Source organism: Bacteroidetes Order II. bacterium, assembly GCA_016788705.1.
Lineage (GTDB): Bacteria > Bacteroidota > Rhodothermia > Rhodothermales > UBA2364 > UBA2364.
This window is the reverse complement of the sequence record JAEUSQ010000025.1, coordinates 1-57,671: the sequence shown is the minus strand read 5'-3', so window position 1 is coordinate 57,671 and position 57,671 is coordinate 1. Positions and strand designations below refer to the sequence as shown.

The following is a 57,671-nucleotide window of genomic DNA, read 5'->3' as shown; positions in this document are numbered from 1 at the left end:
GGTACATCACTCGATGAATCATCAGAAAACGTTTTGGTAGGCAAAGCCAACTTTGTTTGATTTCGAGAAATACCTACTAAAGAAACCTGAATCATTCTGTTTTGTGGATATAAAGCCGCAGATCGAATCAGTACAGGAACGGCATCTTTTGTTGCGTTGGGCCACACCCCATGTGCATCCTGAATACTAAACGGATCTAGCGGATCGTACCCTTTATACCAAATTTGCCCCTCACCATATTCCCATGCAATCGTTGCTCGGCGCGCCTGTTGGTTCCAACCATCCAGCAGGCCATTATAAAAAAGGATCACCCAAAACGCGAATGTAAGCACGCCCACATTTAGCCATGTGCGCACTCCGGCTCCAATTAGGTTCTTATAGGCTAATAGAAAAGCGAGCTTCATAGGTCGTAAATCATTATTTTTTAAACACTTCGTCTAACTCGACCTTACCATCTCTTAGATGGATAATTCGATCTAAATACCCCATCACCTTTTCGTCGTGTGTAGAGAAAAGGAATGTAGTATTTAATTCTTCGTTCAAGCGTTTCATGGTCTGAAGAATCAGGTGCGCATTTGTTGCGTCCAAGTTTGCGGTCGGTTCGTCTGCCAGCAGAATCGCGGGACGCTTCACCATTGCGCGCGCAATAGCCACCCGTTGTCCTTCACCTCCCGATAATTTATCGGGTTTTTTATGTGCCAAGGTAGCCAGCCCCACCCACTCCAAAGCCTCCATAACGGCTTTTTTTCGCTCCGATGCGGATACATTTTGGAGTAACAAGGCAAATTCTACGTTTTCATATACCGTATAAACAGGTAAAAGGTTATATACCTGAAAGATAAATCCAAGGTGGCAGTTCCTAAGTTCGGCAGAAGCCTTGTGACTAAGTTTGGCAATGTCCTGTCCCAATACCAAAGATTGTCCTGTACTTGGTACATCTAACGAGCCAATTATATTGAGTAAGGTGCTTTTCCCAGAACCGCTTGGCCCTACAAATCCAGCAAATTCACCCTCAGAAAATGAAAGGTCTATGTTCTTTAGGGCGGTAAATTCTGTATCTCCCACCGGAAAACGTTTCGTTACGTCAGAAAGTCGTATGATTTCTTTTGTATTTTTCATAACCTTAACGATGATACATGAGCAAAAACCGAATCCCGGGCGTGAACATCGTAGCCTCAATTTCACTCTCCGGTAAGTTGGCCTGTTGCGAGGCTCCCAAAAATCCTACTGCAAAAACAGTCCATTTCCGAAAATCGTGACGATATTGTGCAACTACAAAACTTTTTTCAGACTTCCACTGGCGATAAACCATGATACCAATCATATCCGAAAGCGTGAGGGGATATTGTAAAGACAATACACTCAATACATCCAGATTCCCCCATTCTAAACGAGTATCCCCGAAAGAACTGATCAAGTGTTCGGTTTGGAGTGACAGGCCATTTCCTAAACCCACTGTATAATCGACCCCAAATGTTAATAACCGACGATAACGAACTTTATTTAAGGCTTCCGATAGCGTCGAAAAAGACATTTCCACCCATACGCCTATCTTCAAATCCGCTTTGGCATCGAATCCAAACCGATTTTCATGCACAATGGGCTTGTTTTGCATGACGACTTCTTGATGCAGCGTTGAACGATTAAATGAGATGGCGGCCTCTCCTTTCGGGATGGGCAACTGGAAGCGCCCTCCCAATCCGAGATGCTTCGGACTAACAGGCACAACATATTGTAAACCCAGTTGTTTATTGCCGTAAAGCCCCCAACCCCATACATTCGCATTATTCGGAAAATAATAACGACCTAAGAGCGCATAAACCCCTCGACTCATCCGTAATGGGTCGTTCGGATCTTTCTGGTCGAACCATTGAAGCGGGCGCAAAAACTGTGCAGAACCAAACTCAATGCTTTGTAGTCCGATCCGAGCTTCGGCTTGGGGTGTGGCATAGCGGATCCAAAGGCGATAGGGACTAATACCCGCGTTTCCGTTTATTTCCTCAAATCCACGGAATTTCGCAGTTGCACCAAGCGTAAGAGATGCCTCCATTTTGAAACCGTGCAAAGAGTCTATCGGTACTTCAGCAGATAACTTTGGGATATACCCTAATCCAACCTCATATACGGTCTCATATTTAGGATAATATCCTAAATATGCATACAATAACTGACTAAAGTCCACTTTATTCTGAGCAAAAACATCTTGCATAAAAAAGAGGAGCATCAAAAGCCCGAACCAAGCCATTTCTCTCCGCATAGACCCTCCAGTTGATTGGTTTGGATGCTAAGTAGCAAATAGGATAATGATTCAGCTACGTAAAACCACCCCATTTTTGTCCGCTTTTCTTGTACGGAAATGTCGTACTCTTTGAGGTAATTTAAAATCCACCTATCACCAAAAAAAACGCCCTCACTTTAATAGTAAGGGCGTTGAATAAGCAAATTTCTGCGGGTTTTAGCCGTTGGTGCGTTCAAATTCGCGCATAAAGTCCACCAAGGCCGTAACCGCTTCGGGTGGACAAGCATTGTAGATACTGGCACGAATACCACCAACCGAACGATGTCCTTTAAGATCCGTCATCCCATTGGCTTTGGCTTCCGATACAAATTTGGCCTCCAAACCTTCATCGGCCAAGCGGAATGTTACATTCATCCGGCTACGGCTATCTGGGCGTGCCGTTGGGCGGTAAAAATCGGTGGCATCCAATGCCGCATACAATTGGTCTGCTTTGGCAATATTTTCTTGTTCCATTGCCGCCAATCCACCTTTTTCTTCCAGCCACTTTAGCACTTTTTCAATAATATACACCGCAAAAACAGGCGGGGTATTATAGAGATCTGCTACGTGCGTCCCATAATCCAACATCGTCGGAACGCCGGAATTTTTGGTCTGAAGCAAATCTTCGCGTATCAAAACCGCCGTAGCCCCTGCTGGCCCAATGTTTTTTTGTGCCCCTGCATAGATTAGCGCATGGGAAGCCATGTCTATGGGACGGCTCAGGAAATTCGAAGAGGCATCACACACCAATGGAAGCCCCTTAACATGGGGCGTAAAGTGAAATTCCGTGCCAAAAATGGTGTTATTGGAGGTATAATGCACATACCGTGCTTCTTCATGATGCGACCATTCTGCTTGTGCGGGAATATAATTAAAGTTTTGGTCATCGCTGGAGGCATAAACATGCACGTTCCCAATGCTCTTTGCCTCCTTCATCGCTTTTTTGGCCCAAGCACCCGTCACCAAGTATCCGGCGGTCTCCTCCGCACGCAGAAAGTTCATCGGAACCTGCAAAAACTGCATGGAGGCTCCACCTTGCAGGAACATGACATGCCATTCTTCGCCAATGCCCAAAAGCCGCTTCATCCGCTCTGTTGCCGAGGCGTTAATGGCCTTGTAAGCTGCTGAGCGGTGGCTAATTTCCATCACCGAAGCACCAGTATTACCCAAAACGGGCAATTCTTCTTTCACTTCCAACATCACACTCTCCGGCAAAGCACCCGGACCGGCAGAGAAATTGAATAAACGTTTGCTCATTTGTCTTTCCATCTAAAACATTATAAACAATAGGCTTATGCCAAATTAAAATTCATGTACCAGTAACCCGCTTCGGAGTTTAGGTTCGAACCATGTGGACTTGGGCGGCATTAATAATCCTGCATCAGAAACCGCAAGCAATTCTTCAACCTGGGTTGGATACATCGAGAATGCCACCTGTGCAGTCCCTTCCGAGACTAATTTCTCTAATTCCACCGTACCACGGATGCCGCCGACAAAATTGATATTCTTATCGGTTCTTGGATCTTGAATACCCAATAACGGCTCCAATACATACTCGCCCAACAAGGCCACGTCCAGGGTGTCTGCAACGGTTCCTCTTTTCGTCTCTGGTAACGTAATTCCATACCACTTTCCATTGATTAGCACAGAAACCTCTCCTTTCCTTTCTGGCGTTGGCGTCGCATTTTCTCGGAGCCCAAAAGATTGAAGGGCCTCCAGAAAATCCGTTACCATCATTGGAATATTGTAAACAATGCGGTTATACGGCAAAATGGCCATCTGATCCATCGGAAATAACACCGCCGGAAAATAGTTGGACTCCGCATCTGGCGAGGGTTGGAGGGCTTCAACCGCACGGCTCGCTGCTTTGCACCGGTGATGGCCATCGGCCACATATAGGAAGGGAATTTCTTGGAAGCGGGCCACCAATCCGTCAGGAGCTTCTATTTTCCACACTGTATGAGCAATACCATCAGGCGCAACAAAATCGTATATCGGCGCTATACACTGGGCTTCATCCATCATTTTCTCCACTACCCCATCGGTTCGAAAAGTGAGCATCACAGGCTCAGCATGAGCCGACTGTGTTAGGATATGGCGCGTCCGATCATCCTCTTTATCGGGTCGAGTCCGTTCGTGTCGTAGAATGACGCCCTTGTCATAATCCGAAACGGCTACACAACCAAAAATGCCGGTCTGAGAACGACCATTCATCACCAAGCGATATACGTAAAGAGAAGGCTCAGCCTCTTGCAAGGTGTCTGTGCCGAATTTCCAAGCGGCAAGTTTTGCTGCGCCCGTCTCATATACGATGTCTGCGTGTTCGTCGGTTCCTTCCGAGAGATTTATTTCTGGACGGATAATGTGCAGGAAACTTAGGGGATTCCCTGATGCCAAGGCGCGTGCTTCATCAGTACTGATGACATCATAGGGTACACATGCGACTTGTGCAGCGACTTGGGGTACAGGTCGGAAAGCACGGAATGGGTGTAGAATAGCCATAAATAAAGGGTTAATTGAAATGCTAAACTACTTTCCAAAAGGCTAATCGAGTTGCCAAATCTGCACGAAGAAAACGTTTTTCAAAGATTCTTCGGTTCCTAAGCAGAGGTTATTGGTCTCATTGTTTCTTAATGGCACTTCAATCAGCCTAATAGCCTAAAGACAAGAGGAAGGTTGCTGTTTCAGATTCTAGGTATTTTGAAAACGTTTTATACCTAATTATTACGCATAACAACTACATTAATTATAAATATTAAATTTAATCAGACATCTTTTTATAAAAACTTGAATCTTGTAGAAAAAAAAGCCACTTTGGATTGACGCAAATATGTACATATATCCACTCCATACAAGCATCACACTTCAGATGGATTAACACCAAAATGGTTTTTAAAAGCCTTAGAAAAACCTGCGAGGCTTTGATATCCAACAGCAAATGTCACTTGCGTTACGGGAATATTGGCCTTCAATAGCTTCATCGCGTGTTCCATTCGCAAGCGGTTTATGTATTGCTTAGGCGAAGCATTCGTAGCTTCTTTTAATTTACGAAACAATAAACTTCGGCTCACCCCCATTTTTTGTGCCAAGATGTTGATATCTAAATTCGCTTCATCCAGATGTTCCAACACAAATTCGTCAAACATATAAAGAAAAACTTCTTTTTCATCTTTGACTGGTAATACCGCTTCCGGCATATTTTCTGGAATTAACATTTTGATATGGGTTTTTTGTGCAATTTCCTGCTGCAACTGTAACAGATTGCGCACTTGAAGACCCACCACTTCTAATGAAAAAGGCTTCGTGATATAAGCATCTGCGCCCGAGTCAAGACTTTCATGGAAGGCTTGGGAGTCTGCTTTTGCAGTAATCACAATAATGGGGATCGCCCTAAAAGCTTTTATTCTTCGAAAATGCCCGATAAATGTCCAGCCATCCATTTGAGGCATCATTAGATCAGTTATTACCAAATCAGGCAAATTATTTTTTGCTTTTACGAGAGCTTCTTTGCCATTTATTGCGACTGAAACCTGATAATTCTCGGATAAGTATCCTGCAAGTAACTGCACAATTTCAACATTATCCTCTACCAATAAAATCTTGTGTATTATCTTGCCATTTTTTTTATACTCTTTTTGTTTTTCTAATTCTTGGTTGATGAGAGCAATTTCCCCTTGCTTAGATTCTTGGAACGAGTGGGGTAATTCTTGCATATAAGGCAATACCAGTGTAAAGGTGGAACCGACTCCAACTGCACTCTTTACGATTAAATCTCCATCCAAACTCTTGGCCAATTCTTTAGAAAGAGACAACCCAATGCCCGTGCCTGTCGAATCTGCGTGCTCTGGAGAGCGATAATACCATGTAAAAATCTGATCTAATAACTGCGAATCAATACCAACTCCCTGGTCCGAGACGGATAAATACATTCTTTTTTCTTCTACGCTAACATGAAATCGAATAGTAATACATGAGCCTTTAGGACTATACTTAATGGCGTTTGATATTAAATTTGATAAAATGGTATTTACTTTTTCAGTATCTGTTAAAATCTGAAATTCTTCGTTAGGTAACTCGGTAAGGATTTCGATGCCTGTAATAGCACCTATTTTTCCATAATTAACCTCTATCCAATCTTTTAACACTCCTACAATAGGTACAGGCTTCATATTTAAAGGAACCATTCCCGCCTCTAAACGAGCAATCTGTAAAAGTTGATTTATCAAATCCAGAATTTTTTCTCCGCTCTCCAATGCCATATCAATCATCCATTTATCCGATTCGGTTAGACGCGTACTATATTTCTTTTGTAGCAATCGGATAGGCTCCGTCATAACAGTTAATGGTGTTCTAATTTCATGGGCTAAATTGACGAATAAGCGAGATTTTACTTCATCCAATGATTTAAGTTTATTTGCTTGTTCCACAATTTTTTGGGTTTGTTCTTGAAGCTTTTGATGCTGTTCTTTTAATACTTCTTGTTGTTGTTGTATTTCGGTGGTGCGCTTCTGAACTGTTTTTTCTAAATCTTTAGCTCGATTTGTTAGAAAGCTAATCCGACTCTTTATACCTATATATACTATACTGATGATCAGTAAAAATGATACAAACTTAAACCAAATTGTCTCGTACCAATATGGGGTTATATAAAATGAATAAAAGGTCGTATTTCCCCATTTACCGCCAATACCGCCTTGTATTTGTAGGGTATAATATCCATAGTCTAAATTGGTATAATTAACTGTTCTAAGGCTTGTCGTAGGTCTCCAATTTTCGTCGTATCCAACTAATTTAACCCGAAACAAGGTATTTTGAGGGAATTCAAAAGAGAGTGCTCCATATTTGAACACGATATCACGAATATATTGTGGATATATTATATTATTTTCTAAAGGAAGCACTTTCCCCGCATGCTCCACTTCCGACAAGTACGTTGGTAAACCCGAAAGCATTTGATCCAACATCTTCTTTGGATCAATTATGGCTATTCCTTTCATGGTAGGGAACCAAAGTGTCCCATCCTTCATCTTTTGCCCTGCATCTTGTTTTCCACCATTTCCCTCTCGATTGTTTAAGCCATGAGCTTCGGTTAATGCTAATGATGGAACCCATGAAGTTCTCCCAGAAATGTAGCTATAGACATCTTCTTTAAAAATCCAAAAAATTCCATAATTGGTGTTCATCCAGTAGCGACCAAGCCCATCATCTATGATACGATGAATTCCATTTTGAAAAAGTCCTTGCTCTTTTCCAATTCGAACTTGTTTAAGCAATTTTCCATTTATATCCAATTTAAGATGACAGATGCCATTGCTTTCGGTACCTAACAAAAGAGAGGTAGGGGTGTCTGGAACTATTTCTCTTACTCCACTGCCACATGCTTCTTCCGGTGAAATGAATCGTACCATTTTTCCTTTTTCATATCGAAATAAACCTTGTGACCTTGTTCCAAACCATACTTCTCCATTGTGACCATCTTGTATCCGATAGACACCCCAAACGGATTTTCCAGAAGTGTCATTCACCTTTTCCCATCCTTTAGATAAATCTCTTGAACGATATAAAATATTGGGATATGCAACCCAAAAATCACCTACTTTATCACTATAAACAGAGTTTAATGCTTCCATATTGTTTGGAACATCTACACAAAATTTGGATTGCGAATTATCTAAACTAACCTGACAAATTTTACCAGAACCTGCCCAAACATTTCCTTTATTATCTTCTGTCACTGTAGTTAATATATGGCCATTTATCATTCGAGGAGCAAATTTATTTCCATCATACTGAAATCCTATTGAGGCCAAATCTCCAGCATATATTTCACCTTCTTTCGTTTCATGAATCCAATAAACTGCTTCATTTGTCAGACCTTCTTCATTTCCAATCATGCGGACATGTTTCTTGTAATACTGCACCAAACCTTTTGCAGTACTGGCCCATACCATGCCTCTTTTATCTACAAAAACATCAGATATAGCAGTATCAAATTCATCAAAAATCTGTCCATTAAACAAGATACTTCGTTCTGTAATTTCCAACCTACCCAACGAGGTTAGCGAATATTTTGATCTTTTTGGCGAATAGGATTTGATTTCTTGACTTCTTCTGATTAGTTTATCTTTTTCCTTTTTATAAAACACTCCAGATTTGAAAAATGTCAATGAAAGTGGGAATTGATCTTCGGAACTGGGTATAATTATTCCATCTAAGTTGGAATTCCTTAATATCTTTCCATTTGAATACGTCCACATTTTCCAAGTATTATCAATCATATAAATTACTTTTTCTTCATGAGAATATAAGTACATGTAAATAGTACTAGGCTTAATTATTTCAAAGTTTATTTCGTATGTTTTATTTTCTTTATTAAAATAATGAAATAATTTTCTTTCAATATTTAGTAGAATACCTTCTTTAGTAATGCGACCCAGTAAAGGATTCAAATTCTTTTTTGTAAAAATTATTTTATGATTCTTAACTACATGAAAATTTCCGTTTTCAATTAAATATAAAAGATTATTCACGCGATCACCCCAGATTTGATCTACCCGTTTAAATGGCAAATTACTATGCTTAAACACTCCTCTATGGTATCGGTACAAGAATTGATCCGAAGAGAGAAACCACACCTCTTTACCTAATGGTTCAACTTTTTGAAAAGAATTACTTTTAAATATAGAGACATTTTCTTTATTAAAAACCTTAAATATCATTCCATCAAAACGAACCAATCCTTCTACTGTACATATCCATATAAATCCCTCATCATCTTCATCCATTTCATTTGCATGGTTTACTGGAAGGCCATGAGAGGTATTCCATATCCTTTTTTGAAAATTTTTGACATACATTTCTTGCGACTGGGCCATCAGATATCCATGCAGAAGACTTGTAAACAGGAACACAAGAAGAAGATTATTTTTCATCTTTAACTTATTCTTGAAAAGGAATATAACAGATTTCGTATTCTATAATAAGTTTTTGTTTTACTAAAACAAAGTAGTAAGTTTCTTCAAATTTTAAGCCTGACATCGTCCCCTTTTCACGGACACAGCGTTAAGTTAGAAAAGTAGCGTTCCTCAAACTTGTCGGGGCAAAGATACCCCAGTGCCGAATGCCTCCTTTTCGGGTTGTAGGAGCAGGCGATGTAATTGAAAATTTCCGTGTAGGCATCCTCAAAGGTATCAAAAATTCCGTTTTGCAATAGTTCGCCCTTGAGCCTGCTGAAAAAGGACTCTGCGAAGGCGTTGTCGGAGCAGTCAATGCGTTGTCGGAGCAGTAGCCCTTGCGTGACATACTCTGCCGATAGCCCTGCTTGGCCACGTACTTCCTGAACGTTGCACTGGCGTACGGGCTGCCTTGGTCGGAATGTACGATCGCACCTGCTATGAGGCTTTATCGCCCTCAGTCCTTCTTTCCGCATGGGCCGCCTCGTCGGGTGCCGACCTATCGTATGGGCCCGCGTCCCTCAATTCTGGTGCAAGCCTGCGACTGCCATAGCGGCTGCGGTGCTCCATGAAGCTGCTACGCAGTGCCTGCCGTTCGTCCGCTTCCCGCACCGACGGACGGTACTCTTCCAGTTGTACAACACCTGTTCGCTCACACCGAGCAGTTCGGCCACTTCTTTTACGACCTTGCCGCTTTGCAGCATCCGCACTGCTTCTTGTTTGAACGCCCTGTCATACTTGCGTCGCAACCAGTTTGCACCTACAGGACTTACTTGTTGTTGTTTCTTCATGACACAAATTTAAGTTAGGTCTGTGTCCGGCTAAATTAGACCACCTCACACAAAGTTTGCGCCATGTACACACAAAAGGTATTTGTAGGGATGAACGTGTTCCAAAACCTGACCATGGAATATTTAGAAAAAGGCCCCACCGGAAAACCCTTCTGGAAATCAATAGGCTATGTTAAAGCAGCGGTATTTAGCTTATGGCTCCAAAGATGCGTTATGGGAAACCTCAATTCCGTTTAAAAAGCACAACTTTTGGTGGAGTCACCCAGATTTCGGCTTCAATCGAAGAGATGTTTGAATTGCCTCCGGATAAGCCATTAATCCTTAGACCCGTTTTTCCCAATCCGTTTCATCAACAAGCAACGATTTCTTTTGCATCACCGCTGGGTATTGCAACCCGGCTCGAAATATTCGACCTACTTGGTCGCAGAATTGGCCCTATTCGGAAAAAAACCGGAACAGGTGAAGAGGAACCGCTGGTCTGAAGACCGGAAAACCTCCCTACTGGTATTTATTTCCTACGCCTTACCGATGAAACGAGGTGGCAACAATTGCAACGGGTCGTGAAGGTTAAGCCATAACACCGTTGTGCCGGATGCGGATCATGGTGGAAAGACCTGTTCGGGGCAGTATTGGATCAATTGTGTTCCTTTTTTGCGGAAATGAACCTTCGGAAACCCTGTAGATGCCATGAACGATCAGTCAATCTCCTTCCATTTTGCATCTTCAATGCCTTGAAAGGTTGTGTCTGTCCGGTTTTTCTTCGTTTGTATAATGGTTTCACCGGAGGTTTCGGGGGGCTGATAAAAAAATGGAGGCTGCTGAGGCTGGGCCGGTGGTAAAAAAACCACCCTGACCAAATTTCGGACAGTTCGGTAAATAAGCCAAAAGATGAAGAGGAGGAGGAAATATTTAAACATGGCCTTTGTGGATCAGAAGAGGGTCGGTAAAGCCTCCAGATTCGGGTTAAAAAACCGCGTCCCGGTATGTTGTTCTAAAACAATTTGCCGAATGAGTTCTTGTAAATGGAGCGGGTATTTCACAAAATCCAAACGTGCTGCGTTTACGATCAGCAGCGGACATTTACTAAAATGATAAAAATAACGGTTATAAGCCTCATTAAGCGCCGCAATGTAATCCGGCTCAATGGCTTGTTCATAAGAGCGACCCCGTAACGCAATATTATATAACAGCCTTTCGTTGGTTGACTGTAAATAAACCACTAAGTCGGGTATCGCCACCGATTGCTCCATAATACCGTAGAGCGACTCATAGAGTTGCAGTTCATCCCCACTTAGGTTTACATGCGCAAATATGCGGTCTTTATCAAAAATATAATCACTCACCACCACTTGTTGAAACAAATCTCGATTTTCTAAAGCTTTTTGTTGGCGGAAACGGCTTGCCAGAAAATTGAGTTGCGTATGAAACCCCCACCTGCTCCGGTCGTCATAGAAACGTTTCAAAAAAGGGTTCTCCTCAAATTCTTCCAATACAAGCCTTGCACCAAATTGTTTGGTAATTGCATTGGCAAGGGTGGTTTTGCCCACACCAATCACGCCTTCAATGGCGATATAACGGAGGTTTTCTGGAATTTGCGGAGGGATCAGTTGCATATCACTAAGTTTTGCCCGACGGAGTCAGGCGAATAGGCATCATCTGGGGAATCAAGTCATCCGGACATTCAGCAAGAAGCTGTGTAACAGTTTTGCCAAAAGGTAAGGGAACCAGAACCATTGGTGCAAGGTCGTTTAATGGTTTTAAAACGAATCTCCGTTTGGCGATGTGTGGATGTGGAATAACAAGATGGGTCAGGGCCACTTGTTGATCACCATACAAGAGAATATCCAAATCCAATGTGCGGGACGCCCATTTTTTTGTACGAATCCGTTGGTTCCGCCTTTCCACTTCCTGGCAAAAAAACAAGAGTGCTTCGGGAAGAAGGCAGGTTTCCACCCCTACAACAGCATTTAAATAGTGCGATTGTGGTTCATCATCTAAGGTAAGGGCGATGGTTTCATATACTGGAGAGACAACGATCTTTCTGAAATTTGGTGACACACAAAAGGCATCTATCGCTTGTTGCAAATAACCCACCCGATCTCCCAGATTCGAGCCAAGTCCGATATAGGTACACCTCCAAACCGATTGCTGGTTTCCCATTGGTCTTATCGGATAATCTCAAATACGGCTTCGGCTTTATCACAAGTTCCGCCTACGGGAGGATTTACTTTCCGGACAGTCACTTCGGCGGCTTCTACAATGCTAAATTTGTACATAATCGCTTCGCCGATTAAAAAGGCCAGTCGTTCGATCAGATAAAACTTATTGGTTGTCACCAATTCTCGGATCACTTCATACACGGCCCCATAATCAACAGTGGCATCCAGTTCATCGGTTTCGGCGGCTTTTTGGAAATCCAAACGCATTATCACATCCACCTCGTATCGTCCCCCAATCCGATGTTCTTCTTGCATGACACCATGATGGGCATAAAAAACGGCATTCATGAGCCGCACCATTCCTTTACACGTCATCTTTTTACCGCCTTTTTTCGTTGTCCCTTAAGCCAAAGGAGGGTTATCGCCGCAAAAATAAACAAACCAGTTCCACCAATTATGTAAAATATTAGACTTCTATTACGAATGGGTCTATTCGATTTAGGGCGATTAGATTCTTTAATTTGTTCGCCGGGCCGGAAATCCTGTGAACGGAACACCGGATCCAATAAGGCGGGAGCACTCACCTTTCCATCCGAATATACATACTCCGGAAGGGCGGCTAAAGTAAAGAATTGTTTTTTTTGGGTTGGAGAAAACTGGGTTTCCACCTTACGGTTAATGGTATCCAAGTGGCGGTAAACGAGCGGAAAGTCCCAGTTTGGGTTTAGGTTGACAGGTTTTCCATTTTGCCAGCCAAATACATTAAAAAACCAGTAGGAATGCACGTCTGGCGAACCCGTATCCATCACATTGGTATGACTGCCTACCACCACCTCAAAACGACCATCTCCATCCATGTCTCTAAAAAGACCATACGTTTCATCTGGCAACATATTGGTAAACCGGTGTAGTTCAAAGGTGTTGCCCTCTTTTTGCAACAATATCAGCACCCATCGCCAATTGGCGGCAAGCCCATTTCCTCCGGTAGCAAAGGTCAAAACCACATCTTTTTGTCCATCCTTATTCAGGTCTGCCATTTCCACGCCTTCCGAATAATGGGGCGTAAATTCCGATAAAAATGTCTGAAAAACTACCTTCTTATTCTTGGTGATGGTCAACATATGCACAATAGAATCCGGATTTATCTCTACATTCATAAATTGAACCATTCCCCCTTCATTATCCCCAAAAAGAGCCGGTAGAAACGCGACCAAACTGCCAGCCCCCTTTCCAACTTCTATCCGCTTCAAGCTAAATGTTTCAAACAGCGGAACAGGCTTTGCATCGAATGTATAAGAAGTAGTTTGTGCAAAAATATTGGTTGGTACAAGGATCAAAAAAGTCAGCAGCCGCAAGAATCTTTTTATCATATCGTGTTTCATTTATTTACCTCCAGAAAAAAACAAGGTTACGATGACCAATGCTCTGCATGTGTATAGCCTAAGGGCGACCTCACCGATTTTCGACATGCCGCCCTCCTTTAAATCAATCGGAGCAATCTGCATGTAATTCCATTTTCATGAAAGATAACTATTCAAGATTAGGCGTTGGATTCTCGTCTCTTTCTTACCAAATCTAAGGCCAACAAAATAGCATCTTTCATGCTTGCGGGGTTAGCAATTCCTTTTCCGGCAATGCCAAAAGCCGTGCCATGATCGGGCGAGGTGCGGATAATGGGCAAACCAGCTGTAAAATTTACGCCACGTTCAAAGGCAATGGTCTTAAATGGAATCAAACCCTGGTCATGATACATCGCCAAAACAGCATCGTAGTGTTTCCATTGTCGGGTGGCAAAAAACCCATCCGAGGGATAAGGCTCTGAAACTATATACCCTTTTTCACGGGCAAGGGCAAGGGCAGGGCGTATGATCTCCACCTCCTCCCGTCCAATCATCCCCCCATCCCCGGCATGTGGATTAAGTCCGAGGACTGCTATTTGGGGGCTTAAGATGCCAAAATCCTTCATCAGGCTGTAATGAAGGATGCGGATTTTATCCAGCAAGGATTCTTGATGTATGTTTTCGGCGATTTTGGCAACGGGTACGTGTGTGGTTACCAAACCAACCCGCAAATCATCACACACCAACATCATAGTCAGGTCTTTAGCCCCAATGCGTGCTGCAATGAATTCCGTATGCCCGGGTATGGTATATCCAGCCAGACCAATTGCTTCCTTAGAGATGGGTGTGGTCACCATTGCATCTACCTTTCCTGCCACGCACCAATCAATAGCCGTTTCCACCGCTTTCATGCTGAGCGTGCCCGCAAGGGCGCTTGTCTTTCCCCAGTCTAAAGCAATGTTTTCAGAAGGGATGTCATGTATGATAAAAGAAATCGGCAAAGAAAAATGTATGGCATGGGCTTTTATCATTTCGGCATTACCGATTACCACAACCTCGATTGATGGTTGCAGATTTAGTTCCGACAATGCCTTTAACAGCACTTCTAATCCGATCCCATTAGGATCACCCATGGTAAGGGCAATGGTTATTCTGGCTTCAGTCATGATAAAGCAAACTGGGACAGGTCGTGGATCACCCGTACATAAAAATACCCAAGACCATTACTTCAGGAGCACAAAGGGATCAAGACTGGAGGCCGCTTCGAACACAAATGTCTGGCCATTGGGATACTCCCAAATTTCCCTAACCCCGCCGCTATCCGGTAGCAACCGAGAGGTTTTAACGGGAGGCCCTTTGGTAATATAAATCCGTGCACGGTCGCTTTGCATCCCATCTAATCCCCTTGTTCCGGTCTGAAAAGCAGTTGCAGCATAGTCCACCCTTGTAAAATATTCGGCCATCAGCTCATTAAAAGGCGTCTCTGGTGACGGATCTTTGGCCTTCCACCATATCCGGAAGCGTTCAGCCCTTTCCGAGGTATTGCCCCGTTTAAGCTGTCTGAGTTCATCCTTATCCACAATAAACTTCATGCTTTCTACGGCCAGATCTAAGTTAAACAAAGACAAGGGCATGTCACGCCAAAGTGTAGAAAAAACATAATGGGCTTTGCCAGCGAGGGTTTCCAATACCACCACATAATGCCCATCTTCCAATAAACGCGCCTCTAAGGGGATTAGGGCCATTTTTTGATTCCCGGCGGTAGTTGCAAAGCCTGTATCTATGGGCCGAATATCGCCAAGGTTCAACCATCTTCCAACCTCACCATTTGCCACTTCTTTTGTATCGGTGGGCAGTGGCATATCGGCACGATCAGGAAGAGGTTTCATCCGTTCCGGATTATTGTCTTGAATCCCCCCAAATCTGGGACGTCTTCCCGCACGGCTGTCGTTTCGGTCCCGATCATCTCGTTCCTGAATCCGTTGCATGGCTTTATCAGGAATCCGAAGTAATTTCCAATGCATCGTTTCTGCGTTTACAAAAACGGCCAAAAACGCATCGGCACCAAAAGAGACATTTCCGGAAAGGTTTTGGATCAACAAGTTATTTTCAGCAGCTCCTTTGAGAAGAAAAGGTCTTCCAATTTGCCCTGCTTTTGAAAAATCGGGTAAGGTAATCGAACGCCACATTCCGGGTTGATCGTTCAGCGTCATTCGCCAAGCATAAACACCTGGTTCTGCTTTAAAATGAACCACGCCTGTCAGGTCTTTTAATTTATCTTTCGTTTCTTCGAAGGAAGAAGCATATTTTTTGCTTGTCCAATTCTGATCCGTTACCCGTCTTCCGTCTTTATACAATTCTATATTGACTTTTACTTCAGAAATAAAAGCCTCTGCCCCTTCGGCTTCTCGGTTTCGTGAAAACACCAGGCGATCATAAGGTAACCGAAAAAAGATGGCCAGTCCGGTTTGATTTTCAGTTGGATAAACAATGGCTTCATTGAAGATTCTGCCCATACTGGGCATCAGCATGGGCACACGCGCTTGCTGAGCCATCACAAAGGCGGACAACAACAAGAGGGTAGAAATGGTCACTTTTTTAAGCATGTCAGAATTACATTTTGGGAAACGAAAACTCGCTGAAGAGGCCGCAACAAGAAGGCACTGGGTTACGCTGTCTCGGCTTGTTCGCTTATTTCTGGTTTGGCACTTGCTTTTTGCACCCACATCCGAAGGAACTCAATGAGTAACTTTGTACCAAAACCCGTTCCTCCCGCTGGCTGGTAATGCCTTGGTGCCCCAATCCAAGCCGGACCTGCAATGTCCACATGAACCCAAGGATAAGCGGTGAAGTGCTCCAGAAACTTTCCCGCAGTAATGGTTCCAGCAGCCGGACCGCCTACGTTTTTCAAGTCAGCAACGGTACTTTTTATCAAGTCTCCGAATGCCGCAAACATGGGCAAAGGGTGTACCCAATCGCCGGAGCGCGTACCCGCTTCTTGAAGCAAGGTCAATCGCTCGGTGGCCTGTGCATCTTCATTGGTCATGATGCCTGCCACAAAATTCCCCAAGGCCACCACCTGTGCTCCGGTCAGGGTGGCAATGTCTATCACCAATTCAGGGTCATATTGCTGTGCCCAACTCAGTGCATCCGCCAAAATCATGCGGCCCTCGGCATCCGTATTCAATACTTCTACAGTCATCCCATTGTGCATCCGAATGACATCTCCGGGAACGTAAGCATTTCCACCCGGACGGTTATCTGTGGCCGGAACCAAACCAATGACTTGAAGGGGCAAACCCATTCGTGCGATGGCCTGAAACGTAGCAATCACCGCCGCTGCCCCCGACATATCACATTTCATGTGGTCCATCGAATCCTTGGTGGGCTTCAGTGAAAGACCTCCCGTGTCATACACCACACCTTTTCCCACCAAAACCAATGGCTTTTCATTCAATGCTTTTTCAGGTCTCCATTCTAGAATCATGAACGCGGGTGGTTCGGGGCTTCCAAGATTAACCGCTAACAGGCCACCAAATTTTTCCGCCTCAATCCTTTCTTTTCCCCAAATTTCGATGTTAAAACCCCACTTTTGGGCATCTTCCCGTGCTTCATTTGCGAGAATTAGGGGTGTTTTTTCATTGGGCGACAGGTTAACCATATCTCTTGCCCTATAAACCGCTTCGGCGACAATCTTACCTGCTTCGGCCCCTTTTTTCGCCGCATTGGGTTTGGATTTTGTCCAAATGCCCAGTTGTTTAGGCGCATAAAGTGCTTCTTTATTTGAGGTTTTATAGCGGTTAAATTGATACAATGCCAGCATCAACCCCTCTGTCAAGGCTTGCGAGACGTCTGCCGTTTCCAGCAAACAACCGGGCAAGGCCATCGTTACTTTTGCCGCTTGAACGTTCCGAACAACCGCAGCACCAGCTGCTATTCCCTGACGCATGGACTCCATTGTTGCGTCGGATGCTTTGCCAAAACCGATTAACAACAACCGCTTGGCACGTCCTTCTGTCGGATACAGTAATTGGGTTTGACCTTTTTTGCCAGAGAAATCTTTCGCCAACACCTCGAGTACTTGGCCAAACTTCTTGGCCCATTTCGCTAATTTATCAGCACTCTCCTCCTCAAATAATGGCAAAATTAATATATCGGAACTTATTGTTTGTAAGGCATTTACATGTATCTGTAACTTCATTAGCGTGTTGGTTTAACCAATTGAAATATTTTTATTGCGCCGAAAGGCCAAAATAGAGTAGCACCAAGAACCCTAATGCAATTCGATAATATCCAAAAGATTGGAAGTCGTGGCGGGTAATGTAACGCATCAAGAAAGCAATTACGGCATACGCAACCAAAAAGGATACTATAAAGCCAACCCCCAATACAAGGTACTCAAAACCACCCATTGTTACCCCCGATTTCAAGAGTTTAAGGAAGGCATACCCGGAAGCCGCTGCCATCGTTGGAATCGCCAAAAAAAACGAAAACTCCGCTGCCACTACCCGCGAAGTACCCAACAGCATGGCGCCTATAATGGTGGCTGCTGAGCGCGAAGTACCGGGAATCATCGCAATACATTGTATAAGGCCGATTACGAGTACCACTTTTATTGAAAGATCTGCTATATCATTGATAGTGGCCTCTTTCTGACGGCGCTCAAGCCAGATCAACACAATTCCCCAGAAAATGAGGGCGATGGAGACCGTAATCGGATTGGTAAAATGCGCTTCAATGTAGTCGTGCGCAAAAAAACCAATGCCCAATGCCGGAATAACGCCAATAATGGCTTTAAGCCAAATGGAATACGTTGATTGCCTTTGCTGGTCTGATTTTGCAGCAGAAAACGGCCATAGTTTGTGCCAGAAATATAGAATGACAGAAAAAATAGCACCCAACTGGATAATTACATCGAAGGCGAAAGCAAACTGCTCGTTCCCAAAAACACCAGGATGTCCAAACAAGGAGCCAACCAAGATCAGGTGCCCGGTCGAGGAAATGGGTAAAAATTCGGTAATGCCTTCTACGATTCCCAGTAGAATGGCCATCAAAATATCATACATCAGGTTCAACGAAAAAATGGGGCTGTTCCCATCCCCGGGGTTTACCAATTACTACTTATGATCAACTGGAACGGGTTCGCGCAGTTCAATCGGTTTAGCCCGTTTACGAAGTCGCATATTTAACATCTCTACCCCAAAGGCAAAAGCCATAGCAAAGTACAAATACCCTTTGTCTATATGGCTATGGTGCATGGACTCAAGGCCTTCAAAGAAGAGCATAAACCCAACCAACACCAAAAAGGACAAGGCCAACATCTTTAGGGTGGGATGCTGATGGATAAAACTGCTGATGCGTTCTGCAAAGACGAACATGACGATCATGGCAATGATTACCGCGACCATCATAATTTCCACATGTTTGGCTAAGCCAACGGCTGTGATCATGCTATCAAAAGAAAAAACAAGATCTACAAGAATAATTTGGCCCATAATGGCTCCGAAAGCCACCTTTTTTGTCGTCTCAGACTGACCGTGATGTTCTTCTCCTTCCAATTTGTTATGAATTTCGGAAACGGTTTTGACCAGCAGAAACAAGCCCCCTCCCAACATAATCAGATTTCTTAAGCTAAAACCATAGCCCAAAATCGAAAATAGTTCTGTATTTCCATTTTGAACCAACCAACCAAGCAATAACAACATGATACAACGAACCAGAATACCCGCTACCATCCAAATCTGACGTGCTTTTTTCTGATCTTCTTTAGGAAGTCGTCCCATAATGATGGAAACGAAAATCACATTATCAATACCCAAAACGATCTCCATCACAGCCAACGTGACCAGGCTGATGAGGGAAGCCATTGAAAACAAATCTTCCATAGTTCAATAAATAGCGATTAGGAAATGGTGAATGAATAAAGAAGACGTATCATACAAAATGGTTAAAACGCCCTCGGTAAAAAAGTAAAAAAATTATACATGGCTACATCCATTTATCTGGGTTACCAGAAGCGATCTATTCATTAAACCAGAGGTAAGATGGTATTTCGCCCTTTTCACCAGTCGGATTCGTAAACGTGAGATTTAGGTTGGGTGGGCCGCTCCAATTGATGATCAAGAGCCGGAAGTCATGATACCCTACGCCTAAAATCACTTCCATATCTCCTTTTGCTTGTCCCCAAGTTTCGTTCATGTGCAAACGTTCTTTAGACACTTCTAAGACCGAAATATTGTCTGCGGCCAGATGGAATTGGTACTTTCCTGCTTTGGGAGCATAAAAATACCCTTCATAAACCAAGGCGGAACGACCATCCGGAATGCCAAAGGGAATTTTTATTTTGTCCACCGCACCTTTTTTGACCAAGTTTTGTGGGGACAGTTGGTCTTCGGAAGGGAAGCCTCCTTTAAAATACCCGTAAGCCAAACCACCAGATGGGCGTGCAATTTGCTTGCCTGCTATTGGCACAGAAGACCGAATGCGTACTTTTTGGGTAACCGATCCTCTTTTATTCGGGGTAAAGGCCCTTGCCATAACCGTTATGCCATTGCCAGGAATACGAATGGTGATTGGACCAGTGTACAAGGTGGAAGCAATGGTTGGTTCTGACCCATCCACTGTATAACGAATTTCTGCGTTTTGAAGGAGGGAAGTGAGGGTTAATATCTCGCGCCCTGTCTCAGAAACCCGGTCTTTTCCAAGGCCATGCACCATTGGGATATGGTATTGCACATCCTTGGCGTCCAGCCGCCTAAAATGTGCCTGCATACGGCCCAAAAAATCGGACCAGTTACGCTGATTGACAGGTGTCCAGAGTACTTCGGCCAAGGCAGACATGCGTGGCAAGGCGGCATATTCCACCCGTTCTGGCGTTTTCAGGTATTCCGTCCACACATTGCCTTGTGCGCCCAAAATGTGCTTGGCTTCTTCTGGCGTCAGATCGGATGGGATAGGCTCGTAGCCATACACTTTTTCGAGCGTCGTCATTCCACCAATCATGAGTTCCTCCGCCACTTTATCCCCTTGGTAATGGTCAAAATAACAATGAGACCCAGGGGTCATAATGGCATCATGGCCCTCTTTTGCAGCTGCAATACCGCCTTCTACCCCTCGCCACGACATCACCGTTGCATTGGGTGAGAGACCACCTTCTAAAATCTCATCCCAGCCAATCAGCGAACGGCCCTTGGCATTTAAAAACCGTTCTATCCGACGGATGAAATAGCTTTGCAGTTCATGTTCATCTTTTAGCCCTTCTTTTTGTATCAGCGCTTGCGCTCCAGCGTGGGCTTTCCAATGGTCTTTCGGGACTTCATCGCCACCAATGTGAATATATTTGGAAGGAAAAAGAGCCATTACCTCGGTTAAGACATCTTCAAGAAATGAAAAGGTGACTTCGCTTGGGCAAAAAACGTCTTTAGAAACGCCCCAAGTGGTCATTGGTTTTATTTTTTTACCGGTGCAGCCCAATTCAGGATAGGCCGCAATTGCTGCTTGCGAGTGGCCTGGCATTTCGATTTCAGGGATGATGGTTACATACCGACTTTGGGCATACGCCACCACCTCTTTGATTTGCTCTTGGGTATAAAAGCCACCATATCGTTTCCCATCATAAACCTCGGAGCCTGCAGCGTGACCAATAACAGTTTCATCTCGCCACGAGGCCACCTCTGTCAACTTGGGATATTTTTTAATCTCGATACGCCATCCTTGATCTTCTGTCAAGTGCCAATGAAAGGTATTCATTTTGTGCAGGGCGATCAGGTCTATGTATTTCTTAATAAAGCTAACGGGCATAAAGTGCCTTCCTACATCCAAGTGCATACCCCTATAAGCAAAACGGGGGCGATCGAAAATCTGAACTGCTGGTACAACAGGTCGCTCTCCTCCCGGTGTGGACGGCAAGAGTTGGAGCAATGACTGAATGCCATAAAACAGACCACTTTCTGTTGCAGCTTCAATCTGAACACCCGTCTCGCTAGACTTTAAGGTATAACCTTCCTGTCCTAAGTTTATTTTTGCAGTATTGAGCATAAGCTCAATCAACTCTGTTGACCGATTGGCCGTTTGACCAATCCGGATCCCTGTTTGGGCCTGTATTTGTTGTACAACATAGGAAGTTAACGGCGTCTCGCTGGGAAAGCCAGATGCAGCAACCCCAACTCGGTTCGTGATGGCAAATCCATTGCCCGATTGTACCTGAATAGAAGATGGTTTGGGAACGATGCTCACGTTTTGTGCTTGCATTAAAACTGGAAAAACAGCCAGTGTAAAGGTTAAGAGGATGTATTTCATGGGATATACCGTTTTTGACGGGGCAAGATACGATCCATTTTAGTGCTCCCCATCAAAAAACATCTTATCTTTGATAAATGATCCACCTCCAACTACAACGAACCATGAAAAGGCTGATCTATAACACCTTGGTTTTATGTTTCTTCATGCTCCTTGGGGCAATGGTTTTTACTTTTTTCACAGGATGTGACCAAACACCCACGCCCACTATCTGCTCGGATAGCCGAACGCCGATCATCTTTGTTCATGGTGCGCTGGCTTCGGGAGACACCTATTCACTCCAGGCTCAGAGGTTTACGTCTAATGGCTATTGCACCAAGCAATTAATCACTTTTGACTGGAACACCCTAAATAACGGCAATGTCTCTGCGGCGTTGGAAATACTCCGGCAGAAGGTAAGCCAAGTTCTCCAAGAACAGAACCTTGCTAAAGTGGTTTTGGTTGGGCATTCGGCAGGGGCTTCATTGGTTTATAACTTTGCAAAAACAGCTGAAAATGCCAGTAACTTAGAAAGAATTGTTTTGATTGGCGGAACTACCCAAGCCAAACCAGGTGGGCCTGATGGTTCGTTGCCAACCCTCAATATCTACTCCACAAACGATACGGTTGTCCGAACGGGTGGAGACATACCTGGTGCACAAAACCTAAAACTGACCCAAGAAGATCACTACGAAGTGGCGACCGGAACCTCGACTTTTTCCTCACTGTATGCATTTTTGAACAATGGTACGGCCCCGCAAACCACCAATGTGCAAACAGAAGAAAACCTATTTCTTTCCGGAAAAGTTGTCTCTCTCGGAGAAAATACCATCGCAGAAAAGGCAACCATTAAAATCTTTGAAACAGACCCTACCACAGGGGAGTTTTCTCGAAATTCCCCCATGGCCACCCTAAAGACGGATGCAGAAGGGCAGTGGGGGCCCTTCTTGGCCAAGAAAGACCTTCGCTATGCCTTTCAAGTTATACCTGCCAATGCAGCAGACCGCAAAGTCGTGTACTACCGAGAGCCGTTTACCCGTTCTGATCATCTGGTGTATCTCCGTACCTTGCCCGGCCCAGGAACGATAGCCGGACTCCTAACCGGAAGTTTACCTGCTACCGACAGCGAAACGGGGTTGGTAATTTTCAGCGCGAACAAAGCCGTTATACACGAGCGAGACCGTCTTTTCATCGGCAACAACGAATTATCCCTCCCCACCTTTGCTTCGGCATCCCAAACCACCATCGCCTTTTTCCTGTATGACGACAATGGAAACCGCCAAAGTGACCTCGGCCCCATTCCACTTTTTAATGGATTCCCATTCTTAAAAGGGGTGGACTATTATTTACGCTCCACAGATGCAGGTCCTATTTCGTTGGTTTTCAACAGTCGAACGATGAACCTTGCCCGTTTACAAGCCTTAAAAGACGGTATTGTGGTTGCTGTTTTTAATTAAATATCAGGATTTCCATCGTAGCCACCTTAAGTAGTTGGTATAGCGCTGATGTAAATATTTTAGTTTTATCAAGTCGTCATAAAGATTGCCATACAACTTCCGTCCTCTGCTCCATTCGGCCAATAATCCTTCTATTTTTGCGAGGCGGGCTTTTACCTCTTTTTCGGTTAAGCCCTCAATTCCCAAATCAAATTCCTTAGACAAATCAGCAACCGGATCTTGTCGGTCCAAGTCTAATCGGTCGTATTCTCCACAAGAAAGGTCAAACATTTTCCGTATCCACCCAATCCGATCCACACGATAAATACTGTTATTTTCCTGCTCAAAAAACTGGGCATCTAAATTCGGAACCAATTTATCGTGCAAAACGAATGGTAGAACCTGACGTACATCTTCCAGATCCGCTTCGGTATTGCCCCTAAAAAAGGCGATGGCTTTAATGTATATAATCGCCGTCATAATGGCCCTAACCGATAAGCCATTTTTGGTTTGCAAGCCAATGTCCTTGCTCTTATCGGTACCTGTTGCCGCATTCGCCACTTGCAAAAAATCAATGGACGACAGTTTTAGGGTGTCTTTGGTTTTATACTCAAATTGTTCGGCGGCCCGTTCCATAAACTCGAACTGGCTTGTAAAAAACTCCAAACGACGTTGCACCGAATAAGGGACCTGCACGGCTATTATTTGGGTGTACGCACGGTCTAATTCTTCAGCCGTGAAAATGATTTCTTGGGGGACAATTTCTTCCGGACGAATGCCAGATTCGATACGGTTCATCAGGTCTCCAATGAACCGCGATGGAAAATGTAGGGCCTTCACCACCACATCTATTCGGTCTCGGAGCGCCTCAATCACCTGATAGGTCCCCCCACCCCCATCATCATTGGCCGTAAGATACCAAGCAGCTTCTGGACATTCGTAGATCTGATCCAAAACTTCGGCATAGTTATCGCCCATTAACGTGAGCAATGCCGATTGCGTGCGGGTGGGAATTCGGTTATACTCATCCACTATTTTCACACGCATCCCCAACCACTTCCGCCAAGCAATACGAATATCATCCATATTTTCTGCATTCACCAAATCTTTGGGAAGCGGATTGCCCAACAAGTCGGTTACCGTCATTTCTGGCTGGCCGTGTTGAATGCCCCTGCGAATTTCTTTGATGGAATAGCCAGCCAAAACAGCCATAAGGATGGCACTTGCGGTCTTCCCCCTCCCGGGACCTCCGACAAAAAGGCATCTTCGCCGCACCATTAGGTTGAGTAATGGGATCAAGACAAAACTGGAATAACTTTGTCCAGAAGGTAACATCAGGGTATGTTTTGCATCCCCAAAAACAAACAAAGCGGAAGGCCCATCCTGATAGGATATGTCATAGAATGGACTAATAATGGCGTTATTTACTATCCAAAAATATGCTTGACGAAGCTTTTCATCCATTACAATAACGGATTCACCACTTGATGCTTCTGCCATTGGACCTGCGAAAAGGTCTGCTATATCAAACTTTTTTGAGGGGCGCTCTGCATGTGGATTGGTAGGCGCAGCCGATACTTTATTAAATTGCATGATAAAAGATCTTTTTTACGGTACATTGGCTTGTCTAAAATAAGGCCATCATCCCCAAAATTGTTGAATATGCTGCTGGAAAAAACCCAAAAAGCCGCTCAGGCCCTCGAAATCCACCAAATAAAACGTCATATTTTTTTATGTGCTACTCCAACAAAGTGCAAATGTGCCACCGAAGAAGAAGGACGTGCATCTTGGAATTACCTTAAAAAACGGTTGGATGAGTTGAACCTTACTAAATCGGGTGGAATTTTCCGTACCAAAGCGAATTGTTTGCGCATCTGTCTGCAAGGCCCGGTAGCGGTGGTGTATCCAGAGGGTACATGGTACCACTCTTGCACGCCTCAAGTATTAGAACGCATCATTCAAGAACATCTTATAAGCGGCCAAATTGTGCAAGAATACCTAATTTTGGAAAAACCATTATGATGCCAGACGTACTTTACGAAGACAACCATCTGTTGGTTATCAATAAGCCAGCAGGACTCTTGGCGCAAGAAGACGCTACAGGCGACCTCGATGTGCTGACGATTTGCAAACAATACCTTAAGGAGAAGTACACCAAACCCGGTGCCGTATTCTTGGGGCTTGTCCATCGCTTAGACCGTCCTGCTTCCGGCGTAATGGTGCTTGCCAGGACTTCCAAAGCAGCCTCTCGATTATCCGAGCAAATCCGAAGCCGTACCATTCAAAAAACATATTGGATAATGGTAGAAGGCAAAGTGTCTGGAAATGGCACGTGCGAAGACTACCTATTGAAGGAAGATTCATTTGTCCGGTTGGTAGATGGCTCGCAGGCACGGGCACAGTTAGCCCGTCTTTCGTGGAGATCTCTCAAGGTATTTAGCAAAGATTCTTTGGTAGAAGTAGCATTGGAGACTGGAAGGCCCCACCAAATCCGTGTACAATTTTCTGCACGTAACATGCCTATACGTGGAGACCTGAAATACGGTGCAAAAACCACTTTGCCCGATCGTAGCATCGCACTCCATTGCCGGGTAATGACCTTTAAACATCCTACCCAAGATCAACTCCTCTCTATTATGGCTCCCGTGCCGCAAATATGGGGTCTAGCACTATACGAATAGCGCTACAACCTATTGTTTATCCTTAACAACGTTCCAGTACCCACTCTACCACTTTTTCGATGACATCTGCCCGTTCTGGCTCATTCAATGTTTCGTGGAAAAGCCCTTCCCAAAGGTAGAGGCGTTTGTCTTTTGAAGAGATGGTCTCATAAGCCATTTGACTGCCTCCCGGATCCGTGAGTTGGTCTGCCGTGCCATGAAACAACAAAACGGGAGCCTGTATCTCGGAGAAACGTTGTGAAAAGATTTGCGCCGCCTTCAGGATTTCCGCTCCGGTTCTTGCTCTTATCCCACCAATGTAGTTAAGTGGATCATTTACATAGGCTTGAACCACTTGTTCGTCTCGCGAAAGATGGGCAGCCTGAAGAGGCGAAGTCGCTAATTTTGGGAAAAGGAACCCGATCAAAGGCGCCAGTTTTTGCAAGACTGGTGAAACACTGGGGTGTACTTTGGTTCCTGCACTGCTAAAAATCCAACCTCTTACCTGATCTGTGGGATGATCCAATAGATATTTCATCACCACAGCCCCACCAAGGCTATGGCCCATAATAAATAGTGGGCGTGTACCAATTCGCGCCTGAACCCGTTTCACAACCAAATCCAGATCGTCCACATAATCATCAAAACGATCCACATAGGCCCTTAATCCTTCAGATTTACCATGCCCAAGTTGATCGTAGGCAAATACTTCTATTTGTTGTGTACACAAGTCTCGTGCAAAGGGGACGTAGCGCCCGGAATGCTCGGCAAGGCCATGAACCAAAAGTAAAGCAGCCTTCGCCTTACCTGAATCAGGATGCCAAGACTGCTCAAAAATGCGATTTTTATGTCCGTGAAAATAATCTTGTCTGTGCATATAAAGCCTTAAAATAAAAATAGGCTGCCTACACAGAGATTATTGACTAACGCGCCAACGTCGGGCACCAGATGTCGAAGTCGGTGTAGGAGATACCTCTGGTTGCGGGTGAGGCAAGGTAATGGTTTGCGGCTCGGAAATCAACCGACTTTGGAAACTTGACGGAGATTTTTGTTCCCCGGCAACAGCCAAGGCCATATGCACCACCAACGGACTTGCCACTTCGACAGGCTCCCATTTTTCACCATTAAACTGCCAAAACTGACGACGTTCGTTGTAATGGTCTATTGCTTGGTTCATGGTCATCGTATTCCGGTTATGTCCATTTCCGCGATAATAACTTACATTACCCCAACCATCATAATAAGGTAAACTGGCCCAAGTTGGCGCCGCTTTCCGAATGGCTCCATGTACATCATCCCGCCCAATATAGGACAAAACGCCGCGTTCATGTAATAACAAGATGGTCGCCATATCTTGCCCTTCTGGCTCAAAAGTCAGGTTGGCGCTGGGGTACCGATAGACCATCGGATTAAATGTTTTCCTTAAAAACTGATAACGGCCTGCGGCAGTACTTCCCTTTACCTTAATGCCTGGGTGCATTCGTGTGAAGTTCTTGATCCGCTTAAACGTATGTAAAACTTTATATGATTCTTCGTCGTAGCCCATATCACCAACTTCACCTCGTGCAATAACATCCAGAAATGCCCGTACTCTTGCATCCTCATAAGCCTTTCTCGCCATAGAAACGGTTTTATGTTCGCCAGTGGCCGAGATTTCTGTCCACTTACCCGCTTCGCCAGTGGCACCTGAGATCGCAGGGCTGCTGTGCGCTGGAGGCGCATCCGTATCTACCTCTAATAACTGGCGCTGTTCGTTCACTTCACCAACGGGAGTGGATAATTGAACGGCAAACCGACTTTCTGCTGGTGCGGATGCAGGATGACTTGGCGATGATGAAGCCCTACGGTGAGCATCCGGATTGGCACTATTTCTTGGCACTCGCGGATCATTAGGATCCTGGCTTGGCGTTTCGGATGCGAACGATTTTTTTTCCGTAACTGGCATATGTTCTAAAACAGGTGTTTGCATTCCCAAGCGTGCCTTGGTCCGATATTGTGACCGCCATCCCGGTGCTTCCTGCGTCCCCTCTTGTGCGATGGCCCAAAGAGGTGTCAGTACCAAGAGAAAAGAAAAAAGATAGTGATTCAATTTAATCATTTTGTTTTTGGATTATTGCCGGGCGGTGGCAGATTACCGCCATAAACCGATTAATAGAGTCTTATCAACCCCAAAAGGCTTAAAGACATCATCAATTATTTCCAGTACAATTGGATGGGCGTCCCAAGAGGAATGATGCTAAAAAGTTCATCAACTTCCTCATTTTTAAGAGCAATACACCCTTCCGTCCAATCTCCATTTGTACGCCCCTCCCCGTGAATAAAGATAGATCCACCCAGTTTGGTAGTTGCGGTAGGCGTCTCCCCGATTTCCAAGGCCATTTTGATCCGCTGAAATTCCTTTTGGGTAATCAGGCCATTTTCAAGCCCCCACTTGGCATCCAATAAATTGGGATAACCAATTGCAAGGTTTTTATGGTACTTACTTTTGGTGGATTTACTGGTAATCAGGTATTGTCCTTCAGGGGTGAGTCCGTCTTTAAATTGCCGTTTGGGCAGTTCTGGACTTCGGCCTAAGCTAACCTTGTAACGCCTTATCAACTTATCGCCATCGTAAATATAGAGAATGCGTTTTTGTTTATTCACTTCTAATCGCGGATTCCCTAACGGCTTATCTATCGGCAAGCGGTTTTCTTCTTCCCAAGCAAAGGCTACAAGCCCATCGGGATCCGAAGTGACCGATGTTTGTTTGTCTTGTAAAAGATCACCTATACGGGCTTCCCCGTTTCCTTCCCTTTCTGTCCCACTATACCTAGGGGGAGAAGCGGTTCTCTCGTAGGAATTGCCCTCTATACCAGATCGCCAGTTCCGTCTAAGGGTTGCTTTTGGTTCAATAGGGCTTTCTGTTTTCGTGTCCCTTACAACCATGATTGGCCTTTTTTTTTCTGGCTGTTCGGCATAGACTTTAGGTATTCCCGACTGCACCTCCGCGAACATGAGCAATGTTTCCCCCTCCCTTACTGCATGTTCTTGCCGAGCTTCTACCGTTTTAACGGGCATTAAGGTCGCGGTGACCCGCCAACGGCGGACACTACCAAGGGAATCGGACCCATCGAAGGCAAACGATGACGCGGTGCTCGTTGACATCAACAACAGAATGAAATATCCGTAACGATTCATGGTGAATAACTTTTAAAATTCTTACATCAAAAAGCAGACCATTTTTAAAAAGAATGTGCTTTCCATTTGGGGAAACCCTCTGTACAGTTTATTTTTCAGTCAACAAAATCCCTTAATCTGCATCTTTTTCAATGAATCCATCTTTTTTTCGCCTCAAGGAGCAGATCGCCGAAGTTGCCGATCTAAAAAGCGCAGCCGCCGTCTTAGAATGGGATCAGGAAACCTACATGCCGGAAAACGCTAGTGAAGTTCGCACACACCAGGTGGCCACCCTTAGAAAACTCGCTCATTCCCTCCTAACTTCCGACGAAGCCGCCCTTTTACTCGACGAAGCCCTTCAGTCCGAATATCCATCCAACCCCCATTCCGATCATCATCTCTTGCTGACTACTTGGAAACGGGATATTGACCGTGCACGGAAATTGCCTTCAGAATTGGTTTTCCAAAAAAGCAAAGCCATCGGATATGCAAAGGAAAGTTGGAAACAGGCGAGAATCCATCAAGACTTTAGCCGCTTTGAGTCTGACCTTTCTCGATTGGTTGATTTTGCCCGACAGGAAGCTGCTATTTTGGGCTATTCGGAGCATCCTTACGATGCGCTCCTAGATGAGTTTGAACCGGGTATGACCACCCTGCAAGTTAAAACCCTTTTCGAGGACTTGCGACAGGAACTGATTCCACTGGTTCAGCAAATGACCGCTGCTGCACAACCAACAGACGCATTTTTATACCAAAAATTTGACTCAGCTAAACAATGGGATTTTGGGATGCACGCACTCAAAACCGTAGGATATGATTTCAGCCGAGGCCGTCAAGACTTGTCCACACACCCTTTTTCAACCACTTTTGATATCTCTGATGTCCGCATCACAACCAGGATTCTCGAAAACAACCTGATTTCGGGCATCTTCAGTACTTTACATGAGTTTGGACATGCCCTTTATGAACAACAAGTGGATACTAAGTGGCGCCGGACTTTGGTCGCTGAGGGTACTTCGCTCGGCATACATGAGTCGCAATCGCGCCTTTGGGAAAACCACATTGGTCGTAGTCTCCCCTTTTGGACTGCTATGCTCCCAATTCTTCAATCGTATTTCCCCGAATCGTTGTCTGAGATTACCCTTCAGGATTTCTACCGCGCAATCAACCGCGTTGCGCCTTCCCTTATTCGGGTTGAGGCTGATGAGGTGACTTACCCGCTACATGTATTGCTACGATTTGAGTTAGAAGCAGACCTTATAGAGGGCCGATTAGAAGTGCGGGATTTACCAGAGATTTGGCGGGTAAAAATGCAGTCTTATCTGGGGGTAACGCCACAAAATGAAACCGAAGGGGTTTTGCAAGACATTCATTGGTCTCTGGGCGCTTTTGGATATTTCCCCACTTATACCTTAGGTACTCTGTATGCTGCACAATTTTATGAGCAGGCAGCCACCGCACTAGGTGATCTGGATAATCAGATACAAAAAGGTGATTTTGACCCTTTAAGAAGCTGGCTACGTACCCATATTCATCAGTATGGAAGAGCTAAATCTGCAACAATGCTGGTTCATGACATTACTGGATCAGGGTTAACCACTGCGCCGTGGATCCAATACATCAAGAAAAAGTATGGTGAAATATATGAATTATGAAGCTTATCGCCCTGCCTGTAAAGTAAATTTCCCTGCACGAACCACCGCATTTTCACGAATGGACTCATAATATAAATTATAATCGGCTACGTGATAATTTTTCAATTTCCTTAAAAACCATTTTGTTGCCGGATTTAACCGCAGGGTTGTACGCAAAAAGCCCGCTTCACATTGCGCATCGCTCACTCCGGAAATCAGTTGGTCAAAATTTTGTAGAAGCCCTCCCTTATTCATCGTATGAGGCGTGTATTGTTCGTCTGAAGTCCAAGATAGGGGATTTGTACACAACATTTCTGGTTGTGGTTTGTATGTTTTGGGATAAAAACCTTTCGCATACGTCCGCCATGAAACCACACATCCTATTTCCTCGGAGTACCCGCACGGACGGAGATTATTAAAGGCTGTCTTTTCAACGGGCATCCCCACCAGATAGGCTACAACCAATTGTTTTTGGAGCGATTGGCCATCCACCAATTCTTTTATTAACCGAATCATATGCTGGGTCCCCTGACTGTGCGAAGCCAGTATAAAGGGGCGTCCATGATTCAGATACGCAATATAATACTGGAAAGAGGCCTTGACGTCGGCATATGCCACATCAAGTGCGGCTTCACCTGCAACAGGATTTGCCGTCCCAAATGCAGCAATGTGCGCTTGACGATAGCGGGGAGCAAATACCCTTCCAGCAGCATTTAATGCCGAAGCCTGAAACTTTATCGTCGAATCGTCCACTTCTCTGTTTAATTCTTGATCGCCCACATCGGCATTCCAACGGTAGGGAGCGCCCGGATTTTTGGTGTATATGGTTGGATGGACAAAAAAGACATCTACCTTACTACCCGATTGTCGTTCAGGAAATCGCGTATTTGCTGGATATCCATCGGCACGGTCCTCACGGTCTGGTAATGCAGCCCAATGTTGCCCGTTTTTATAATCTGTTGTAGGTGGGGTTTCAGAACGTCGAAATTCCGATGTATATGTCATATAGCTTGTGCTTTTATAAGCACACCCGCTTTGAACGGTCATCAATCCCATGAAGACAAAAAATATATAAAGACGCTTCATCATTCAAAAAAGGTTCAGAAAGGAAAGACAAGACCCGAAAGGTCTTCAAATCGTGAAATACCCGTCAGATGCGGCAACGGATCAGCATACCCATATGTCGCCTGGATGGTGCGGATACCACTCTGAATGCCTGCGTTGAGTTCCGGCTCCCCATCTGCCAACAAACAAGCCTCGTCGGGAGAAGTTTCGAGAAAGCGAAGGGCATACTGAATAACATCGGGTGCCGGGGGAGGATGGGCAACCATGTCTATCCCAACAATACACTGTATATAGGACTCCCATCCGAGCCACTCTACCCATTGATGCAGAAAAAGTGTAATACGGTTTGCCACTATGGCCAGTTTGATGCCCTTGTCCTGGAAAAATGCAAGGCCCTCTTCAACTCCCGGATAAGGTCGGGCAAAATCGGGGAAAACCACGTCTAAATTTCGACCAAAAAGCATCAAAGCATCCCGACGCTCTTTGCCTCCTGCTGATGGATCCACTAAAAAGGCCGTTTCTCCACCATAACCCTCTGGATTGCCCATCACTTTGCGGACAAACCTCTGATCAATATCTGGCAGTGATCTACGAACCCGCACTCGATTAGCAGCCTCTGTCACAGCAGGTACTGCATCCACCAGGGTTCCATCTAAATCAAAAATAATGAGTTTCGTGGCCATAATGTCCTTTTATGGTGTCCTGATTTTTTCGATTAATTCAGGATCTATTTCGCGCAGCTTCCCATCAAAAAAGGCGATGGTCCGGGCCGGGAATTGTTTTACATGTGCATAATTATGGGTTGCAATCACGATGGTCATGCCTTGTTGGTTCAAGGATACCAATTGCTCAATAATCCCTGTGGCTACGGCAGGATCCAAATTTCCCGTTGGTTCATCGGCAAGCAGGATACGGGGCTCGTGTACAACGGCACGTGCAATACATACCCGTTGTTGCTCCCCGCCCGACAGTTCGTGGGGCATATTCTTGCGTTTGTACGAAAGACCAACTTTGGCCAGTGTTTCTAATGCTTTACGGCGTGCCTCCCGTATGCCATGTCCTTGTGCATATAGGGTAAACGCCACATTTTCTGCTACATTTCGGTCGGGTAGCAATTGAAAATCCTGAAAAACAACCCCCAATTTCCTCCGCAAAAAAGGAATATCGCGGTCTTTTATCTGATTGGAAAAAAAATCATCTACCATTACACGCCCGGTGTCTGGTTTTATTTCCATATAAAGCAACTTGAGCAAGGTACTCTTGCCACACCCGCTTGGACCGATTAAATACACCATTTCTCCCGGTTCTACGCGAAAATCCAAGTGCTCGAATACCGTGCGACGCCCGCCTGTTGGCAACTCATAGGATGCGGAAACATTTTCCAAATCTATCATAATGGCTTAATTATTAGAACATCAAAACAAAACTTAAATAAGGTGCTATTTAGTACCCATCAAGATACATGACCTACGCTATTTTTTGCAAAATCCAGTGGATGCGCTCGGATGCAGTATCTGCAGGTTTTAACGTGGTATCATTATAAGCCGCAAGAAGTACGAAGGGGGTCTGTCGGATCAATTCATGGATTTCTTCGAAGGTATAGGCTTGTTGAATATGGGTTTCATAATAGGTCTGTTGTTGGAAGTTTAGGGTAAATTTCGTGGTGTGGATTTTGCTGACGGGTTCATAATGGCTTTTTCGGATGTAGTGGAACCCGCCTTCCTCGTCTTCATCATCAAAATACGCGGCATTGTTGATGGAATTATGGGGGGTACTCAGGTCAAATACAAATAAACCACCTGCTTTAAGGCCATTATAGACACAGGAAAACAAGCGCATAATATCTTCAGTATGCAATAAATAATTTAGCCCATCTTGGAGCAAAATCATGGCATCTACGGCTTGGTCTAATTTAAAATCGGTAAAGTCCGCTACTTCAAATTGAACAGGGATACCCTCCCATTCTGCTCTTTCTTTTGCAAACCGAATCATATTAGGTGCTTTATCAATGCCCGCCATGGTATAGTCTGCCAATGGCTGGAGTTCAATGGCGAACAATCCGGTTCCACATCCCAATTCAATAACGGTTTCCACATCCGCCGGGCTATGTTTCATCAGTAATTGATGGATATAAACTGCCCATTCTTCATAGTCCACATGAGACATAACCAGATCATAGCCCGCTGCGAGGATTTCATAGGGGGCTGCATCTTGGGGAATTGTTTTTTTTGGTGTCGTATCCATGATTTGAGCGTTTGTACAAGAGCGAAATTACACTTTATAGTTCCATAAAAAAACGGGCAAACAATTTTTGCTTGCCCGCTTCACATAAAACATAGGGATTTACTCTTCAATCCGTTGGTAGTTACTGGATCGCCGTACCACCAAATTCGGTGTAATACACTCTTGTATCCGATCACCATTCCCCCCCGACATCCGTTCTAACAACAGACGCATGGTTTGTTCGCCCACGACCCCCATTGCCTGATCCACACTAGACAAACCCATAAAATCCGTCATATTGATATTGTCGTAGCCAACCAATGCAATATCTTCAGGAATGCGTAATCCGGCCTCATTGATGGCCTTCCAAGCACCCAATGCCTGAACATCACTCGCACAAAAAACCGCCGAAACATCGGGGTGAATCTGGCGTAGTTGCTTCATCGCCTCATAACCCGCCTCTTCGCTGTATCCGGCATTGTCTAAGGTTTCGCCCGTTTGGATGTAGCTCGGGTCAAACGAGAGTCCTGCCTTTTCTATAGACTCTTTATACACCTCGACCCTTGTCTGAGCATTTACATTCCAAGATGCAGCAGCAATCATGCCTATTTTTTTGTGCTGCATGTCGATAAGGTGTTGGAGTGCAGCCCGAACACCAGCCCGATTATCCCACCAGAAACAATCAAAGTGTTCCGACTGAACACCCACGGTCACTACGGGCGTCCGGCTTTGCAACAACCGCTCTTCCAATTGTTCCGACATGGCGGATGAGGCGTATAAAAGTGCATCTACAGACCCTCGATCCAGAAAATCAATCAACCGTTGATCCGGATCTTGAAATCCCATATCGAAAATGAGGATATCCACTAATTGCTCCTGATCAAGGGCACGTTTGACCCCTTTTAGCAAGGCATTATAAAAACGTGTGGTAAAAGAAGGTACAGCGACAGTAATGACCGGAATTTTATTTTTCTGTGCAAGCAGTTTTGCGGTTCGGTCTGGGATAAACTGTAGTTCGTCTATGGCCTTTTGCACCTTTAGACGGGTTTCCTCTTTAACCAATGCACTACCATTTACAACCCTGGAGACGGTCGAAATGGCAACACCTGCTTTTGAAGCAACATCAAAAATGGTGATTTTCTTTTTTAAAGACATGGTTATGGCGGTTGTTGTTCAGATGGTAATCCCGCTCCTTTATCAAAAAGGCTTGCTCCCTTGAAATAATCCTTATTTATGAAAGGTTAAGCGGTTACACAAGATAATTCAGAAACAAGCCAGATACGATTATCAAGCGAATTCGCCTCTTATTTTCACAAGGAATATGCCAAAATCTAAAAACACTTGCTTACTCCAGGCCCCATCCAACTAAAAAAACCTGCCTACAAAAGTAAACAGGTTAGAACTTGGTTAGGCTGGCCGGTAGATATCCCAATTTACTTATTCACGCCACAACTCCTCACAACTTCTCTTGCCATTTGATGGTACAGCCAAAAGCCCGTGTTTTTGTGTCTGGGGCCATTTTCCCTGCAAGTACTGCCTCCAAAGCATTTTTCAAATATGGCTTGGCTTCAGCTTCCTTTTGAGGATTATCGTCTATTCCCCCTACGTAAACCAATTTATCGGTGGCATCAAATAAAAACACATGAGGCGTACGCGCAGCGCCATAGGCACGGGCCAAGGTGGAGCCTACATCCGCCACATAGGGAAATGGGTATTGCTTTTCTTGGGCCTTGGCCTTCATAAAACCTATCGCTTCTTCCGGATAAGCTACAGGATCATTGGGATTTACTGCGATAAAGCCAAACCCTTTGCTTTTGTATAGATTTGTCAGTGAAATAGCCCTCGACTCGTAGCGCGCCACCCAAGGACAAGTATTACACCAAAAGAGAACAACCGTGCCTTTGGCGCCCTTGACCCCTTTTGTAGAAAGGGTCTTGCCATCTACATTTTCCATCAAATGGTCAGCGAGTGGCATCACCGCTCCGATCGCGAGTTCAGATTTAATTTCTGAGGGCACTTGAGGAGCAAGGTTGGCCGTTTGTGTAGGGGGCGCTTTCACCTCTTCCTTACTTATAACAAAATAGTTCACCAAGGCCAATACACCAAAAATGGCAAAAAACAAGATTTTTTTCATGGGGATTGTGTTTTAGGGGTTTTCAAACGATTTATTTTTTCGGCCAGTTGCTCGTAGGTAACTTTGCCTTCCCAAAAATCTAATTGTTCTCCTTTACGGTTATATACAAATGTTGCCGGAACCGCTCCGCTCCACGACTTGTGAAAGGATTGAATAAAGGTATTTGCATCTCCATCAGCCATAAAGGTGCGGTCTTGCACATGTTGTTTTTTTAGAAAGGTGACCACAGCCGACATTTCATCTTCAAAATCCACACTTACAAACATAACGGAAATTTCTTTGGGGTCGCTTTCCGTTTTAAGGCGAATGAAATGTGGAAATTCTTCCACGCAGGGTACGCACCATGTCGCCCAGAAGTTTAGCACTACCAACGAAGCATCGCGCTGCTTGATTTCGCTCATCAAACCTGCATAATCCTTCATTTCGGGTGCAGGCTGGGCTTCTGTTCGGCAAGCAGCAACAAGAAGAATTAAGCCTAAAATATATCTCATATGATACTATTTATTTTTATAATAAAGCAAATTAAAAGAAAACCTAACGGCGCATTTCTCGCCAGACGGGGTATATCTTGGGTTGTTTTTCGAGCCAAGCATCAAAAAAGTTCCAATTTAGCAATCCGTCATCAGAGCGGGGTTCCAATAAGTAAAAGGCAAGGCGGGCTTTTGAACGGTTTTCAGAGAGGTCTAAGGAATACGTTCCGGCAGGGACATCCACTTCTTTTTCTTGATACCGACCAAAGACAGTCCGTTCTTTATGTCCTTGAAAGGCAAAGCGCGTGGTTCTTGTACTGTCTATTTGGAATTCTTGAACCCTCCAGCGTTCCGTTTTTTCTAATGGACGCATGACAAATCCATGTCCTTCCAATTTTTGAAGGATTCCTTTTTGGTCTTTTGGAATAAGATACCGCAGCGGAACTACCTCGGCTTCCTTCGATTCAAAATGCAAATAAACGGGCATTTCTTCCGGCATCCTTACCTCTTTACGCCGCCACATGGTCTCGCCAGTAAAAGGGTGACGTTCTTCAGATATTTCACCAACGAGGATGGTTTCTTTTTTTTCTGATCGGGCAAGTGCAGCCCGTAGTGGCAACGATTTCCCGACCATATCTGCCCCGTCAGCGTTTTGTTTAATCCGAACAATGGTAGAACGATTTTTATAGGCATAATCTGCACAAGCAGTAACAAAAATATGGGTGGCTTTAATCCGTTCCTCAAATGTTGCATAAGAATAAGCCTCACTAAGGATGCCAAACATATTGCGCAGTGCCGCATAATTATTAGAAAACCGTGGACGATGGTCAAAACTATACCATGCTCGTTCCGGTTGACGTGCCGCGTTGGTATAACTGGGGCCAGATTCCGGCAAATTACCGTAATGATAAAATGCCCAGCCGTGGGTTTTTTCTACCGTTTGTGTAACAGACGGCAGCCATTGATCCCGCAACATCCGATCTATCGCAGGATCAACCGTCGGATTTAGTGGCGGTGCATAGGTTAAATGATATGCGTGAACCGAACCATCGGTTGTATGTAAGTCCATCCAGACATGTGGGTTATAGGAATCCAAAAAACCAATCAGCGAACGGGCTTCCGGCGAATTTATTTTCATATGATCGCGGTTCAAATCCAGGTCTTGTGCATTCGGCCGTTGTCCCATACCACCAATAGGGCCAAGCTGCAGCGGGCGATTGGTTAACCGAATACGTTCATTCCCATCTGCATTGTAGATCGGCGCAATCAACAAGACCAACGAATCGGCCCATTTACGGTATTTGCCCGTAGATAACTCGCGTAACAATTGTAACATGGCTTCTTTGCCCTCCACTTCTCCTGCATGAATATTGGCCATAACAAAAAACCGAAGTTTTCCACTTGCCAACACATCTGAGGCAACAGGACTTTTCACCTTCCCCCAAACCAATAACGGCAAGGCCCTGCCCTCCATCGAATATCCCATCGTGGTTTGATGCAGGAGGGCATTTTTGGGAAGTGCATTCAAAAAAGCCATCACGTCTTCGTACCGAGAAGTTTCGGTATATGAAGTCTTTTCAGGGCGATTTAACGGTGCAGTTATGGTCTTAGGACGTTGCTGTCCCCATAGCGATACCGAACTGCCAATCATCAAAACGAGAAAAATAATTCGCAACATAAATTTGGTTTAGAAACAACACAAAATCCGCCAATCAGGATGTGTTATCTTATGGGTTATGGAACAAGGAAAAGGTCGGGGAAAGCAAGGACAATTTATCCTCGCGTTTACTCGAAACAATATAACAACTTAATGAACGATTCGTAAAGGTCTTGCCAATTGGTCGCAAGAAAACGGGTATTGGTCGCAAGAAATCCCCTCATAAGTCAACAAACCCGTATCTACGGCGTAACCTGCTTGTCGTTGTACCGTCTTTAGCTTCAGTTATACAACACTCCTAACCAAACAAGAATCATGAAAACACTCCTACGTGGAATCCTTTTTTGTCTCCCATTTATGGTACTCGGTCAATCGAAAGGGACCATAAAATTCAAAGAGACAGTCAATGTCCGGGTTGAAACCGATGATCCGGAAATGCAACAACGCATGGCCAATATGCCATCCTCCTTCGACAACTATTCTATTCTATATTTCGACGGTCCAAAATCTATTTATGTTGCTGATGCAGCAGAACGCGACAAAGCTGCTCTTTTGGAAGAAAGTCGTAATGCGGGTGCCGAAGGCGGTGGTCGCGGCGGTATGCGGATGATGTTCCGGCGTGGAGGTGCCGATAATGCCTATTATGCAGATCAGGAAAATGGTATTTTTGTGCAAAAAATAGATTTTCTGGGCAGGAAATTTATTGTTACTGATCCCCCAAAAACCTTTGAATGGCAAGTACACGAAGACCAAAAAACCATTCTCGGCTATCAGTGCATCAAAGCCACGTTTGTGGATACATCGGCGGTGGGCGGGTTTCAAATGGCTTTCGGTGGCCCACGTGGCAATCGTAACAACAATGCCCAAGCTACTCCCAAACCAGAACCCCGTAAAATCACAGCATGGTTTGCACCACAAATTCAGGCTTCGGTAGGCCCCAATGAATACGGCCAATTGCCAGGTGCAATTCTTCAATTAGAAATTGGTCGGACGGTTTTTGTTGCCACCAGTGTAGAAATAGACAAGGTGCCTGAAAATGTGATCAAAACACCTGAAGGCGGCCAAAAAATGAACCGCAAAGAGTTTCAGAAAATGAGCGAAGAAAAAATGCGGGAAATGCGCGAATCCATGGGGCCTCCAGGCGGACGTGGGAACGAGGGCGGCAGAACGACAATCCGTATCGGAAATTGATTAAAAGCCCTCCCTTTTTTGGTGAGGGCTTTATTTCTGGCCATTTATTAATAACTGCACGCATGTTGATTTGATTCATCCAATTAGTTACGAACATGAAATCACTTAAATTTATTGTGCTAACTTGTGGCATTCTAATGGGATTAGGAGGCTCCTCTCTGGCCTTTGCCCAAGTTAGTACCTTCAAGGTTTCGGGAACCGTTGTGGATTCGACGAAAACGAAACTAAAACAGGCCTCGGTGTCTGTGCTGAAGATGGGAAACAATGTTTTGACCGGATTTGGCTTTTCCAATGCCGATGGCTACTTCGAAGTGAAGAACATCAAACCCGGTGACTACACCCTCCAGATTACCTATGTGGGCAAACAAACCCTTAGACGCCCGTTTAAAATTGAGGACAAAGATGTGGCTTTAGGAGAACTCTTGCTCTATGATTTTATTGCTGACGCGACCGGAGCTACCATTACCGCAGACCGAAATCCTATCACGGTTAAACAAGACACATTGGAATATGATGCCCGTGCTTTTGCTACCCGTCCCAATGCAAATGTAGAGGAACTGCTGAAAAAATTACCGGGGGTAGAGGTCGCCTCCGATGGAAAAGTGACTGCCATGGGAAAAGAGGTTACCAAGGTATTGGTGGATGGGAAAGACTTTTTTGGTAAAGATCCCAAACAAGCAACCCGAAATTTAGATGCCGACATCATTGAACGGGTCCAGGTACTGGACGAACGCAACGACATGTCGCGTATGACGGGTATTGACGACGGTGAACGCGAACGTGTCATTAACCTTGCCCTTAAAGCAGATAAAAAGAAGGGATATTTTGGTAAAATTGAAGCGGGATACGGGACCGATCAACGTTATGACAACCAATTAAGTGCCAACCGCTTTAACCGAAAAATGCAATTCTCGGTTGTAGGCAACCTAAACAATGTGAACCGTCAGAATTTTACACGGGGCGAAGGAATGTCGGTATCGGTCGGTGGTGGCGGGGTTCGCATGGCTACTAACTTTACCAGCGGAAACAGTTCCGGCCTGTCCACCACACAATCTGGCGGGGTTAACTTCAACTATGACTTCACGAAAAATCTCAAACTTAATTCAAGTTATTCTTATGGCTCGGTACTAACTGAAACCGAACGCTCGGCCAACCAGCAGCAACTTTTAGGTGCCGGGAATAGTTTCCGCCTCAATGACGAGAGCCTGCAATCGGAAGAAAATAATAGTCACCGCATTAATGCCCGCATAAATTACAATCCTTCTGAAGGACAAGAATTGATCGTCAGAAGTTCCCTGAGTCTTAGTGACGGTGAATTAGGTTACAGTGCCGTCCAAAATACATTTAATGCGACGGACGAAAAAAGCGTCTATGGAACGAGAAAAGAAGATGGGAGCACCGACGGAATGCAAAGTTCTGTACAAGTAACGTATCGTCAACGTTTAGGCAAAGTCGGTCGCAACTTGGTCTTGAACGGACAGTTCAGCAACAACACGTCGGACAAACTTTCGTTCCTTAAAACATTGGATCAATACTTTCTGCCTGTGAAGCCCGATGTGTTATTAGACCAAGAGCAAAGCAGTGCATCGGATGTGGTAAATTATCAAGGAACCGTTACTTATACCGAGCCACTCTCGCTTAAGTCTATTCTGGAAACCAGTTACACATACCGCAATAACCAGAATGACCAAGACCAGCAGGTATTTGATCTGGTAACAGGACAAAGAACCATCAATGAATTGCTCACCAACCTTTACAACAACGATTATCAATATCATACGGCGGGAACGCGCTACAACTACCGGGCGTCAACATGGAATGTCAACTTCGGGGTGAAGGTTCAGTCATCGCAATTAGAGGGCATTTCTCAAAAGAACCCTACGGTAGAAAAAAACTTCCTGAACTTTTTGCCGGAACTAAACTTCAATTTTAATGCACCACAAAGTGCTAATGTACGCATAAATTATAGTACCCGTGTTCGGGAACCTTCCGTGCGGGAACTCCAGCCAGTAGCCGATAACCGCAACCCACAAAACGTTTATATTGGTAATCCGAACCTGAACAATGAATATGCGCATAACCTGAACCTAAACTTTTTCAAGTTCGACATGTTCACCCAAACCAATATGATGGCTTTTGTGAATGCAAGTTATACGCTCAATAAGATCACGAACGAGCAAACCATTGGCGAGAACTTTAAACAAACCACGACCCCATTTAACAGCGACAAAGAAAACTGGTCTATAATGGGATTTGGAAATTACGGCAAGCCCATTCGCCCGCTAAAAATCAAGTATAGCCTCAACCTGAGTTCTCGTTTTGGCCGTAGCTATACGCTAATTAATAAAGCCGAAAACCAAACCAACACCCTAAATAACAGTGTGGGATTAAGTTTGGACAATATCCGCAAGGAGACCCTAGACATTCGGGTAGGTGGTCAGGTAGCACAGAGTATCAGCCGTTATTCTCTGAATACCGACCAAAACCGCAATTACCTGACGCCGTCTATGAATGCAGACCTTAGTTTGTATCTTGGCAAGGCAAAAGAATGGACTTTAGGCTCCAACTTCCGATACACACAGTATCCCGCATCTTCTTTGGCCGAGGCATCCTCTACTTCTATTTTGGAAGCCCGGATTTCGCGCCGGATTCTGAATGATAGGGCTTTAATCGAATTGGCTGGTTACGACTTATTGGATCAGAACTCCGGCTTCAACCGAACAGAAGCCACCAATGTCATCACAGATGAGACCGTAAAAACTTTGGGAAGACATATTTTGATGCGCTTTACTTATTCTTTCCGAACGTTTGGAAAATAAACGCCATCGAAACATTCATCTATAAATGTCAAAAACCAATCCCGGACAAATGTGGATTGGTTTTTGGCATTATAAGTAAATTGGACTCTTTTCAAATGTACAAGTTTGTGTTCATAAACGTGCCCTCTTTCCACTATTTGTCGGTTTACACTTCCAATTTTTCACGGTCTTTAAAACGCTCAATGGCCAATTCTATGAGATGGGTAATCAATGTCTGATATGGAATACCGGTGACCTCCCACATTTTGGGGTACATGGAAATAGACGTAAAACCAGGCATGGTATTTACTTCATTAATAAATACTTCGCCGGTCTCACGATTCATCAAAAAATCCACCCGCGAAAGTCCTGAGCCATCAATGGCACGGTAGGTGCGGACGGCTAACTGCCGGATATATGCCGTTTCCTCATCGGTCAAGGGGGAAGGAATCAACAATTTGCTATCGTTGTCTGCACTTCCAAGGTATTTGGCTGCATAATCATAAAACTCATGGTTGGGCACAATTTCTCCTGGAACCGAGGCCTTTGGATGATCATTCCCAAGGACACTTACTTCAATCTCTCGAACATTCGGTACCGCTGCTTCAACTAACACCTTTCGGTCAAAACGAACCGCTTCTGTAATCCCTTTTCGCAGAGCATCCCGATCTATGCACTTGGAGATGCCCACACTAGATCCCATGTTAGGAGGCTTGGTGAAAACAGGGTACCCCAGCGTGGTTTCCACCTCGTCTAATACGGTTTCCGGCTCTTGTTCCCACCGCGAGCGCAAACAATGCCAGTAGGGCGAAACTGGAATATTATTCGCTCTCATAACATCTTTAAAAACAATTTTATCCATGCCTACAGCCGAAGCCAATACCCCCGCTCCAACGTAAGGAACATGCGCCATCTCCAACAATCCCTGCATGGTCCCATCCTCGCCATAAGGCCCATGCAACACCGGAAAAAGCACATCAAAGGCTGCTAATTCCTGCGTGGTCGGAAGCATAGACGCAGCCTCGGCCACAGATACAGGGACTTCTGAACGTGCATGGGCGGCAACAAAATCCGCAGGCAACATGTGTTTATCCGCCAAAGCCAATAAAATGGAGAGGGCTTCGGGATGAATGATCCACTTGCCTGTTTTGGTAATTCCGACGGGAACCACCTCAAATCGTTCCTTATCCATCGCTTGGATAACCGATTGTGCCGAGCGAAGGCTCACTTCGTGTTCGGAGGAACGCCCTCCCATGACCACACCAACGCGAATCTTTCTATACATAACACTCCGTGGACACCAAACCAGTGCCCTGTTTAAGATCCAATAAAAGGTACAAAACCACGAAACAACCTAAGGTAGTCGTGATGCAAAGTAAGCCAACCGCCTGTAAAAAGCCATCCCTCTCTACAATTAAAATCATGAAATATTTACCTCGATGGTTTAGTCGTTATTTGAGGCACATATGTTGCAACCTTGAGGAAATCAAATCCTAAAACCATACTGCGCAATAGGAGAATTAAACACAAAGGAAAAAATGCAGGGTGCAAATCTTGCGGTACAATTCCCCAAAACAATAGGAATACGCAGATCAGTAAACAATTTATTTGTGCATAGCGCTTGATAAATGTACCTACAGAACCAATGGACAAAGCTACCCCCGCCAGCACATGTGTGGGCAATAACCAGGCCACGTTCCAATTATCCGGCGTAACTTTATGATCCGTAAAAAACCATAAGAAGACAATAAGACATCCGATTAAGCCGGAAAACAAAAACAGAAAAGCATCTATGCCTTGCCACTTGAGTATGGTTGTTTGTGTCCTGAATGACATCATCATTTGCAAGAGGAAGGCGATTAAAAGTCCCCACGCCAGCCAGGTGGGTAAGTCTAGTGCTGATGGACGCAAAGGCTCTGGTATCAAAATCATCTCAGAAGCCACAAAAGAAACCTTTTGGCCTTGATGTGAAATGGTCGCTTTTCCAACTGCTTGCCTAAGGTATTCTGGTAAAAACATTACTTCTCTCCGCGTCGCGATCCGATCTGTTTTCTGCCCCAGAATCAGGTCTATACCAAACTTTGCCCAACGTTTATCATCTAAAGCCTCATCCAACAGCACCCGAAAGGTCTTCTGGGGATTAGGCGTATTTCCCCACAGGAAAGCATCCCCAAAAGCACGCTCAAAAAGATCTCGGGGTTTGGTGGCACAATTATCAAAGAAAAAGTCATATCGGTAATAACGGTTTTCAGGTTTGTAATTTTCTTGAACCAAGTCAAAAAGTACTTTCTTTTGTTCGGAAGACAAGTTTAAGACTTGCTCCCGAACGCCCCGTTTTTCTATATCTCGGTAAGTCCACATAAATGCCTCAAAAGATTCAACCGCCAAAACATAATCCAATTGACCACGCAGAAATTTCAAGTAAAATCCCGGGGTATTAAAATCAAATGTTCCATAATTAAACACGATATCCAACCCACGTTTTTCATCTTTAAAGCGTAACCCTGTGTGCCCAAAAGCACTGTACAAGGCATCCCCTTCCGAGACCGTGAGCAAAGAGATATGCGCATCATCCGAGAGCGGGATCGGCTGAGAGAAAAGCCCAACAGGTGCAAAAACGAGGCCGGAAACCATCATAAATACTTGGTAAAACAACCGAACAAAGGACATCAAACTCGTATTTTAGGGGATAAAAAGGGAAATCCATCAAACGTAAACCAACTGGTTTTGGAAAAAAGCATACTTGCCACAAAAACATTTGAGGCGCTCCGGAGCGTCATCACCGACCCTGTAACGGAATTGCAATATACAAATCCGTTTGAGTTATTGGTTGCCGTTTTGTTATCTGCACAATGCACCGATGCACGTGTAAACTTGGTAACACCTGCCCTTTTCCTCCGGTTTCCAGGCCCGGATGCCCTTTGCGCCGCTTCTCCCGATGAAATATTACCTTATATCCAGTCGGTTACTTTTCCCAACAACAAAGCCGCCCACCTTGCAAAATTAGGGCGTGTCTTGATGGAAAAACATGGGGGGAACATCCCAGCATCGGTGGAGGAAATTGAAAAACTACCCGGATGTGGTCATAAAACAGCCGAAGTGGTGGCATCGGTGGCATTTGGAATTCCAGCATTTCCGGTAGATACCCATGTTTTTCGGGTTTCTAATCGTATTGGTTTGGCTTCTGGAAAAACCGTAAAAGAAGTAGAGATACAACTCAAAGCCTTATTCCCGAAGTCCGAATGGAGTGAAGGACACCATTTATTAATTTTGCATGGAAGATACACCTGCAAGGCCCAAAACCCACAGTGCTCCTCTTGTGTCTTGGCCACATGGTGTAGGTATAAAGCCCAAATGGATAAACTCCCCGCTGTACTTCTTGGTTTGAAACCTAAACTGGGGACTTATTATTGCACCAATTGTCATCAATATTGTAACCAATTTGTTCCTATAACCGATGAAAACGGCTTAGAGCAAGGATCATGTCCCCATTGTGGTTCGGTTTACTTGCACCATGCCAAAACGGGGAAGACAACTGTCAGAATTCAAGATTTTCGGGTCTGACCTTATGTCATGGCCATCATCTCAACCACTTATATATTATGAACAAGCATATTCTTATCATTTTGGATGGTTACGGAAAAGCCGTTGATCCTACTGTCAGCGCCATAGATGCCGCCCAAAAACCTTTTATAGACCATTTGTTTGCCACGTATCCGAACAGCACCCTCGAAGCTAGTGGATTGGCCGTAGGGCTGCCAGACGGCCAGATGGGAAACTCAGAAGTAGGGCACATGAACCTCGGTGCCGGAAGGGTGGTCTATCAAGATATCACACGCATTGATAAAGAAATTAAAGAAGGAGCTTTTTATGACAATACTGTCCTCAAAACAGCCATGTCTCACGCCAAAAACAAGGGTACCAACCTGCATCTGATGGGGTTGTTTTCCGATGGCGGGGTACATGCCTCTAATACACACCTTGTTGCCCTCTTAGAAATGGCAAAACGCGAAGGTCTTTCGCAAGAGCAGGTAAATGTACATTGTTTCACCGATGGACGAGACACTGACCCCCAAGGTAGTATAGACTATATGTCCGAATTCTTAAAAGAGGCCGCACGCATTGGTGTCGGGAAGGTCAGATCCATCATTGGAAGGTATTATGCCATGGACCGCGACAACCGCTGGGAACGTACCGCGCAAGCCTATGATTTATTGGTACATGGCTCTGGAACAAAAGTGGATGACCCCATCGCAGCCCTGCAAGAAAGCCATGCGAATGGGATTACAGATGAATTTATAAAGCCCCTACTGGTGATGGATGAAAACCACCGAAGCCCACGAATCGCCCCCGGCGATGCGGTTATTTGCTTCAACTTTCGTTCAGACCGAATGCGTCAACTCTCTCGGCCTTTCCTCTTTGAGGATTTTTCTGGATTTGTAGCAGATTATTTAGAAGACTTGTTTTATTGTTCATTTACGAAATACGATAATTCCTTTACCATACCGATCGCATTTCCTAAAATTGATATTGTATCCCCCTTGGGTGAAGTGGTTTCCCATGCAGGATTCCGGCAATTACGCGCCGCAGAAACCGAAAAATACCCTCATGTCACCTTCTTCTTTAATGGGGGCCGAGAAACACCCTTTGATGGAGAAGACCGCATTTTAGCTCCCTCGCCCAAAGTACCCACGTATGACCTACAGCCCGAAATGAGCGCCCTCGAACTGGCGGAAGCCGTCTCAAAAGCCCTCAAGGAAAATGAATACGCCTTGGCCGTACTCAATTTTGCCAATCCGGATATGGTTGGTCATACGGGCGTCTTTGAGGCTGCCGTAAAAGCCATCGAAACCGTAGATACCTGCACAAAATTGGTGGTCGAAACGGCCCTACAGAACGGCTATACCGTCGAGATTATCGCCGATCATGGTAATGCCGATAAAATGCGTAATGAAGATGGAACGCCCAATACCGCACACACAACCGCTTTGGTTCCACATCTCATCATCAAAGAGGGCTTTCAAGGCCCGATACACCCTGGAAAGTTGGGCGACATTGCTCCGACGATCCTCCACATCTTGGGCCTGCCTCGTCCGGAAGTGATGGATGGTGAAGTATTGATTTAACAAATGGCTATTTTTTAAGGAAGTGTTTCATTTTTTATTCCAATTGAATATCTTCCGACTTATACAACTGACCTATAATTCCCAAAATAACAGGAGCATAACCATGAGCTTATTTGATAACCTAAAGAATATGGCCGAAAGCGCACTCGAAAAGGGCAAAGAACTTGCAGGTGATGCAATGGAGCTGGCACAAGAAGGTCTCGAAAAAGCCAAAGATATGGCTGGAGATGTGGTTGAAACCGTACAGGATGTTGCAGGTGATGCCATCGAAAAAGGCAAAGAACTTGCAGGTGATGCGGTCGAAATGGCCCAAGATGGGTTTGAAAAAGCCAAAGATGTAGCGGGCGATGTTGTGGAAACCGTTCAGGACAAAATCTCGGATTTGACGGGCGGTGGAAAAGACGAAGCCCCAAAAGCGTAAGTAGATCCAACACCAAAATAAAAACGGGGTGGCGAAATCTTTCACCCCGTTTTTTTTGATGCCTAATGTGATCCTGAAGTCGAACCTTTGTCTTTCCAAGACGCCAACGTACCCAACTGGATTTTATCCAAAGCTTGGTGCAAAACCTGTAAAGGCACATTGTCGCCCGATACTTTTACAATGAAACGGTCTGCAACCACAAGGTCCAATTCACCCGTCTGGGTGTCTGACCGGTATTTTTCTCGCCCCGGATACCCTTTTATCGTGGTGGTTCGCTCGGTGGTCGTCCCATTTTCCCGATCAAGTTGGGCATACAACCATCCTGCATGGACCGCCTTGACACTACGGAGACCTCCTGAATCGTAGAGGTGCATTTTAATTTCACCACGCTTACCTTCATAAAAGGCATGGGCTTTAGATAAACCATAGCCCAAGATTGCAGTGCGTTCTCCTCCGGCATCCACACGGGCATAAACCCCTAACTTTTCTGGAAATAGGGTTTTTAGTTCACGAAAATCTATAGGCTCCGGACGCCTAATCATTTCTTTAAGGTCTTTTTGCGCTTGCTTCACTTCAGGGGAAACCTCTTCCCCCATTCGTTGGGCTTCCTCAGCCAATCTCTTGGCTTCGTCCGTAGCTTGCCGGGTATCCTGAATCACCTGACGCGCTTCTTGCCGTTCGGCCTCGGTACATCCCCCAATAACAAGCAATAAAAAACCTAAGAACAATAACGGGTATTTCATGGGTTCAACAATTAGAGTGAAAAAAACATTTGTCTGAATACGGCTCATCGCTTTGTCTGGTTGCGCTTTCGGTATGGAGAATTTACAAATCCCTTTAATGGGTATCTAATCACCTAAAAAGGATTTCCCTTGTTTATAGTTGTAATCAGGCCATACCCTCTTTGAGAATAGTTATGTCTGGATTTTGTCTTGCTTTTAGGTCTTTATTCTATAAGGTAACATGGTTCATAACCAGAAATGCTTTAATAATTTTGTTTCAATGGTGGTATGGACACCAAACCGATCCAAATTGGGTATGATCACAAACAAACCAAAGATGCTACCAAGTTTTATAATAACACCTATAAAGCACTTTGCGACTATAGGCATTGCATTTTCGGTCTTACGTTTTCGCTTACACCATTTCTTTTCCTAAATTGTCTGGGCCTCAAAAAATGAATCTATTGCTGCAAAATTGTTTTGCGTTTCCTATATCTATGATGTGGCCCCCCTTCAAACCAACCCTCACATGGTGCGTTTAGGCCAAATACATTCCCTATGGTTGATCTGGTTGTTCGCCTTACAACCGAACTCATTGGTTGCACAAGCTGCGCCCTATATTTTTGAGCACCTTACCATTGAACAGGGATTGTCTCACAACACGGTATATTCGGTTTTACAAGATCGTTTTGGCATGATGTGGTTTGCAACACACAATGGTCTAAATAAATATGATGGCTATGGATTTAAGGTTTTTAATACCTCTTCTAAAACCGATCCCGCTTTTGAAGGCCGGATTATCACAACGCTTTTGGAGGATCGGAATGGACATATTTGGGTAGGTACACAAAATCGTGGGGTTAACATTTTAGACCTACACAGCGGAAGATTTACAGCTTCTAGAAAACACCCCCAACTTTCGGCACTTTCAGATACATGGATTACACGCTTGTTTGAAGACAAAAAAGGCTGGGTGTGGATTACAACCATTGGAAAAGGCATTTTTGCATACGACCCAGATAAAAAAGAATTGCATGCCTTTAATCGCGCCAATAAAAAATTGACAACGGATCATGCGTTTGACCTTACCCAAGATGAACAAGGTCACATTTGGGTAGTTACGGATAAATCCTATCTTTCTCGGTTTCATGCAGGTACCAAACGCTTTACGGCGGTAACATTAGGTTCCCCCCATACGATCGAATTATTGGGCTACCGAAAGGTAATTCGTGCCCAAAAAGATGGCACCTTGTGGATTGGAACAGACCGTCAGGGGCTATTTAAATTTCGTCCGGCGACGGGTGCTTTAGATCGTTTTCCTTTGGAAGCCGCTGGTATTTCGTACAACGAAGTGCGGGACATAGACTTTGCGAAAGATGGAACGATTTTGGTTGCAACCGACGGTGGCGGGTTATACTACCTGCGTGCAGGCTCAACTCGTTTTATGAACCAAACGAAAAACGTTACCCGTCCCGGCAACCTGAACACCAATGCCCTATATGATATTTTTGTCGCCAAAGACCAAAATATCTGGATCGGCTCCTACAATGGCGGCATCAATGTCCATAAAGCACGCAAGGTGCGCTTCGACCATTTTGCCCATACAGGCTTTGTACAAGGTGAGTTGAGCCATTCATCTGTTTTGTGCTTATTAGAAACCCGAAAAGGAGAAATTTGGATTGGCACCGATGGTGGAGGTCTTAACCGTTTTAATCCTATCACCCGCACATTCAGCGCATTTACGCACCAACCCACCAATCCGTCTTCGTTGTCCGGAAATGTCGTAAAATCTTTGTATGAAGCACCCGATGGCAAAATCTGGATTGGCTATTTTGGGCGAGGTCTGGATGTCTTGGATCCTATCACAGGGAAAGTTACCCACTTCCAAACCAGTCCCGATGTCCCCGCATCCATCCATGATGGCAATGTCTGGAGTATATCGGGTAGTCCGGACGGGCATATTTTTATCGCTATTCTGGGAGATGGGCTTATTGTCTATGAACCAAAATCAAAAAGCTTTACCCATTATAAAGCAGGTGCGTCCAATGCCCAAAATCTCCCGACCAATGACCTCATGTATGTCCGGACAGATACAAAGAACCGTGTTTGGATTGGAACCAGAGACCAAGGATTGGTTTTGTTTATGCCGAATTCGGGCGAGTTTAAATCTTTCAAATCAGATCATAGTAAACCCAGTGGCCTAAACGGAAGTGAAGTACGGACTGTGTTTGAGGACCGAAAAGGGCGCATTTGGGTCGGAACCGAAGACGGTGGCCTCAATTTATGGAAAGGAGGAAACCAATTTTGGAAAGGGGATTCACCAAGGGGCTTGTTATCTGAAAGCGTGATGGGTATCCGAGAAGACCCGAAAGGGTATCTTTGGATTAGCACCCTTTCAGGACTTGCACGACTCAGCCCACAATCTGGTACCATCGAGAACTTCAACTTTCACCACCATACACAAGCCAACCAATTTAACCAAGCCGCCATTCTTTTAAGCCGAAGTGGTCAATTAATGGTTGGAGGAATTAATGGCCTCATGATGCTCAACCCCGAAGAGGTAACAAAGTCCGAACTTCATCCACAAGTCCGAATTACAGAATTACGGGTATTTAACGACTCGATTCTACCGGGAAAAGGACCAAATGGGCGCGTGATTTATCAGGGTCGGCTGGAAAGTACACCGACTATTTTTTTGTCCTATCTTGATAATGCGTTCTCCTTAGATTTTGCAACTTCCGACCTCAGCGAACCGCAGAATAATCGGTTTGAATATATGCTGATAGGGTTTCATAAAGAATGGCAGCAACTGGAAATTCCAAGACATTCTGTAAACTTTACTAACCTTGAGCCGGGCAATTACACTTTTAGGATAAAAGGGACCAATAGCATGGGGAAATGGAGTCCACACGAAACCTCTCTTATCATCCACATTTCACCTCCTTTTTGGAAAAGCACTCTATTTCGGATCTTCGTTTTTTTATTATTTGTCTGGGCATTCTGGCAAAGTTATCGTTTACTGCTAAACCGTCGGGAGCGCCATCTTAGGCAACAAATGATAGAGTCGGAGCGGGCTTTGCTGCAACTTAAAAATGAGAAGTTGGCCTCCGACCTCGCAGCAAAAAGCAATCAATTGGTATCCATGAGCTTACAAATGGCACATAAAAATGATTTCCTGAACAAAGTAAAAAAAGAACTTAAAGAAACGCCCCCGGATGCACAAGAAGCTTCGCCATCACTACATGGACACGTTATTAAACTGATAGACGCAGAGGTTCGTGGCGAAGACTTTTGGGAACGGTTTAATGCTTTTTTTGAAGAAACCAATAGCGCTTTTGCACAAGAACTCCGAAGGAAACACCCCGACCTTTCTGCCAATGACCTTCGTATTTGTTCACTCATGCTTATCAATGTTAACACAAAAGAAATGGCTTCTATTCTTAATATATCTCCTAAAGGTGTGGAAAAAAGCAGGTATCGGCTCAAGAAGAAACTCGGACTGACGCCTGAAGAAGACCTTACTCTTTACTTAAAATCCTTTGCCAACACACTAAATTCTACATCTTAGCCTATTCTAAAAAACAATATTCACCGAATCTCAAAGATCAATTGCTTAAAAAAATAGCCGGAGCAAAACCCCGGCCGATTTTCAGTCCTCTATAGTGTACCTTTATTGTACACCCCGGTCTTTCCATCCGACCAATTGGCTGGTATTAACGGAGGCAAGCGCGGCTTTTAATTCTTCTGCGGTAACCTTTCGGCCATCCACCGTAACCACAAAGCGTCCACCGATTAGTGAGGATACCTCGCCGTCTTGGTTGGTTTGGTTGTATTTTTCGAGGCTAGGGTTTCCATTTATTTTGGTGGTACGTTCGTAGCCATTAGCATCTTCGCGTTCAAAATTATTGTTGATCCAAGCAAAACCAAGCATTGCAAAGCCTTTCATATTGCCCGTGTCCGTAATTTTGATAGAAATAGATTTATCGCCATTTTCGTAACGCGCCCCGGCATTCGAGATATTAAAACCCATCATACCCACTTTTTCGCCCTCTAAATCACTTTGGGCAGCTCCTGCCACGCTTGCTGGTAGAACCGATTGGAGGTCTTTAAAGGGTATAGGATCCACATTTTGGGTTTTGCCGTCTCCGTTTTGTGTGGCAGAAAGTCCTTCAAGTGCTTTTTGGGCTTCTTTTGCCGCCGATTGTAAATCCTGTACGGCAGGTGTGGTTTCTTGAACCGTTTTTTCGGCTTCGCTGCCACAGCCCACAAGCATGAATACAAAGAAGGTCAGTACAAATTTTGAAATGATACGCATGGTCGTCTCCAGCTGGTGATGAGAATCGTGATAAAAGAAAGTACAAATATTTTACCGCCAAAAGGCAGATTATATATAACTTATTAAACGGTTAATCTTTTGACAAAAGACCATTTGCTTATTCTCTTCTTGGTTTTTTCTTTTCTTCATCATAACAACCAAAGCCTCATAATCCAACTACAAGCCAATATTACGTTTGAAGGCGCACCCCAGTTCAACCATAGAATCGGTTTTGGCAATACCGGGAAGGGTGTCAATTTTATGATACAAAATCTCACGCATATGGCTATGACTTTTTGTCACCATACGAATGTATAAATTATAACTTACTCTTATATAAAAATACTCAGTTATTTCTGGTATATTTTTAAGCGCTTCAATCACTCGCTCGGAGTCTGCATCTTTTTCGAATGTCAATCCTGTGAAGGCGGCCCAATCATAGCCTAACTTCTTCTCATCCAGTACGGGTTTGATACCAACGAGTACACCTTGTTCTATGAGTTTATGCACCATAGTATGGGAGATGCCCAGCATAGTGGCAATGGAGGAATGTGGCATTCGGCCATCGGTTTCTAAGCAATGCAAGATTTGTACATCAAACGTATCCATTTTTCAATATGATTTTTTTGACATTTTTTTATTCAAAAAAGCGTATTCAAATCTAAATTTTAAAATATTTTAAAATCATTATCCATTTTTTCTGCATTTTATTTTTACATTATGGTATCTTCAATGTTTCAACCCCTTAAAGCAGCCCTCATGAAGACCACAGCTTTCCATTCCGCCAGTCATTATATCGCATTAGAAGACCGTTACGGTGCGCACAATTATCACCCGCTTCCGGTTGTGCTTGCACGTGGAGAAGGTGTTTTTTTGTGGGATCTGGAAGGCAAGCGGTACTACGACTTTCTTTCGGCTTATTCTGCGGTCAATCAAGGGCATTGTCATCCTCGCATTGTGGGTGCATTGATTGAACAAGCGCAAACACTAACTCTTACTTCGCGAGCATTTCACCATAATTTATTAGGGGAATTTGAAGCATTATTAAGTAAAACATTTGACTACGATAAAGCCTTGGTGATGAATTCTGGTGTTGAGGCCGTAGAAACCGCGCTCAAACTTTGCCGAAAGTGGGCTTATACAGTGAAGGGTATTCCTGAAAACGAAGCCATCATCATGTTTGCTGAAGACAACTTTCATGGCCGAACACTTTCCGTCATTTCGGGATCAACCGATCCGAGTAGCCGCACGGGTTTTGGGCCACATATGGAAGGCATTGCACACGTTCCCTACAACGACTTGGCGGCATTAGAGAACCTATTACGCGATGAACCACACATTGCCGGATTTATCGTAGAACCCATGCAAGGCGAAGCGGGTGTCGTGGTTCCAGACGAGGGATATCTTAGGAAAGCTTCCGAAATTTGTCATGCACACGGTGTTTTATTCATTGCAGACGAGGTTCAAACAGGAATTGCACGTACTGGAAAGCTCTTGGCGACTTGTGGAAATTGCACCTGTGCCAAAAGTTGCGAAAATCAGCCCGAAATTAAACCCGATATTCTTATTTTAGGCAAAGCCCTTTCTGGCGGTGTGATGCCTGTCTCGGCGGTTCTGGCCCGCGACGAAATCATGCTTACCATTCGTCCGGGAGAGCATGGTTCCACCTTTGGTGGGAATCCGCTTGCTTGTGCGGTTGGTATGGCGGCTTTACAGGTGGTGGCTGACGAAGGCTTGGCGGAAAAAGCAGCACATCTCGGCGAGGTTTTCCGTGAGGGTCTTCTGGAAATAGCCACTCGTCACCCATTGATCCGATCTGTTCGTGGCAAAGGGCTATTAAACGCTATTGTGGTGAATTGTGAAGAAAGCTCAGATCTCGCCTGGCGCCTCTGTCTTGCATTTAAAAAGCATGGGCTTTTAGCCAAACCGACGCATGGCAATAAAATCCGACTGGCCCCACCCTTGGTGATTACCGAAGAACAAATTCGTGACGCTTTACACATCATCGAAATGTCTATTGCTGAATGTCATGAATAAAGCGCATTTTGGGCTTCAACCAACTTTGCCCCATTCATCATACGACCCTCCTGAAGGTAATTTGTTTGCCCCAAACTACCCATAAGAAAAAGGATGGGCTGACTAAAGGGTTTAAAGGAAAATAATTCGGCACTAAGCGATCTTGTGTGAAATGCAGGCGTTATAGCCGACCAAGGGTACGATAGCAACGAGTTCGCGGCTATAAACCACATCCACACCTTAGAGGCCGTGCCAGTCATTCCGAGAGCCGTTGTAATCGTAAACACCTCCGTGAACATGACAAAGAACGCTATAAGGATCGGCATAAAGTCGAAAATTACTTTAATCGTATCAAGCATTACCGACGGATTACCACTCACTACGATAAAAATATGAAAACTACATGACTTTCTTGCATCTGACAGCAACTCCGCAATGGTTAAGATAATCTTAACAAATTATTAATTTTTTATATATGTGTATAAATAACATAGTTTTGTACTTTTACATAAATTTGCAACTAAACAAAGTACTCATAATTTTCCTTAAATCTATTGACCTTAAATGTAAGGTAACTATTTAGCACCCCCTCGATTTTAATGCTGTCACGTTCGTCAAAATCTTTTTTGCTACAATTTGAGAGATTTGACGCACCACAATCGATTTCTCAGGGGTTGCTTTGTTCGAAAAACACCCAATTTAGGAGGGTGCTAAGTAGTTACAATGTAAGTGAGGTAAAACCTTATGAAAATAAGTGAGGTAAAACCTTATGAAAACAAAATTTATTCGGGGGTTATCACTTTTTGTAATCCTATTCGGTGCCTCTTTTCTTTCTTTTCAACCTGCAATCTCATCAGTAGCAGCAGAGTGTACCATCAGCAAATCTTGTGGTGATGGAATTACGATTTCATGCAAAGCTGCAAACGGTGGCGAATGTAGATCATTTGGAGACTGTCTGGTTTGCAAAGATTCAGGGCCAGAAGTAAGAGCTTGTTGTGAGTAAAAGATTGTTGTAGGGTATGATTTTTTGTCTTTGACAATGATCCAAAACGAGATTGCGTGATTTATGTACCTTGATTGAACGTGAGTTTAGACTTGTCGATGGTGGCGAATGCAATCGCATATCTTGAACTCACGTTCATCGTTTAAATGGGAGGTAAACCAATGAGAACAAAAATTATTCGAGGATTGTCTATTTCATTAATTTTACTCGGTGCGATTTTTCTTTCTTGTCAGCCTGTTCTTAAGGTCACGGAAACAGCAGAATGCTCTCTTAGCAGAATTTGTAGCAATGGCGTTACTGTTTCATGCGAGACGAAGCAGGGTAAATGCAGTACGACTGAAAAGTGTGTGGTATGTACAGAAGAAGCAGGGAAAACATCTAAAGCATGTTGTTGATTGAACACGCTTTAGCCATTTAAACCAATCAACAATTTGAAGAATTGCCAAACATATAGAAGGATCCCATGAAGAAAAGTAATTACTTGACGGATATTGTGTTAATTATATGTGCCATTATTATCACTGCATTGGTCGTCCGTAGAGAGTTTTTTGCTCAAAATGAAGTACCCAAAGCGCCTGTGAAACCTATTTTAGTGAAAGGGATTGCGCAGAAACTGGGTATGCATCCTGATCCTGAAAATAAAATTAAGATTATCGAATTTATGGATTATGAATGCCCCTTTTGTCGTGAACAAGAGAAGGTTCTAAAAAAGGTTGTTGCAGCATATCCTGATAAAGTTTCGATTCATCGGTATCATCTTCCGCTTGATAAAATCCATCCGAATGCCTACATGGCGGCAAATGGAGCAGAATGTGCTAAAGAATTAGGTTTTTTTGATCAATATCATGATACTGTTTTCAAGAAGGAAACCTTTTCTCAACCTAAAACCGATTGGAAGACCATTGCAGAGGGCATAGGGGTTAAACAGCTAAACTCTTTTGTAACGTGTCAGCAAGATACGACCTACAAGTTGCGTATCGAAGCACATCGAAGCGTGGCGAAAGAGTTTGGGATCCATGGTGTACCTACCATTGTTATCAAGGATAAGTTGTATTCGGGTAGCCTTTCATTCGAGCAAATAAAAGAAGCAATTGATATAAAAAACTAACCATCTCGTTTCGTCATTTTAAAACCTATACGACCATGAAAAATCTCCTTCCACTCCTGCTATTTTTTTCATTTGCTGTACAAGCACAAACTACATCCCAAGGGACAATTTATTATAGTAAATATCCTAATATATTTTCAGGTTCATCCATAAGTAAAAACAATGAAGTTTTTGCTCCTGAGTCAGAAAATGCGGCTTTTATCTTGTATTTTAACACAGATCAATCATTTTATTCCTACGATGTAGCGTCTAATAATAAAAGAGAATCCCAAAGAGCTATGGTAGCGATGTCTCGTGGAGGATATTATCAGCGAAATTTTTCTGAAGAACTCTTTTACAAAAACCTTGCCCAGCAACAGTATATTCGGAAAACAAGTCTTTACGGGCGCTATTTTATTATTGAAGATAAAATGTCATCTTTAGCATGGGAGATTGGAACAGAAACAAAAATTATTGCGGGGCATTTATGCATTAAAGCCATTATACCTGATACGACAACTTTTATTTCTACCAACACCTTCATAGATGTGAGGTGGTCTGATTTAGGCGGACACAAATCTAACTTAATATTGTGTCATGAAGAAACAAGAACAAGCATTAAGTCCTGCAAGTGCGAACCGGTTGCGGCGCAAGTATGACAGGGCGTTCAAAGAAGAAGCAGTGCGGATGCTTCAAAACGGCAAGAGCGTAAAAGAAGTGGCCGAACTGCTCGGTGTGAGCGAACAGGTGCTGTACAAC

The 57,671-nt window shown here is 44.3% G+C and carries 51 protein-coding genes and 1 pseudogene (1 of these 52 running past the window's edge); 16 read left to right on the top strand and 36 right to left on the bottom strand.

All coding sequences use genetic code 11. The features are described 5' to 3' along the window. The 8 genes from JNN12_06525 to JNN12_06490 all read right to left on the bottom strand — a co-directional run. Window positions 1-404, bottom strand: partial view of an ABC transporter permease gene (locus tag JNN12_06525; GenBank protein MBL7977978.1) — the 5' portion only. 754 nt of this gene lie to the left of the window's left edge; only the first 404 of its 1,158 coding nucleotides appear in the window; its start codon is at window positions 402-404; its stop codon lies off the left edge, out of view. Between the two features lie 13 nt (window positions 405-417). Further along, entirely contained in the window at window positions 418-1,119 is a 702-nt protein-coding gene (locus JNN12_06520) for an ABC transporter ATP-binding protein (GenBank protein ID MBL7977977.1), read from the bottom strand. 4 nt (window positions 1,120-1,123) lie between these two features. After that, window positions 1,124-2,257 (bottom strand): hypothetical protein, encoded by a 1,134-nt coding sequence (locus tag JNN12_06515; protein MBL7977976.1) that lies wholly within the window; start codon window positions 2,255-2,257, stop codon window positions 1,124-1,126. A gap of 198 nt (window positions 2,258-2,455) precedes the next feature. Further along, complete coding sequence (serC, locus tag JNN12_06510) at window positions 2,456-3,547, bottom strand: 3-phosphoserine/phosphohydroxythreonine transaminase (protein MBL7977975.1); 1,092 nt, start codon at window positions 3,545-3,547, stop codon at window positions 2,456-2,458. Window positions 3,548-3,580: 33 nt separating this feature from the next. Continuing rightward, window positions 3,581-4,780 carry a DUF1015 domain-containing protein gene (locus tag JNN12_06505; GenBank protein ID MBL7977974.1) on the bottom strand — a complete coding sequence of 400 codons (1,200 nt, stop codon included), beginning with the start codon at window positions 4,778-4,780 and terminating at the stop codon, window positions 3,581-3,583. A 356-nt stretch (window positions 4,781-5,136) separates the two neighbouring features. After that, window positions 5,137-9,210 (bottom strand): response regulator, encoded by a 4,074-nt coding sequence (locus tag JNN12_06500; protein ID MBL7977973.1) that lies wholly within the window; start codon window positions 9,208-9,210, stop codon window positions 5,137-5,139. 116 nt (window positions 9,211-9,326) lie between these two features. Continuing rightward, window positions 9,327-9,707 (bottom strand): IS3 family transposase, encoded by a 381-nt coding sequence (locus tag JNN12_06495; protein ID MBL7977972.1) that lies wholly within the window; start codon window positions 9,705-9,707, stop codon window positions 9,327-9,329. Window positions 9,708-9,752: 45 nt separating this feature from the next. Further along, complete coding sequence (locus JNN12_06490; GenBank protein MBL7977971.1) at window positions 9,753-10,022, bottom strand: transposase; 270 nt, start codon at window positions 10,020-10,022, stop codon at window positions 9,753-9,755. Between the two features lie 194 nt (window positions 10,023-10,216). On the opposite strand from JNN12_06490, the gene JNN12_06485 reads away from it, so the two are divergent. Then, window positions 10,217-10,504, top strand: a complete 288-nt coding sequence (locus JNN12_06485; GenBank protein ID MBL7977970.1) for a T9SS type A sorting domain-containing protein — start codon at window positions 10,217-10,219, stop codon at window positions 10,502-10,504. Window positions 10,505-10,717: 213 nt separating this feature from the next. Here JNN12_06485 and JNN12_06480 read toward each other — a convergent pair whose 3' ends face one another. From JNN12_06480 to JNN12_06430, 11 genes are all read right to left on the bottom strand, one after another. Then, window positions 10,718-10,939 (bottom strand): hypothetical protein, encoded by a 222-nt coding sequence (locus JNN12_06480; protein ID MBL7977969.1) that lies wholly within the window; start codon window positions 10,937-10,939, stop codon window positions 10,718-10,720. 12 nt (window positions 10,940-10,951) lie between these two features. Continuing rightward, window positions 10,952-11,635, bottom strand: a complete 684-nt coding sequence (locus JNN12_06475) for a deoxynucleoside kinase (GenBank protein ID MBL7977968.1) — start codon at window positions 11,633-11,635, stop codon at window positions 10,952-10,954. Between the two features lie 4 nt (window positions 11,636-11,639). Beyond that, complete coding sequence (folK, locus tag JNN12_06470) at window positions 11,640-12,182, bottom strand: 2-amino-4-hydroxy-6-hydroxymethyldihydropteridine diphosphokinase (GenBank protein MBL7977967.1); 543 nt, start codon at window positions 12,180-12,182, stop codon at window positions 11,640-11,642. A gap of 5 nt (window positions 12,183-12,187) precedes the next feature. Next, window positions 12,188-12,556, bottom strand: a complete 369-nt coding sequence (folB, locus tag JNN12_06465) for a dihydroneopterin aldolase (GenBank protein ID MBL7977966.1) — start codon at window positions 12,554-12,556, stop codon at window positions 12,188-12,190. After that, window positions 12,553-13,551: a VCBS repeat-containing protein gene (locus JNN12_06460; GenBank protein MBL7977965.1), complete on the bottom strand. Its 999-nt coding sequence runs from the start codon at window positions 13,549-13,551 to the stop codon at window positions 12,553-12,555. The genes folB and JNN12_06460 overlap by 4 nt, the downstream gene beginning before the upstream one ends. 170 nt (window positions 13,552-13,721) lie before the next feature. Further along, complete coding sequence (gene pdxA / locus JNN12_06455; GenBank protein MBL7977964.1) at window positions 13,722-14,687, bottom strand: 4-hydroxythreonine-4-phosphate dehydrogenase PdxA; 966 nt, start codon at window positions 14,685-14,687, stop codon at window positions 13,722-13,724. Window positions 14,688-14,744: 57 nt separating this feature from the next. Continuing rightward, window positions 14,745-16,127: a GWxTD domain-containing protein gene (locus JNN12_06450; GenBank protein MBL7977963.1), complete on the bottom strand. Its 1,383-nt coding sequence runs from the start codon at window positions 16,125-16,127 to the stop codon at window positions 14,745-14,747. A gap of 62 nt (window positions 16,128-16,189) precedes the next feature. Further along, on the bottom strand, window positions 16,190-17,722 hold the full coding sequence (locus tag JNN12_06445) for a leucyl aminopeptidase (protein ID MBL7977962.1): 1,533 nt from the start codon (window positions 17,720-17,722) through the stop codon (window positions 16,190-16,192). A 31-nt stretch (window positions 17,723-17,753) separates the two neighbouring features. Next, on the bottom strand, window positions 17,754-18,587 hold the full coding sequence (locus tag JNN12_06440) for an undecaprenyl-diphosphate phosphatase (protein MBL7977961.1): 834 nt from the start codon (window positions 18,585-18,587) through the stop codon (window positions 17,754-17,756). 51 nt (window positions 18,588-18,638) lie between these two features. Beyond that, a complete protein-coding gene (locus tag JNN12_06435) occupies window positions 18,639-19,406 on the bottom strand; it encodes a TerC family protein (protein ID MBL7977960.1) in 768 nt (255 codons plus the stop codon). Between the two features lie 136 nt (window positions 19,407-19,542). Beyond that, a complete protein-coding gene (locus JNN12_06430; protein MBL7977959.1) occupies window positions 19,543-21,819 on the bottom strand; it encodes a family 20 glycosylhydrolase in 2,277 nt (758 codons plus the stop codon). 104 nt (window positions 21,820-21,923) lie between these two features. Here JNN12_06430 and JNN12_06425 point away from each other — a divergent pair, with 104 nt between their 5' ends. Next, window positions 21,924-23,255 (top strand): hypothetical protein, encoded by a 1,332-nt coding sequence (locus JNN12_06425; GenBank protein MBL7977958.1) that lies wholly within the window; start codon window positions 21,924-21,926, stop codon window positions 23,253-23,255. A gap of 3 nt (window positions 23,256-23,258) precedes the next feature. Here the strand turns inward: JNN12_06425 and JNN12_06420 are convergent, their stop codons facing one another. Then, window positions 23,259-24,827, bottom strand: a complete 1,569-nt coding sequence (locus JNN12_06420) for an AAA family ATPase (GenBank protein ID MBL7977957.1) — start codon at window positions 24,825-24,827, stop codon at window positions 23,259-23,261. Window positions 24,828-24,887: 60 nt separating this feature from the next. Between JNN12_06420 and JNN12_06415 the strand changes: the two genes are divergently transcribed. Both JNN12_06415 and JNN12_06410 read left to right on the top strand, forming a co-directional pair. Further along, on the top strand, window positions 24,888-25,256 hold the full coding sequence (locus tag JNN12_06415) for a (2Fe-2S) ferredoxin domain-containing protein (GenBank protein ID MBL7977956.1): 369 nt from the start codon (window positions 24,888-24,890) through the stop codon (window positions 25,254-25,256). After that, window positions 25,253-25,915, top strand: coding sequence for an RNA pseudouridine synthase (locus JNN12_06410; GenBank protein ID MBL7977955.1), 663 nt, complete (start codon window positions 25,253-25,255; stop codon window positions 25,913-25,915). Before JNN12_06415 ends, JNN12_06410 begins: the two co-directional genes overlap by 4 nt. Window positions 25,916-25,937: 22 nt before the next feature. Here the strand turns inward: JNN12_06410 and JNN12_06405 are convergent, their stop codons facing one another. From JNN12_06405 to JNN12_06395, 3 genes are all read right to left on the bottom strand, one after another. Then, on the bottom strand, window positions 25,938-26,771 hold the full coding sequence (locus JNN12_06405; GenBank protein MBL7977954.1) for a lysophospholipase: 834 nt from the start codon (window positions 26,769-26,771) through the stop codon (window positions 25,938-25,940). 39 nt (window positions 26,772-26,810) lie between these two features. Further along, entirely contained in the window at window positions 26,811-27,992 is a 1,182-nt protein-coding gene (locus JNN12_06400; GenBank protein ID MBL7977953.1) for a hypothetical protein, read from the bottom strand. A gap of 95 nt (window positions 27,993-28,087) precedes the next feature. Beyond that, complete coding sequence (locus JNN12_06395) at window positions 28,088-29,071, bottom strand: L,D-transpeptidase (GenBank protein MBL7977952.1); 984 nt, start codon at window positions 29,069-29,071, stop codon at window positions 28,088-28,090. A 107-nt stretch (window positions 29,072-29,178) separates the two neighbouring features. Between JNN12_06395 and JNN12_06390 the strand changes: the two are divergent. Beyond that, window positions 29,179-30,705: pseudogene (locus JNN12_06390) on the top strand (carboxypeptidase M32). Window positions 30,706-30,708: 3 nt separating this feature from the next. Here the strand turns inward: JNN12_06390 and JNN12_06385 are convergent. From JNN12_06385 to JNN12_06350, 8 genes are all read right to left on the bottom strand, one after another. Beyond that, window positions 30,709-31,689, bottom strand: coding sequence for a DUF3089 domain-containing protein (locus JNN12_06385; protein MBL7977951.1), 981 nt, complete (start codon window positions 31,687-31,689; stop codon window positions 30,709-30,711). Window positions 31,690-31,784: 95 nt separating this feature from the next. Further along, on the bottom strand, window positions 31,785-32,432 hold the full coding sequence (locus tag JNN12_06380) for an HAD hydrolase-like protein (protein MBL7977950.1): 648 nt from the start codon (window positions 32,430-32,432) through the stop codon (window positions 31,785-31,787). A gap of 9 nt (window positions 32,433-32,441) precedes the next feature. Continuing rightward, the gene (locus tag JNN12_06375) at window positions 32,442-33,143 is read right to left on the bottom strand and encodes an ATP-binding cassette domain-containing protein (GenBank protein ID MBL7977949.1); all 702 of its coding nucleotides are present in this window, start codon (window positions 33,141-33,143) and stop codon (window positions 32,442-32,444) included. A gap of 73 nt (window positions 33,144-33,216) precedes the next feature. Then, a complete protein-coding gene (locus tag JNN12_06370; protein ID MBL7977948.1) occupies window positions 33,217-33,993 on the bottom strand; it encodes a methyltransferase domain-containing protein in 777 nt (258 codons plus the stop codon). Window positions 33,994-34,092: 99 nt separating this feature from the next. Beyond that, on the bottom strand, window positions 34,093-35,127 hold the full coding sequence (locus JNN12_06365) for a LacI family DNA-binding transcriptional regulator (protein ID MBL7977947.1): 1,035 nt from the start codon (window positions 35,125-35,127) through the stop codon (window positions 34,093-34,095). A gap of 301 nt (window positions 35,128-35,428) precedes the next feature. Then, window positions 35,429-36,106 (bottom strand): thioredoxin family protein, encoded by a 678-nt coding sequence (locus JNN12_06360; GenBank protein MBL7977946.1) that lies wholly within the window; start codon window positions 36,104-36,106, stop codon window positions 35,429-35,431. Then, a complete protein-coding gene (locus JNN12_06355; protein ID MBL7977945.1) occupies window positions 36,103-36,597 on the bottom strand; it encodes a TlpA family protein disulfide reductase in 495 nt (164 codons plus the stop codon). Before JNN12_06355 ends, JNN12_06360 begins: the two co-directional genes overlap by 4 nt. 43 nt (window positions 36,598-36,640) lie before the next feature. After that, on the bottom strand, window positions 36,641-38,254 hold the full coding sequence (locus tag JNN12_06350) for a M14 family metallopeptidase (protein ID MBL7977944.1): 1,614 nt from the start codon (window positions 38,252-38,254) through the stop codon (window positions 36,641-36,643). Window positions 38,255-38,548: 294 nt separating this feature from the next. Between JNN12_06350 and JNN12_06345 the strand changes: the two genes are divergently transcribed. Continuing rightward, window positions 38,549-39,424: a GLPGLI family protein gene (locus JNN12_06345; protein ID MBL7977943.1), complete on the top strand. Its 876-nt coding sequence runs from the start codon at window positions 38,549-38,551 to the stop codon at window positions 39,422-39,424. Between the two features lie 95 nt (window positions 39,425-39,519). Next, on the top strand, window positions 39,520-42,243 hold the full coding sequence (locus JNN12_06340) for a TonB-dependent receptor (protein ID MBL7977942.1): 2,724 nt from the start codon (window positions 39,520-39,522) through the stop codon (window positions 42,241-42,243). A gap of 145 nt (window positions 42,244-42,388) precedes the next feature. On the opposite strand, the gene JNN12_06335 is transcribed toward JNN12_06340, so the two are convergent. Further along, window positions 42,389-43,507: a D-alanine--D-alanine ligase gene (locus JNN12_06335; protein MBL7977941.1), complete on the bottom strand. Its 1,119-nt coding sequence runs from the start codon at window positions 43,505-43,507 to the stop codon at window positions 42,389-42,391. Window positions 43,508-43,653: 146 nt separating this feature from the next. Then, window positions 43,654-44,859 (bottom strand): DUF4105 domain-containing protein, encoded by a 1,206-nt coding sequence (locus JNN12_06330; protein ID MBL7977940.1) that lies wholly within the window; start codon window positions 44,857-44,859, stop codon window positions 43,654-43,656. Between JNN12_06330 and nth the strand changes: the two genes are divergently transcribed. The 3 genes from nth to JNN12_06315 all read left to right on the top strand — a co-directional run bounded on the left by nth (window position 44,785) and on the right by JNN12_06315 (window position 47,769). Further along, window positions 44,785-45,786 carry an endonuclease III gene (gene nth, locus JNN12_06325; GenBank protein MBL7977939.1) on the top strand — a complete coding sequence of 334 codons (1,002 nt, stop codon included), beginning with the start codon at window positions 44,785-44,787 and terminating at the stop codon, window positions 45,784-45,786. The genes JNN12_06330 and nth overlap by 75 nt on opposite strands. Before the next feature lie 38 nt (window positions 45,787-45,824). Further along, a complete protein-coding gene (locus JNN12_06320) occupies window positions 45,825-47,348 on the top strand; it encodes a 2,3-bisphosphoglycerate-independent phosphoglycerate mutase (protein MBL7977938.1) in 1,524 nt (507 codons plus the stop codon). A 103-nt stretch (window positions 47,349-47,451) separates the two neighbouring features. Beyond that, window positions 47,452-47,769 carry a hypothetical protein gene (locus JNN12_06315; GenBank protein ID MBL7977937.1) on the top strand — a complete coding sequence of 106 codons (318 nt, stop codon included), beginning with the start codon at window positions 47,452-47,454 and terminating at the stop codon, window positions 47,767-47,769. A 62-nt stretch (window positions 47,770-47,831) separates the two neighbouring features. Here the strand turns inward: JNN12_06315 and JNN12_06310 are convergent, their stop codons facing one another. Beyond that, on the bottom strand, window positions 47,832-48,512 hold the full coding sequence (locus tag JNN12_06310) for a hypothetical protein (GenBank protein ID MBL7977936.1): 681 nt from the start codon (window positions 48,510-48,512) through the stop codon (window positions 47,832-47,834). 508 nt (window positions 48,513-49,020) lie between these two features. Between JNN12_06310 and JNN12_06305 the strand changes: the two genes are divergently transcribed. Beyond that, window positions 49,021-52,059, top strand: a complete 3,039-nt coding sequence (locus JNN12_06305) for a hypothetical protein (GenBank protein MBL7977935.1) — start codon at window positions 49,021-49,023, stop codon at window positions 52,057-52,059. A gap of 102 nt (window positions 52,060-52,161) precedes the next feature. Here JNN12_06305 and JNN12_06300 read toward each other — a convergent pair whose 3' ends face one another. Both JNN12_06300 and JNN12_06295 read right to left on the bottom strand, forming a co-directional pair. Next, the gene (locus JNN12_06300) at window positions 52,162-52,806 is read right to left on the bottom strand and encodes a hypothetical protein (GenBank protein MBL7977934.1); all 645 of its coding nucleotides are present in this window, start codon (window positions 52,804-52,806) and stop codon (window positions 52,162-52,164) included. A gap of 177 nt (window positions 52,807-52,983) precedes the next feature. After that, window positions 52,984-53,415 (bottom strand): Lrp/AsnC ligand binding domain-containing protein, encoded by a 432-nt coding sequence (locus JNN12_06295; GenBank protein MBL7977933.1) that lies wholly within the window; start codon window positions 53,413-53,415, stop codon window positions 52,984-52,986. Between the two features lie 150 nt (window positions 53,416-53,565). On the opposite strand from JNN12_06295, the gene rocD reads away from it, so the two are divergent. From rocD to JNN12_06270, 5 genes are all read left to right on the top strand, one after another. Next, complete coding sequence (gene rocD / locus JNN12_06290) at window positions 53,566-54,843, top strand: ornithine--oxo-acid transaminase (protein ID MBL7977932.1); 1,278 nt, start codon at window positions 53,566-53,568, stop codon at window positions 54,841-54,843. 748 nt (window positions 54,844-55,591) lie between these two features. After that, a complete protein-coding gene (locus JNN12_06285; GenBank protein MBL7977931.1) occupies window positions 55,592-55,825 on the top strand; it encodes a hypothetical protein in 234 nt (77 codons plus the stop codon). 463 nt (window positions 55,826-56,288) lie between these two features. Further along, window positions 56,289-56,933, top strand: a complete 645-nt coding sequence (locus JNN12_06280; GenBank protein ID MBL7977930.1) for a thioredoxin domain-containing protein — start codon at window positions 56,289-56,291, stop codon at window positions 56,931-56,933. Window positions 56,934-56,968: 35 nt separating this feature from the next. Beyond that, window positions 56,969-57,571, top strand: a complete 603-nt coding sequence (locus tag JNN12_06275; protein MBL7977929.1) for a GLPGLI family protein — start codon at window positions 56,969-56,971, stop codon at window positions 57,569-57,571. Continuing rightward, window positions 57,555-57,671: transposase (locus tag JNN12_06270; GenBank protein MBL7977928.1), on the top strand; the 117-nt coding region annotated here is incomplete at its 3' end. The genes JNN12_06275 and JNN12_06270, both read left to right, overlap by 17 nt.

Excerpts from the sequence above, each read along its gene's own strand:
- JNN12_06520 (MBL7977977.1), bottom strand. The coding sequence starts at position 1,119 with ATGAAAAATACAAAAGAAATCATACGACTTTCTGACGTAACGAAACGT.
- JNN12_06515 (MBL7977976.1), bottom strand. The coding sequence starts at position 2,257 with ATGCGGAGAGAAATGGCTTGGTTCGGGCTTTTGATGCTCCTCTTTTTT.
- serC (MBL7977975.1), bottom strand. The coding sequence starts at position 3,547 with ATGGAAAGACAAATGAGCAAACGTTTATTCAATTTCTCTGCCGGTCCG.
- JNN12_06505 (MBL7977974.1), bottom strand. The coding sequence starts at position 4,780 with ATGGCTATTCTACACCCATTCCGTGCTTTCCGACCTGTACCCCAAGTC.
- JNN12_06500 (MBL7977973.1), bottom strand. The coding sequence starts at position 9,210 with ATGAAAAATAATCTTCTTCTTGTGTTCCTGTTTACAAGTCTTCTGCAT.
- JNN12_06495 (MBL7977972.1), bottom strand. The coding sequence starts at position 9,707 with ATGCGGAAAGAAGGACTGAGGGCGATAAAGCCTCATAGCAGGTGCGAT.
- JNN12_06490 (MBL7977971.1), bottom strand. The coding sequence starts at position 10,022 with ATGAAGAAACAACAACAAGTAAGTCCTGTAGGTGCAAACTGGTTGCGA.
- JNN12_06485 (MBL7977970.1), top strand. The coding sequence starts at position 10,217 with ATGGCTCCAAAGATGCGTTATGGGAAACCTCAATTCCGTTTAAAAAGC.
- JNN12_06480 (MBL7977969.1), bottom strand. The coding sequence starts at position 10,939 with ATGTTTAAATATTTCCTCCTCCTCTTCATCTTTTGGCTTATTTACCGA.
- JNN12_06475 (MBL7977968.1), bottom strand. The coding sequence starts at position 11,635 with ATGCAACTGATCCCTCCGCAAATTCCAGAAAACCTCCGTTATATCGCC.
- folK (MBL7977967.1), bottom strand. The coding sequence starts at position 12,182 with ATGGGAAACCAGCAATCGGTTTGGAGGTGTACCTATATCGGACTTGGC.
- folB (MBL7977966.1), bottom strand. The coding sequence starts at position 12,556 with ATGACGTGTAAAGGAATGGTGCGGCTCATGAATGCCGTTTTTTATGCC.
- JNN12_06460 (MBL7977965.1), bottom strand. The coding sequence starts at position 13,551 with ATGATAAAAAGATTCTTGCGGCTGCTGACTTTTTTGATCCTTGTACCA.
- pdxA (MBL7977964.1), bottom strand. The coding sequence starts at position 14,687 with ATGACTGAAGCCAGAATAACCATTGCCCTTACCATGGGTGATCCTAAT.
- JNN12_06450 (MBL7977963.1), bottom strand. The coding sequence starts at position 16,127 with ATGCTTAAAAAAGTGACCATTTCTACCCTCTTGTTGTTGTCCGCCTTT.
- JNN12_06445 (MBL7977962.1), bottom strand. The coding sequence starts at position 17,722 with ATGAAGTTACAGATACATGTAAATGCCTTACAAACAATAAGTTCCGAT.
- JNN12_06440 (MBL7977961.1), bottom strand. The coding sequence starts at position 18,587 with ATGTATGATATTTTGATGGCCATTCTACTGGGAATCGTAGAAGGCATT.
- JNN12_06435 (MBL7977960.1), bottom strand. The coding sequence starts at position 19,406 with ATGGAAGATTTGTTTTCAATGGCTTCCCTCATCAGCCTGGTCACGTTG.
- JNN12_06430 (MBL7977959.1), bottom strand. The coding sequence starts at position 21,819 with ATGAAATACATCCTCTTAACCTTTACACTGGCTGTTTTTCCAGTTTTA.
- JNN12_06425 (MBL7977958.1), top strand. The coding sequence starts at position 21,924 with ATGAAAAGGCTGATCTATAACACCTTGGTTTTATGTTTCTTCATGCTC.
- JNN12_06420 (MBL7977957.1), bottom strand. The coding sequence starts at position 24,827 with ATGCAATTTAATAAAGTATCGGCTGCGCCTACCAATCCACATGCAGAG.
- JNN12_06410 (MBL7977955.1), top strand. The coding sequence starts at position 25,253 with ATGATGCCAGACGTACTTTACGAAGACAACCATCTGTTGGTTATCAAT.
- JNN12_06405 (MBL7977954.1), bottom strand. The coding sequence starts at position 26,771 with ATGCACAGACAAGATTATTTTCACGGACATAAAAATCGCATTTTTGAG.
- JNN12_06400 (MBL7977953.1), bottom strand. The coding sequence starts at position 27,992 with ATGATTAAATTGAATCACTATCTTTTTTCTTTTCTCTTGGTACTGACA.
- JNN12_06395 (MBL7977952.1), bottom strand. The coding sequence starts at position 29,071 with ATGAATCGTTACGGATATTTCATTCTGTTGTTGATGTCAACGAGCACC.
- JNN12_06385 (MBL7977951.1), bottom strand. The coding sequence starts at position 31,689 with ATGACATATACATCGGAATTTCGACGTTCTGAAACCCCACCTACAACA.
- JNN12_06380 (MBL7977950.1), bottom strand. The coding sequence starts at position 32,432 with ATGGCCACGAAACTCATTATTTTTGATTTAGATGGAACCCTGGTGGAT.
- JNN12_06375 (MBL7977949.1), bottom strand. The coding sequence starts at position 33,143 with ATGATAGATTTGGAAAATGTTTCCGCATCCTATGAGTTGCCAACAGGC.
- JNN12_06370 (MBL7977948.1), bottom strand. The coding sequence starts at position 33,993 with ATGGATACGACACCAAAAAAAACAATTCCCCAAGATGCAGCCCCCTAT.
- JNN12_06365 (MBL7977947.1), bottom strand. The coding sequence starts at position 35,127 with ATGTCTTTAAAAAAGAAAATCACCATTTTTGATGTTGCTTCAAAAGCA.
- JNN12_06360 (MBL7977946.1), bottom strand. The coding sequence starts at position 36,106 with ATGAAAAAAATCTTGTTTTTTGCCATTTTTGGTGTATTGGCCTTGGTG.
- JNN12_06355 (MBL7977945.1), bottom strand. The coding sequence starts at position 36,597 with ATGAGATATATTTTAGGCTTAATTCTTCTTGTTGCTGCTTGCCGAACA.
- JNN12_06350 (MBL7977944.1), bottom strand. The coding sequence starts at position 38,254 with ATGTTGCGAATTATTTTTCTCGTTTTGATGATTGGCAGTTCGGTATCG.
- JNN12_06345 (MBL7977943.1), top strand. The coding sequence starts at position 38,549 with ATGAAAACACTCCTACGTGGAATCCTTTTTTGTCTCCCATTTATGGTA.
- JNN12_06340 (MBL7977942.1), top strand. The coding sequence starts at position 39,520 with ATGAAATCACTTAAATTTATTGTGCTAACTTGTGGCATTCTAATGGGA.
- JNN12_06335 (MBL7977941.1), bottom strand. The coding sequence starts at position 43,507 with ATGTATAGAAAGATTCGCGTTGGTGTGGTCATGGGAGGGCGTTCCTCC.
- nth (MBL7977939.1), top strand. The coding sequence starts at position 44,785 with ATGCGCATCATCCGAGAGCGGGATCGGCTGAGAGAAAAGCCCAACAGG.
- JNN12_06330 (MBL7977940.1), bottom strand. The coding sequence starts at position 44,859 with ATGATGGTTTCCGGCCTCGTTTTTGCACCTGTTGGGCTTTTCTCTCAG.
- JNN12_06320 (MBL7977938.1), top strand. The coding sequence starts at position 45,825 with ATGAACAAGCATATTCTTATCATTTTGGATGGTTACGGAAAAGCCGTT.
- JNN12_06315 (MBL7977937.1), top strand. The coding sequence starts at position 47,452 with ATGAGCTTATTTGATAACCTAAAGAATATGGCCGAAAGCGCACTCGAA.
- JNN12_06310 (MBL7977936.1), bottom strand. The coding sequence starts at position 48,512 with ATGAAATACCCGTTATTGTTCTTAGGTTTTTTATTGCTTGTTATTGGG.
- JNN12_06305 (MBL7977935.1), top strand. The coding sequence starts at position 49,021 with ATGGTGCGTTTAGGCCAAATACATTCCCTATGGTTGATCTGGTTGTTC.
- JNN12_06300 (MBL7977934.1), bottom strand. The coding sequence starts at position 52,806 with ATGCGTATCATTTCAAAATTTGTACTGACCTTCTTTGTATTCATGCTT.
- JNN12_06295 (MBL7977933.1), bottom strand. The coding sequence starts at position 53,415 with ATGGATACGTTTGATGTACAAATCTTGCATTGCTTAGAAACCGATGGC.
- rocD (MBL7977932.1), top strand. The coding sequence starts at position 53,566 with ATGAAGACCACAGCTTTCCATTCCGCCAGTCATTATATCGCATTAGAA.
- JNN12_06285 (MBL7977931.1), top strand. The coding sequence starts at position 55,592 with ATGAAAACAAAATTTATTCGGGGGTTATCACTTTTTGTAATCCTATTC.
- JNN12_06280 (MBL7977930.1), top strand. The coding sequence starts at position 56,289 with ATGAAGAAAAGTAATTACTTGACGGATATTGTGTTAATTATATGTGCC.
- JNN12_06275 (MBL7977929.1), top strand. The coding sequence starts at position 56,969 with ATGAAAAATCTCCTTCCACTCCTGCTATTTTTTTCATTTGCTGTACAA.